Genomic DNA, 57,671 nt, shown 5'->3' on the forward strand with positions numbered 1-57,671 from the left:
GGCCCGTGGTGACGGTTCCGGTCTTGTCGAGGACGACCGTGTCGATGGTGCGGGTGGACTCCAGGACTTCGGGCCCTTTGATGAGGATGCCCAGCTGTGCGCCGCGGCCCGTGCCCACCATGAGTGCCGTCGGGGTGGCGAGGCCGAGGGCGCAGGGGCAGGCGATGATCAGCACGGCCACGGCGGCGGTGAACGCGGCCGTCGCGTCGCCGGTCACCAGCAGCCAGGTGACCAGCGTGGCCAGCGCGATCAGGAACACGACGGGAACGAACACCGCCGACACGCGGTCCGCGAGACGCTGGACCTCGGCCTTTCCGCTCTGCGCGTCCTCGACGAGCTTCGCCATGCGGGCGAGACGGGTGTCGGCGCCGACGCGGGTGGCCTGGACGACGAGCCGCCCGGAGGTGTTGAGGGTGGCGCCGGTGACCTGGTCGCCCGTCGTCACGTCCGCCGGCACGGATTCGCCGGTGAGCATCGAGACGTCCACGGCCGATGATCCCTCGACGACCGTGCCGTCGGTGGCGATCTTCTCCCCGGGGCGTACGGCGAAACGGTCCCCCACGGCCAGCCGGTCGACCGGAACGCGTACCTCCGTGCCGCCCCGCAGCACGGCCACGTCCTTCGCGCCCAGCTCCATCAGCGCCCGCAGGGCGGTGCCGGCCCGGCGCTTGGCGCGTCCCTCCAGGCAGCGGCCGAGCAGGATGAATGTGACGACTCCGGCGGCCACCTCCAGGTAGATCGCCGAGCTGCCGTCCGAGCGGGAGACAGCCAGGTCGAACGTGTGGCGCATGCCCGGCATGCCCGCCTGTCCGAGGAACAGCGCCCAGAGCGACCAGCCGAAGGCGGCCAGCGTGCCGGTGGACACCAGCGTGTCCATGGTGGCCGCTCCGTGCCGCAGGTTGGTCCAGGCGGCACGGTGGAAGGGCAGACCGCCCCACACGACGACGGGAGCGGCGAGGGTGAGCGAGAGCCACTGCCAGTTGTCGAACTGCAAGGTGTCGATCATCGACAGGAGAACGACGGGCGAGGACAGCACCGCGGAGACGACCAGACGCTGCCGCAGGGCGCGCTGCTCCCCGTCCCGCCCGCCTGCGTCCTGCCCGCCGGTCCGTGCCGTCACTTCCGTCCGGACCCGGTCCTGCGTGTCGTGGGGCTCAGGGGCCGGAGGCGGGGGTTCCTCGGCGGTGTAGCCGGTTTTGACGACGGTGGCGACGAGGTCGGCGACCGGCATGTCCGGCGGGCAGCTGATGTACGCCTTCTCGATCGCGTAGTTGACCGTGGCGCTCACGCCGTCCATGCGGTTCAGCTTCTTCTCGACGCGTGCCGCGCAGGACGCGCAGGTCATCCCGCCTATGGTGAGCTCGACCTGGGTTGTTTCCATTTTCGGGACTCCACACATGCCGGGACCGGGTCCTTCCCGACCAGTATTGGACTGATCGGGAAGAACCCGGCCCCCGGTCCGCGATGTGGGCCCCGGCGGCGCTCAGGCCCGGCCGACCAGCTCGTAGCCCGCCTCGTCCACGGCGGCGCGCACGGCGTCCTCGTCGAGCGGCGCGTCGGAGACCACGGTCACCAGGCCGGTGGCGGCGACGGCCTTCACCGAGGTGACGCCCGCGATCTCGGAGATCTCGCTGCTGACGGCGCCTTCGCAGTGGCCGCAGGTCATGCCGGAGACCTGGTAGACCGTGGTGACGCCGCCGGCCTGCGCGCCCGTCCCGGTGTCGTGGCAGGGGCCGTCGGCCGAGCAGCAGGACCCGGTGCTCTGGACGGTCTCGATCTTCGTCTCGACGGTCATCGCCTTCTCCTCATGAGCGGAACGTACGTAGGCAACGTACGCGTGATGCGTACGTACAGGGTGCGCCAGGGCCCCACGAGCGGCGGGGACGTCCTGATGCAGTCATCCTATACCCCTAGGGGGTATGAATGCGAGCCCTTCGGTGGTGCGCTTGCCGCGCAGGGTCGTCACCGGATCCGTCACGGCGGTGGCGGCGCCAGAGGTTCGGGGCCACCCGGCCTCACGCTCCGCGTCTCACCCTCTGCGGCCCCTGTTCCCGGGGCGGTTGGCGACCCAGACGCGAATGGTGTCCGCGTACCAGTAGGGCTTGCCGGCCTCCACGTGGTCGGGGGGTGGCAGGAGCCCGTACTTGCGATACGAGCGGATCGTGTCCGGCTGCACCTTGATGTGTGCGGCGATGTCCTTGTACGACCAGAGCTTTCTGTCCGTCATGTGTCTGGCACCTCCCTGCGCGCGGCGGCGGCGGACTGGATGTCGTGGGGAGCTGCCGCGCGGACGCTGGCGATTACTGAGCCTGTGCCTGCTGAACGACGCGATCCGAGGCGGGAGCGGGGCTGTCGACCGCTTGTGACGGAAGGCGGGCGTAATCGAGACATGTGTCACCGGACGGCAATAAACATGACAGATACCCAGCAGATGCTCAGACGCCGCAGGAGCGCAGGAATCCGCGCGTGCGTTCGGCGATCGGGAAGGGCTTGTCCGGCGGGCAGGGGTACATGTCCTGCTCGACGATGGCGAAGAGCTCGACGCCGAGCGTCGCCGCCGCGTGCAGGACGGGTTCCAGCGCGGGGACGCCCGCCGGCGGTTCGCACATGACACCCCGGCCCACGGCCGGTCCGAAAGGCACCTCGCTCGCGACGACTTCGGCGAGGACCGCCGGATCCACCTGCTTGAGGTGGAGGTAGCCGATCCGCTCGCCGTACCTCTCGATGAGCTTGACGCTGTCGCCCCCGCAATAGGCGTAGTGGCCGGTGTCGAGGCAGAGGGAGACGAGGTCGGGGTCGGTGGCGTCCAGGAAGCGGCTGACGTTCTCCTCCGTGTCGATGTGGGTGTCCGCGTGCGGATGGACCACGATCTTCAGCCCGTACCGTTCGCGCACCTCGCGGGCGAGGCGTTCGCTCTGGCCGGTGAGGTCGCGCCACTGCTGGGGGGTGAGCGTGCGGTCCTCCAATACGCGCCCCGTCTTGTCGTCGCGCCAGAAGGAGGGGATGACGACCAGGTGCTCCGCGCCCATGGCCCGGGTGAGCGCGGCGATGTCCGAGACGTGGGCCCAGGTCTCCTCCCAGACGGCGGGGCCGTGGTGCAGTCCGGTGAAGACGGTGCCGGCCGAGACCTTCAGGCCGCGCCGGGTCGTCTCGTCGGTGAGCCGTGCGGGGTCGCTCGGGAGATAGCCGTAGGGGCCGAGTTCGATCCATTCGTAGCCGGCCTGCGCGACCTCGTCGAGGAAACGCTGCCAGGGCACTTGCCGGGGATCGTCGGGGAACCACACCCCCCAGGAGTCGGGGGCCGAGCCGACCCGGATGCGGTTCAGGGCGGGGGCGGAGGAGGTCATGCCGGTCAGCTTTCCGGCCGCCGGAGAAAGGTGTCAAGAGTTGGTCCGAATGTCCGGACAAAATGTTGACAGGGTTCGTGAGGGGCGGCTAGACCTGGGGGCACCCCCTGACCGAAGGGACGCGCATGCCTTTGCCGTACGACGTGATCACGATGGGCCGGATCGGGGTGGACCTCTATCCGCTGCGGATCGGGGTCCCCTTGGCGCAGGTCGAGACGTTCGGGAAGTTCCTCGGCGGCTCGGCGACGAACGTCGCGGTGGCGGCGGCCAGGCTGGGCCGGCGGACGGCCGTGATCACCCGGACCGGGCGGGACCCCTTCGGCGAGTATCTGCGCGGGGCGCTGCGGGAGTTCGGCGTGGACGACCGGTGGGTGACGCCGGTCGACGCGTACCCCACGCCGGTCACCTTCTGCGAGGTCTTTCCACCGGACGACTTCCCCCTCTACTTCTACCGGCAACCCAAAGCGCCCGATCTGGAGATCCGGGAGGATGAGTTGGAGCCGGAGCCGATCCGGGCGGCGCGCATTTTCTGGATGACCGGTACGGGACTGTGCGCGGAACCGAGCCGTACGGCGACGCTGGCCGCGCTCGCGCACCGGGCGAAGTCGGGTACCACCGTGTTCGACCTGGACTGGCGGCCGATGTTCTGGGCGGACCCGGAATCGGCCGGACCGCACTATGCGAAGTCGCTCGCACTGGCGACCGTCGCCGTCGGCAACCTTCAGGAGTGCGCGATCGCGACCGGCGAGCGTGAGCCGGAGGCGGCCGCCGAGGCGCTGCTCGCCGCAGGCGTCGAGCTCGCCGTGATCAAGCAGGGCCCCGCAGGGGTGCTCGCCGTGCACCGGGACGGCACGCGGGCCGAGGTCCCGCCCGTACCGGTGGACGTGGTCAACGGGCTGGGCGCGGGGGACGCGTTCGGCGGCGCCCTGTGCCACGGACTGCTCGCCGGCTGGGAGTTGGAGCGGGTGATGCGTTTCGCGAACGCGGCGGGCGCGGTGGTCGCCGCGCGCCTCGCCTGCTCGACGGCCATGCCGTACGAGGAGGAGGTCGCCCAGGTACTCGCGGGCGGCCCCGTCCCCCCGGACCCGAGCCGCCCCGAGTCGCCGCGCAACGGCCCCGCCGACCCCGCCCCCGAGACCCGCCCGGGCCGTGACGCGCCGCCCGGCCCCGAGACCCGCCGCGCCCCCGAGACCCACCGCGCCCCCGAGACCCGCCCCGGCCGTGAGGTGCCGCCTCGCGGTGACGCGTACGGCACCGGACACGCGCACGGACCCGCCGCCGACGCGCCATCGGCCGGTGCCGAGCCGCCGCGACATGGCCCGCCGCGGGGGGCGTCATGAGCCGCGTCGACATAGGGGAGCTCGTCGGCATCCGCACCCGCCACCCCGAGGCCGTCGCCGAAGCCGCCGGGCAGCGGCGCCGACGCACACGCCTCGTCGGCGACAGCGGACGGCTGATGATCATCGCGGCGGACCATCCCGCCCGCGGCACCTTCGCCGTCGGCGACCGCCCGCTCGCCATGGCGAACCGGCTCGATCTGCTGGAGCGGCTGTGTCTCGCCCTCTCGCGGTCCGGCGTCGACGGCGTCCTCGCCACCGCCGACATCCTCGACGACCTGCTGCTGCTCGGCGCGCTCGACGACAAGGTCGTCATGGGCTCCATGAATCGAGGCGGGCTCGCGGGCGCCGCGTTCGAGCTCGACGACCGGTTCACCGGGTACCGCGCCCGCGATCTGGACCGGCTCGGTTTCGACGCGGGAAAGCTGCTGCTCCGCATCGACTACGACGACCCGGCCTCGCTCGACACCCTGGCCGCGGCCGCCCACGCGGTCGACGAGATGGCCGAGCGTCGGCTTCCCGTCTTCGTGGAGCCGTTCATCTGTCACCGGATCGACGGCCGGCTGTGCAACGATCTCGCCGCCGAGGCCGTGACCCGGTCCATCGCCATCGCCTCCGGGCTGGCCGGGACCTCCGCGTACACCTGGCTCAAGGTGCCCGTGACCGAGGACCCCGACGACATGCGAGCCGTGATGGAGACCTCCACCCTTCCCGCGGTGCTGCTCGGCGGGGACGCGGGGAAGGACCAGGACAGCGCGTACGAGAAATGGCGCGCCGCGCTGCAACTGCCCACGGTCCAAGGGCTGGTGGTGGGCCGCGCACTGCTCTATCCGGCCGACGGCGACGTCGCGGGCGCGGTCGACACGGCCGTGGGCCTGCTGTAGGGGGTACGGAGAAGGCATGAGCGACGACGAATCCGCCGAGCTTCCGACACCGCACGCAGTGCCCGAGCTGCCCGGACTGCACGTCCCCGCGGGCAGCGCCGCCTCGGGGCCGTACGCCCTGAGCATCACCCCCGAGCAGGCCGGCTGGGGCCACTCCCAGCTGCGCGTGCTGGAGCTGGAGCCGGGTGGTTCGCATGTGTTCGCGACCGGCGACAGCGAGTGGATCGTGCTTCCCCTCAGTGGTGCTTGCACGGTACGGACGCAAGGCGGGATCTTTGAACTGCAGGGGCGTAAAAGTGTGTTCGGCGGAGTGAGCGACTTCGCGTATGTGCCGAGGGATGCCCGTGCCCAGATCGCCTCCGGTGCGGGAGGCCGCTTCGCCCTGGCAGGAGCGAGGTGCGAGCGCCGACTCCCCGCTCGCTACGGCCCCGCGCCGGAGGTACCCGTCGAGGCCCGCGGCAGCGGCAACCAGGCGCGCGAAGTGCACAACTTCGCGGCCGCCGGGGCGTTCGACTGCGACCGGCTGATCGCCGTGGAGGTGCTCACCCCCGGCGGGAACTGGTCCTCCTATCCGCCGCACAAGCACGACGAGCGCGTCCCCGGCGAGGAGAGCGAGCTGGAGGAGATCTACTACTTCGAGATCGACGGCGCCGGAGTCGGCTACCAGCGCGTCTCGCCGTCGCGCCCCGGCGGCGCCGATGTGCTCGCCGAGGTCCGCAGCGGTGACGCCGTCCTTGTTCCCGACGGCTGGCACGGCCCGTCCATCGCGGAGCCCGGCCACACGATGTACTACCTCAACGTGATGGCGGGACCGGGCGCCGAACGGGAATGGCTGATCCGTTTCCACCCCGACCACACGGAGGGTTACCGATGACGCGGCTGACCACGGCCCAGGCTCTGGTGCGGTTCCTGTCCCACCAGTACAGCGAACGCGACGGCCGCCGCCGCCGACTGATCGCCGCCACCTGGGGCATCTTCGGCCACGGGAACGTCGCGGGCATCGGCCAGGCCCTCGTCGAGCCGTCCGCGGACATGCCCTATGTCCAGGGCCGCAACGAGCAGGCCATGGTGCACGCGGCCGTCGGCTACGCTCGCCAGTCCCGCCGGTTGTCCGCGCACGCGGTCACCACGTCCATCGGCCCCGGCGCCACCAATCTGGTCACCGGTGCCGCACTCGCCACCATCAACCATCTGCCCGTGCTGCTGCTGCCCGGCGACGTCTTCGCCACCCGCCCCGCCGACCCCGTGCTCCAGCAGCTCGAAGTGCCGTACGCCGGCGATGTGTCGGTGAACGACTGCCTGCGCCCGGTGTCCCGCTGGTTCGACCGCATCACCCGCCCCGAAGCCCTGATCCCGGCCACGCTCCAGGCGATGCGCGTCCTCACCGACCCCGCGCAGACCGGCGCGGTCACGCTCGCGCTGCCCCAGGACGTGCAGGCGGAGGCGTACGACTGGCCGGAGGAGTTCTTCGCCGACCGGGTGTGGCCCGTACGCCGTCCCCGCCCCGACGCGGAGGCGCTCGCGCAGGCTGCGGACGCGGTGCGCCGGGCCCGCAGGCCGCTGATCGTCGCGGGCGGCGGCGTCCACCACAGCGAGGCCGAGGACGCGCTGCGCGCTCTCGCCGACGCCACCGGCATCCCCGTCGCCTCCACGCAGGCCGGCAAGGGCTCGCTGCCCCACGACCACGCCTGCGACATCGGCGGCATCGGCCACACCGGCACCGCCACCGCCGACGACCTGGCCCGCGCCGCGGACCTGGTGATCGGCGTCGGGACCCGCTGGTCGGACTTCACCACCGCGTCATCGACCCTCTTCGCCTCCCCCGGCGTCCGTTTCGTCAACATCGGCATCGCCTCCTTCGACGCGCACAAGATGGCCGGCCTCGCGCTCGTCGCCGACGCCCGCACCGCACTCGGCGAACTGACCGCAGCCCTCGCGGGCCATCGCGTGACGCAGGAGTACGAGAGTGAGTACACGCGCGGGAAGGAGCGCTGGGAGCTCCGTGTCGACGCCGCGTACGAGGCCGTTGACCAGGACACGGCCCCGACCCAGGCCCAGGTGCTCGGCGCACTCGACGCCCTGGTGACGGCGGACGACATCCTGATCAACGCCGCCGGTTCGCTCCCCGGCGACCTGCACAAACTGTGGCGCACCCGCTCCGCCGACCAGTACCACGTGGAGTACGGCTACTCCTGCATGGGCTACGAGATCCCGGCCGCGATCGGCGTGGCGATGGCCGCACCGGGACGGCCGGTGTGGGCCCTGGTCGGGGACGGCACCTACCTGATGAATCCCACCGAGATCGTCACCGCCGTGCAGGAGGGCGTCCCGATCCGGATGGTGATCCTGCAGAACCATGGGTACGCGTCCATCGGCGGCCTGTCCGAGGCGGTCGGCGCGGAGCGCTTCGGCACGGACTACCGCCACCGGAGCGGTCCCGGGCGCACGTACACCGGAGCCCCGCTGCCGGTCGATCTGGCGGCCAACGCACAGTCGCTGGGGATGCGGGTGATCCGCGCCGGGACCGTGCGTGACCTGCGCGAAGCGCTGGCCGAGGCACGGGCGGCGGACGGCCCCACATGTGTCTACGTGGAGACCGGAAGGGCAGACATTGTGTCGGGCGCGCCCGAGGCACAGGCGTGGTGGGATGTTCCGGTGGCCGAGACCGCGACCCGCCCGTCGGCGGTCAAGGCCCGGGAGGAGTACGACCGGCAAGTCGCATCCCGACGCCGCCATCTCTGAAGGAGTTTTTCGCCATGACGAAGACCGTCAACCACTGGATCGGTGGCAAGACCGTCGAGGGTGCGTCCGGCAACTGGGGTCCGGTGACCGACCCGGCGACCGGCGAGGTGACCACCAAGGTCGCCCTGGCCTCCGCGGAGGAGGTCGACGCGGCCGTCCGTACCGCCCGCGAGGCGTACGCGACCTGGGGCACGTCGTCGCTTGCACAGCGCACCGCGGTCCTGTTCCGGTACCGGGCGCTGCTCGACGCCCGGCGCGACGACATCGCCGCCCTGATCACCGCCGAGCACGGCAAGGTGCACTCGGACGCGCTGGGCGAGGTGGCCCGCGGCCTGGAGATCGTCGAGCTGGCGTGCGGCATCACCACCCAGCTCAAGGGCGAGCTGTCGACCCAGGTCTCCCACCGCGTCGACGTCGCCGCGATCCGCCAGCCGCTCGGCGTCGTCGCCGGCATCACGCCGTTCAACTTCCCGGCGATGGTGCCGATGTGGATGTTCCCGCTGGCGATCGCCTGCGGTAACACCTTCGTCCTCAAGCCGAGCGAGAAGGACCCGTCCGCCGCGAACCTCCTCGCGGAGCTCGCCGCCGAGGCCGGCCTGCCCGACGGCGTGCTGAACGTGGTCCACGGCGACAAGGTCGCGGTCGACGCGCTGCTCGCCCACCCGGACGTCGCCGCCGTCTCCTTCGTCGGCTCCACCCCGATCGCCCGGTACATCCACACCACCGCCTCCGCCAACGGCAAGCGCGTCCAGGCCCTCGGCGGTGCCAAGAACCACATGCTGGTCCTGCCCGACGCGGACCTGGATGCGGCGGCGGACGCCGCGGTCTCGGCCGCGTACGGCTCGGCAGGCGAGCGCTGCATGGCGATCTCCGCCGTGGTCGTGGTCGGCGCGGTCGGCGACGAGCTCGTGGAGAAGATCCGCGAGCGCGCCGAGAAGATCAAGATCGGCCCGGGCAACGACCCGACGTCCGAGATGGGCCCGCTGATCACCAAGGCCCACCGGGACAAGGTCGCCTCCTACGTCACCGGCGCGGCGGCCCAGGGCGCCGAGGTCGTTCTCGACGGCACAGGTCACACGGTCGACGGCTTCGAGGACGGCCACTGGATCGGCCTGTCCCTCCTCGACAAGGTCACCACCGACTCCGACGCCTACCGTGACGAGATCTTCGGCCCGGTGCTGTGCGTGCTGCGCGCCGAGACGTACGAGGACGGCGTGGCGCTGATCAACGCCTCGCCGTTCGGCAACGGCACCGCGATCTTCACCCGCGACGGCGGCGCTGCGCGGCGCTTCCAGCTGGAGATCGAGGCTGGCATGGTCGGCGTGAACGTGCCGATCCCGGTGCCGGTGGGCTACCACTCCTTCGGCGGCTGGAAGGACTCCCTCTTCGGCGACCACCACATCTACGGCAACGACGGCGTGCGCTTCTACACCCGTGGCAAGGTAGTCACGACCCGCTGGCCGGACCCGGCCGACGCCCCGACGGGCGTGGACCTGGGTTTCCCCCGCCACCACTGACGCGGCATGACGCAGGTCAAGGGCGGGCCCCGTGCCACGGGCCCGCCCTTCACCCTTCGCCGGTCGGGCCCCCGGGTCCCTCGGTCCGTCAGCTCGTCGATTCGTCGATTCGTCAGTACAGGTCGTCCAAGGCGAGCACGATCATGCGCAGTTCGCGCGCCGCACGGCGGGGAAGGGCGCAGATGGCGCCCTCCAGCAACTCCCGGGCGCGCAGGGGGTCTCCGCAGCAGAGCCACTCGGTGCAGCCGCTGTAAGCCGGGTCGTACAGCCGCCGATTCGGTTGGTGCACGAACTGCCGCCACTGCGCCAGCGCCTCGCCGACGGCCCCGGTCCACAGATAGGTGCGGGTCTCCTCGACCCGCACGATCTCGTACAGCGTGCGACGGGAGAGTCCCCGGATCGGAGCCGGCCCGCCCGGGCGGCACCCGTGCCTCACCCTCGCCTCGGCGCGCACGCGCCCCGGCCGCCTACGCGGCATGACCTCCGGCGTTGTTCATCGTCATGGCGGCGATGCTAGAGCGCCGCCGAGTGACTTCACAACGGGGTTTGTGTCCGCCCACGGCGTGCCGTGCGGGCACGGAGACGGACCCCCTCGCGCGCGAGGTCCGTGGACGCGTGCGCGAGGGGGGGCCGGGAGGGGCTGTGCGGCCCCGATGGTGTCTGTCTAGAACCGCGAGTACAGCAGCTTGTTGGGAGAGCCGATGAGGGCGTCCTGGACCTTGCCGCTGGTCGCGTTGTTCACCAGGGCGTCCCTGACCTGGGCCGGGGTCGCCGAGGGGTACGTGGCCAGGTAGAGAGCGGCCGCGCCCGCCGTGTGCGGGGTCGCCATCGACGTGCCCGAAATGGTGTTGGTGGCGGTGTCGTTGCCCTTCCACGCCGAGGTGATGGACACGCCCGGTGCGAACAGGTCCAGGCAGGTGCCGAAGTTGGAGAACGACGCCCGGCGGTCCGAGCTGTCCGTCGCGCCGACCGTGATCGCCTCGGGGACGCGGGCGGGCGAGTAGTTGCACGCGTCCGCGGGCAGGCCCACGATGGGCAGGCCGTTGCCCGCGGCGATGGAGTAGCTGACGCCCGAGGCGATCGACTTCTTCACCGCGTTGTCCAGCGACGTGTTGGCGCTGCCGCCGAGGCTCATGTTGGCGACCGCCGGCTTCCTGGCGTTGGCGGTCACCCAGTCGACACCTGCGATGACGCCTGCGGTGGTGCCGGAGCCCTGGCAGTCCAGGACGCGTACGGCGATCAGGTTGACGCCCTTGGCGACGCCGTACGTCCTGCCGCCGACGGTGCCCGCCACGTGCGTGCCGTGGCCCTGGCAGTCCTGGCCGTTCTGGCCGCCGCCCACCGTGTCCGTGCCGACGCGTGCGCGGCCGCCGAACTCGCTGTGGGAGGTGCGGATCCCGGTGTCGATGATGTACGCGTTCACGTTCGACGCGGTTGTGTCGTAGGTGTAGGACTTCGACAGCGGCAGGCCGCGCTGGTCGATGCGGTCGAGGCCCCAGGTGGGGTTCGGCTGGGTGTCGTTCAGGCGGACGATCGAGTTCTGCTCGACGTACGCCACCCGCGGGTCGGACGCGAGTGTCTTGGCCTTCTCCGTGGACATGGAGGTGGAGAAGCCCTGGAGGACGCTGCGGTAGGTGTGCTGGGGCGTGACGCCGAGATCGGCGGCACTGGTGCTGCCGTCCTTCAGGACGACGATCCAGCTGTTCTGTACGGCGGTTGCAGTGGGGGCGAGACGGAGATCGCCGAGGGTCGCGCTCTGCGCGGTGGGGGAGACGGCGAACTGGAGACCGGCCGCCAGGGCTGCTGCGGGTATCAGCACCCCGATGCGGCGGGCAGAGACTCTCATCTCGTGCACCTACCTTTCGTTGACCGAGAACGGACAAGGTTGGGCGTGCATCGTGCCAGGGGGAGACGTCGCGTCGAACAGAGTCTCGTGCTGTGACCTGCACCACAAGATGCGTGCATGCCAAAAGTATCGGCACGGTGAAGTTTTCAACTTCCCTGCTGAGAACGGGAATTGGGATCACCGGGCGAGCTCCTGGCCAGTGTGCAGCTCCGATGGGTGCCAAGTGAAGATCTTCGTGCGCCGTTTCCCCGGGGCCCCGCATACCGCGTCCGGTGTACGCCGAGCCCGCCGCGTACTCCTGGGGAAGGTGCATGAGTTCCGCCTGGCGGCAGCCGAGCTCGCGTGGGGTGTCCGCTTAGGGTTTTCACCATGCAGATCCGACTTCCCCGGTCCCTTGGCCGGCTCAGGACCGCACCACGGGGCCGATGGCTCGCCGGTGTCGCGGCCTTCGCCGTGCTCGCGGGCACCGGCACCTGGACCGCTGTCGCCGACGACGGCCCGCCTGCCGTGCACCGCGAGGACCGGGTGCAGGACGTGTCCGGGGCACAGATCGACACCTCGTACTTCACCGCCGGCGGGGACGGGCGCAGGCCCGCCGTGCTCATCGGGCACGGCTTCGGAGGCAGCAAGGAGGACGTGCGCGCCCAGGCGGAGAAGCTGGCGCAGGACGGATACGCCGTACTGACCTGGTCCGCGCGCGGCTTCGGCAAATCCACCGGACGCATCGGACTCAACGACCCGGAGGCCGAGGTCAAGGACGTCTCCCGGCTGATCGACTGGCTCGCGCGGCGGCCCGAGGTGCTGCTCGACGGCAAGGGCGACCCGCGCGTCGGCATCACCGGTTCCTCCTACGGCGGCGCCATCTCGCTGCTCGGCGCCGGCCACGACCGGCGGGTCGACGCCATCGCGCCGCAGATCACCTACTGGAACCTCGCCGACGCCCTCTTCCCCAACGGAGTCTTCAAGAAGCTGTGGGCCGGCATCTTCTTCTCCACGGGCTCGTTCCCGGGCGGCTCGGCGCCCTCCGCCGACCAGCCCGCCACGCCACCGGCAGGTGACGCCCCGGCCGGGGACGAGGCCGGTGGCCACGGGGCCGGCCGGGACGAGGCCGGTGTGGACGAGGCCGGTGCGGACGGGGCCGGCGGCGACGAGGATCGTGCCGCGCGGCAGTCGCCTCTGGGCGACCGGGCCGGCTCCGCGGACGGGACGGCCGCCGGCCGCCTGGACCCCTCCGGCTGCGGCCGCTTCGAGGCGCTGCTGTGCGCCATGTACGAGCGCGTGGCCGTCGCCGGAAAGCCCGACGCCGAGGCCCGTACGCTCCTTCAGGCGCGCAGCCCCTCCGCGGTGGCGGACCGGATCGACGTGCCCGCGCTCATCGTCCAGGGCCAGTCCGACTCCCTCTTCCCGCTCTCCCACGCCGACGCCATGGCCAAGGCCGTGGCCGGCAACGGCGCTCCCGTCGCGGTCGACTGGATCGCCGGCGGGCACGACGGCGGCGACCGCGAGACGAGCCGGGTGGAGGCCCGGATCGGGAACTGGTTCGACCGGTACCTCAAGCAGGACAAGGGCGTGGACACCGGGCCCGCCTTCCGCGTCAGCCGCACCGGAGGCGTCGACTCGACCGACGGTCAGGCACTGCTGCGCGGCGCGACCGCAGACCGCTATCCGGGTCTCACGAGCGGCACCCGCGCCTTTCCGCTGGCCGGGCGCGAGCAGCGCTTCGCCAATCCGGCCGGCGCCAACCCGCCCGCGATCTCCGCCGTCCCCGGCCTCGGCGGCGGCGCCGGAGCGCTGTCGTCGCTCGGCGTGGGGCTCTCCCTCGACTTCCCCGGCCAGTTCGCGAGCTTCACCTCCGCGCCGCTGGACCGCGCCACCCGGATCACCGGTTCCCCGGCGGTCACCGTCGAGGTGGCCTCCGACCGGGGAGACGCCGTGCTGTTCGGCAAGGTGTACGACGTCGGACCCGACGGCAGGCAGCAGGTACTGCCCGCCCAGCTCGTCGCCCCGCTCCGGGTCGAGGGCGCCACGGCGGCGAAGAAGGTGGAGCTCACGCTGCCCGCCGTGGACCACGAGGTCGACGCGGGGCACCGGCTGCGTCTCGTCCTCGCCGCGACCGACCTCGGTTACGCCTCCCCGGCCGAACCGGGCACGTACACCGTCTCCCTCGCCGGTGCGCTCACCGTGCCCACCGCCCCGTCCGTGCGCACCCAGAACGCCGCACTGCCCTGGTGGGTGTGGGGGCTGCCGGCCGCCGGCGCGCTCGTCGCGGCCGCGCTGCTGATCGTCGCCCGCCGCCGGGCCGTCGCGCCGGCGCCCGACCCGGAGCGCGGCGACGTGCCGCTGGAGATCACCGGGCTCACCAAGCGCTACGCGAAGTCCGCGGACCGGTACGCCGTACGGGACCTGTCCTTCCGCGTCGAGAAGGGCCAGGTGCTCGGACTCCTCGGCCCCAACGGCGCGGGCAAGACGACCACCCTGCGCATGCTGATGGGCCTCATCCGGCCCGACGCCGGTGAGATCCGGGTCTTCGGCCACGCCATCAGGCCGGGAGCGCCGGTGCTCTCCCGGGTGGGCGCGTTCGTCGAGGGCGCGGGCTTCCTGCCGCACCTGTCCGGCCGCGAGAACCTGGAGCTGTACTGGCAGGCGACCGGCCGCCCGGCCGTCGACGCGCACGTCGAGGAGGCGCTGGAGATCGCCGGTCTCGGCGATGCGCTGGCCCGTGCGGTCCGCACGTACTCGCAGGGCATGCGGCAGCGCCTGGCCATCGCGCAGGCGATGCTCGGTCTGCCGGACCTGCTGATCCTCGACGAACCGACCAACGGCCTCGACCCGCCGCAGATCCGCGAGATGCGGGACGTGATGATCCGGTACGCGGCCGGGGGCCGGACCGTCATCGTCTCCAGCCACCTCCTGTCGGAGGTCGAGCAGACCTGCTCCCACCTCGTCGTCATGGACCGGGGCCGGCTCGTGCAGGCCGGACCGGTCGCCGAGATCACCGGCGAGAGCGACACCCTGCTCGTCACCACGGCGCGCGAGGTGCCCGAGCCGGTCGTCGAGAAGATCGCCGCACTGCCGGGCATCGGCTCGGCCGTCCGCACCGAGGAGGGCCTGCTGGTACGGCTGGACGGCGCCGACGCCACCGCGATGATCGCCGAACTGGTCCGCCTCGACGTGCCGTTGACGGGCGTCGGACCGCACCGCCGCCTGGAGGACGCGTTCCTCACCCTGATCGGAGGCTCCGCATGAGCGTGCCAGTGGAGCAGGTCCCGGCCGAGCCCTTGCTCGTCGGGGCGGCCCCCGGCTACCGGGCCGGACACACCCTGCCGCTGCGGGTGGAGGCGGTCCGGCAGCTCAAACGCCGCCGCACCCTGGTGATGGGCGGCATCCTGGCCGCTCTGCCGTTCATCCTCATCGCGGCGTTCGCCATCGGCGGCACGCCGGACGGCCGGGACAACGGCCGGATCACCCTGATGGACACGGCGACCGCGTCCGGCGCCAACTTCGCCGCCACCTGCCTGTTCGTCTCGGCGGGCTTCCTGCTGGTGGTTCCCGTGGCGCTGTTCCACGGCGACACCGTCGCCTCGGAGGCGAGCTGGTCGTCGCTGCGCTACCTGCTGGCCGCGCCGGTGCCCCGGACCCGGCTGCTGTGGTCCAAGCTCGCGGTCGCGCTCGGCTTCAGCGCCGCCGCGATGGCGCTGCTGCCGCTGGTCGCGCTGGCGGCGGGCACGGTCGCGTACGGCTGGGGGCCGCTGGAGCTGCCCACGGGCGGTTCGCTCGGTGCCGGGGCGTCGCTGGGCCGGCTGGGGATCGTGGTCGCGTTCGTCTTCGTGTCCCAACTGGTCACGGCGGGCCTGGCGTTCTGGCTGTCCACGAAGACGGACGCGCCGCTCGGCGCGGTCGGCGGCGCGGTCGGGCTGACGATCATCGGCAATGTGCTGGACGCGGTCACGGCACTGGGCGGGTGGCGCGAGATGCTGCCCGCGCACTGGCAGTTCGCCTGGATCGACGCGCTCCAGCCGCAGCTGGAGTGGACCGGGATGGTGAAGGGGGCGTCCGTGTCCGTCACGTATGCGCTGGTGCTGTTCGCACTGGCCTTCCGCAACTTCTCGCGGAAGGACATCGTGTCGTAGGCGGGGCTTCGAGGGCACTCGGCGGCCCGCCGGGCAACCAGGATCGGCTCGTGGGTCGTTGCCGCATTGAGATGCTTCCGCAACCTCTTCGTCTGCTCCTTCCGGCTGTCTCGAACGTCACATTCCCAAGTGCCGTTCGATGCGAGGGGGAGAGCCGGATGACGTTCCGTACCGGGATGACGTGCCGCGGGAGAAGGGGCGGGTGGGCGGTCAGGGCCGCGTCGGCCGTGGCGCTCGCCGGAGGCATGCTGCTGACGTCTGCCTGCTCTGGCTCGGAGAACATCGCCACCGACCAGGCCGACGCGCGCAGGTCGAACGGGGCCGCACCGGCGCCCGCCGTCCCCGACGGCGGCCAGGGCGCACCGAGCGAAGGGGCCGAGGGGGACAGCGACGCGGTCCGCGCCGCGCCGCCCGCCGACTACCTGTCCACGTTCGCCCTCGACGTCGACACCGCCTCCTACGGCTACGCCCGCCGCACCCTGAAGGAGGGGCGGCTGCCGCGGCCGGACGAGGTCCGGCCCGAGGAGTTCGTCAACAGCTTCCGGCAGGACTACGACCGCCCCGACGGCAACGGCTTCTCCGTCACGGTCGACGGCGCACGGCCGCAGGCCACGGAGGGCGAGATCCACGGGGACGGTGGTGACGAGGACTGGTCGCTGGTCCGCGTGGGACTGGCCACGGCGGCGCCGGCGCGCAGCAGCGAACGACCGCCCGCCGCGCTGACGTTCGTCATCGACATCTCCGGCTCGATGGCCGAACCCGGCCGCCTGGATCTCGTCAGGAAGTCGCTCGGCACCCTCACCGACCAGCTGCGCGACGACGACGCGGTCGCCGTGGTCGCCTTCAGCGGCGAGGCGAGGACCCGGCTGCCCATGACCCGGCTCGGCGGCAACCGCGACCGGATCCACGACATCGTCGACGAACTGGAGCCCACCGACTCGACGAACCTGGAAGCCGGAGTCACCACCGGTTACGAGGTGGCCGTCGAAGGCCGCAGGAAGGGCGCCACGAATCGGGTCGTCCTGCTGTCCGACGCGCTCGCCAACACAGGACAGACCCAGGCCGACGCGATCCTCGATCGGATCGACGACGCCCGCCGGGAGCACGGCATCACCCTCTTCGGCATCGGGGTCGGCAGCGACTACGGCGACGCGTTGATGGAACGCCTCGCCGACAAGGGCGACGGCCACACCACCTACGTCTCCGACGAGGAGGAGGCCAGGAAGGTCTTCGTCGACCAGCTGCCCGCCCACGTCGAACTGCGCGCCCGCGACGCCAAGGCCCAGGTCGCGTTCGACCCCCAGACCGTGAAGCAGTTCCGGCTCATCGGCTACGAGAACCGGGCCGTCGCCGACGACGACTTCCGCGACGACCGCGTCGACGGCGGCGAGGTCGGCCCCGGCCACACCGTGACCGCGCTGTACGCCGTACGGCTCCGGAAAGGCGCGAGCGGCCATGTCGCCACGGCCACGGTGCGCTGGCTCGACCCCGCGACGCGGGCGCCGCACGAGCGGTCGGGCTCGGTGGAGACCGGCGCGATCGACGGGGCGCTGTGGGACGCCGCGTCCAAGCGGCTCCAGGTCACGGCGGTGGCCGCGTACTTCGCCGACGAACTGCGAGGCGGCTCCGTCCCGGGCTCGCCCGGCCTGCACGAACTCCGGGACCGGGCTCGGGGGCTCGCCGAATCGACGGAGGACCGCGCGGTACGGGAGCTGGCGGACGCGATCGGACAGGCGCAGCGGCTGAAGGGCTGACGGTGGGGCAGGGGGCGGGCGGCCTGGCGGACACGCGCGTGGCGGGCGAACTGGGCTGCGCCGCGCGGCGCGGCGGGGCCACGATGTAGCGCATGCCGACCCTGCTGCTCGCCCTCGCCGTCATCTCGACCGGCCTGTACGCGGGCTTCATGCTCATCTTCCTGACCGGCATCATGCCCGGCCTCGCCCGGCTGTCCGACGAACAGTTCGTGCCCGCGATGCGCCGCCTCAACGAGACCGTGCCGCGCGGGGTCTTCCTCGTCGTCTTCCTCGCGATCATCGCGTTCCCGGCCGCCGCGCTGGCCGTCCCAGTGGACGGCCGCACAGGTAGCGAGCGGTGGTTGATCGTCGCGGGGCTCGTGTGCGCGGTCCTCAACCACCTGGTCACCGTCGCGGGAAACATCCCCCTCAACAACGCGCTGGCGGCGTCGGAGAACGCCACCCCACCGGTGCCGTACAGCCAGGTCCGGACCGCCTTCGAGACGCGCTGGAACCGCCTGCACCTGACCCGCACCCTGCTGTCGCTGGCGGCCTTCGCGCTGCTGGTCTGCGCGGGGCTTCCGTAGCGGGACGGCAAGCCGGGAGACGTTCGCCGGGGCGGGAGGCGGAGCCGTACCCGCGCGGCCGGCTCCGACGCCGGTGCCGTGCCCGGAAACCTCACCGCCCATTCTCCGCGGACACCCGCTGAAACGCGGCACCAGTCGGACGCCTTTCAACCGGGCGCCGGGCCGGCCGCACGCGATGGCAAGGCCCGAGACGCGGTGATCACGTCGGCGAGGTATCTTCCTGTCGCGGCGCGTCGAGCGTCTCTCCGCGCCGCGTCAGGGAGGGAAGACATGCGCGTATCTCTGCTTCGGCGCGTGGCCACGCTGGCCACGACGCTGGGGCTCGCCTCGCTCGGGCTCCTCGGCACGGGCGCGGCGCCCGCGCAGGCCGCGATCAGCGACTGCCCGGCGGGCTATTTCTGTGCCTGGAAGAGCGACAACGGCACAGGCACCATGTTCAAGATGAACACCAACAAGGCGACGCTGGGGGACTGGGACAACACGTTCCAGTCCGTCGTGAACCGCACGGCCAAGTTCGCCTGCCTGCACGACGATCCGAACTACAGCCGGACCGGCGGCGTCGACATATGGGCCCCCGACCCCGCGGGTACCGAGTGGGGTTACTCGCACCGCACCGTCAGCTCGGTGAGCCTCGTCGCCACCGAGCGGGAGTGCTACTTCCCGGCCTACCCGGAGTGGTACGCGTCGACCGCGCCCCAGGCGGCGGGCTTCGGTGACCTGAACGCCGACCTCCGGGCCGACGTCCTCGTCCGGGACAAGGCGGGCCGTCTGTGGTTCCTGCGCGGCGACGGTACCGGGCAACTGGTCGGCAACGGCGGCTGGAACGCCATGAACGCCCTCGCCCGGCACGGCGACTTCAGCGGTGACGGCCGCGAGGACGTGATCGCCCGCGAGGCGTCGACCGGGAAGCTGTGGCTGTACCCCGGCACCGGCACCGGCACCCTAGGCGCACGCAAGCTCATGGGCACCAGCGGCTGGAACGCCATGAGCCGGATCGTCGCCTACGGAGACCTCTCCGGCGACGGCCGCTCGGACGTGCTGGCCGTCGAGAAGGCCACGGGCAAGCTCTGGCTGTACCCCGGCACCGGCACCAGCACCCTCGCTGCGCGCAAGCTCATCGGCAGCAGCGGCTGGAACGGCATGAGCGCCCTGGTCGGGGCGGGCGACATGAACAGTGACGGCCGGGCGGACCTGATCGCCCGCCAGGCCTCCACCGGAAACCTGTACCTGTACCCGGGCAAGGCGGGAGCGCTCGGGTCCCGTGTGCTGATCGGCAACGGTGGCTGGAACATCATGGACACGTTCCTGGGCCTGGGCGATGTCACCGGCGACGGCCATGGCGACCTCGTCACCACCACCAAGAGCAGCTATGTCGGCGAAGGATGCCGGGGCGTCGGCTGCCAGCTCGTGTACCCGGGCCACGGCACCGGCGCACTGGCCGCGCGCGTGGAGACAGCCGGCGACTGGTGGAACCTGAACGGCTTCTTCTGATCCAAGGAAAGGGCCTCCGCTTCCGAGCGGAGGCCCTTTCTTCATGCGCGGCGCCGCGCCGCGCCGGTGCCTGCTGATGGCGGCTGTGAGCGCGCCTTGACTACGGATCAGTCGCCGGAGTGGCCCCAGAAGTAGATCTCTTGAGGCTGGCTCTGGTCGTCATGCAGTACGGCGCATCGGCCGACCCATCGGGACCGTGGAAAGATGTCGAAGTCCTTGACGTGGGCCCGGGTCGGCTTGTCCGTGCCCAGCAGCGTGCGGGCTTCCTCGGCTGTCACGGGCTCCACGGTGCCGTAGTCCCGAGTGTCGTCAGGACCCAGGATGCGGAAGACATCCAGGATCGAGTGAGTGCCGGTCTCCTGGACGAGCTCGTCCTCCCACAACTCCTCCAACGTCTGTGGCCGAGGCTCTCGATCCTCCTCCGGTCGCCAGCCGGCACCGTTGACCCAGTAGTAGTCCCCCGCCTCGAACACCTTGCGGCGCAGCTCCTCCAGTGCCCCGCCCAGGTCCTCCTGGTACGGCACGTAGTAGTCCCACTCCGAAGCCCCCACCTGGCCGCTCCCATCCGTCTCCGTTGAGCGATGCAAGCTAGCACCAGGCTCTGACAGGCCCTGAGCGTGGGAATCAGGCTCTGGGCCTGGTTGCGGCCTGGCAAGTGTCAACGCCGGCACCCGGCCAGGCGCAGGTCGCCGAATGGGCGGTGCAATAGCGCGTGCCGGCAGCCCTCCTCGCCGCTTGCGCTCGCCGCATCTCCAGTGAGCTCAAGGATCACCAGCGGCGGATCGAGGCCGGGGGAGACCTCCCCGACCTGTCGCAAGATCGCTGACCGGCCCGCCAGAAACTTCGACACGTATTCGACAGGGCCACCCACAGAAACCCGGTGACAGCCGGACAGCGCCGGATCCCCGTCGTGATCAGCCGAGGGCGGTCCGGCGCTTACGCGCCCGCTACGCCCCTCCCGCTAGGGTGCCTCTGACCAGCGAAAAGGCCCTCCGGGGAGGAGGGCCTGAGGGTGGTGCGGGTCGTGCGCCCCCGGCAGGACTCGAACCTGCGGCCAAGCGCTTAGAAGGCGCCTGCTCTATCCACTGAGCTACGGGGGCCGGAAGCGGCCTGGACCCCCCACGAGGGGTGGTCCGACCTGCCGGGGACAAGGATAGGGCTCCGATCGCCTTGGCCCGGTTGCCTCACCTGCGTGACACGATGTGGAGGTTCGGTGAAGCGAACCGATAATCGCAGGCGGGTGCGGTTCGTGCATCGCTTTTGACGTCTGGCGTCGCGGGTGTTGTGCACTCGTTATGCCTGAGTCCCACTCGCCCCGTGTGTCCCATCTGTCTGATCGGCGCGCAGAGAGGCCCATACGCTTCAAAAAGCCGATCAAATTGGGCATTCTTCGCATGTGGTGACCTTGGATGCACGGCCTCAGCTGATCGACGCACTTTCCGCCCTGCGCGACCGTGTCGCCGCCGTGCGTCTGCCGCTCCCCCTTCTCGGCGCGCCGCGCGCCCGGCAGACGCGTGTCGAGCTGCTCGCCCAGCTCGACGACTATCTCGTGCCCCGTCTCAAGGACCCCGACGCCCCCCTGCTCGCCGTCATCGGCGGATCCACCGGCGCCGGAAAGTCCACACTCGTCAACTCCCTTGTGGGCAGGAAGGTCAGCGAGGCCGGGGTGCTGCGGCCCACCACGCGGACGCCCGTGCTCGTCTGCCACCCCGACGACCACCACTGGTTCGCCGGGATGCGGGTGCTTCCGCAGTTCACCCGCGTATGGATGCCCCCCGCCGACGAGCAGGGGGAGAGGGACGTGGGAGAGCGGCAGCGCGGGGCCGGAGGGCGGGCCGCCGAGGAGAAGTCGCTGCGGGTCGAGACCGCGTCCACCCTGCCGCGTGGGCTCGCGCTCCTCGACGCGCCCGACATCGACTCGCTCGTCGTGGAGAACCGGGTGCTGGCCGCCGAGTTGATCTGCGCCGCAGACGTGTGGGTGATGGTGACGACCGCCTCCCGCTACGCCGATGCCGTGCCGTGGCACCTGTTGCGTACGGCCAAGGAGTACGACGCCACGTTGATCACCGTGCTGGACCGGGTGCCGCACCAGGTCGTCGAGGAGGTGTCGCGGCAGTACGCGGCACTGCTCACCAAGGCCGGGCTGGGCCACGTGCCGCGGTTCACGATCCCCGAGCTGCCCGAGTCCGCGGGCGCCGGCAACGGGCTGCTGCCCACCACCGCCGTCGCGCCCCTGCTGTCCTGGCTGGCCCACCGGGCCCAGGACCCGGCCGCCCGCCAGCAGGCGCTCGGGCGCACCGCGGGCGGGGTGCTCGCCTCCCTGAACGCGCGGATGCCGGAGCTGGCGAGCGCGGTGGCGGCCCAGTACGCGGCGGCCGTACGGCTGACGGGCGCGGTGGAGGAGGCGTACGAGAAGCAGCGCGAACGCGTGCTCGGGCAGCTGCGGGCCGGTGCCGTGCTCGCCGGTGACGCACGCACCCGCTGGCGGGGCTACCCGCGTGACTGCACGGCGGATGAACTGCTCGACGCCCTCGTCGCCAGCCTGTCCGCGCTCCTGCAGTGCGCCGTCGCCGCCGCCGACGAGCATGTGCACAGAGCCTGGCGTCGCGAGCCGGCAGCGGCGGCCGTCAGCCCGCACCACCGCGTCGACCTGGAGGCGAGCGAACGGATCGGGATCGCCGTACGCCGCTGGCGGCGGGTGCTGGAGGAGCTTGCCGAGGAGGGGGTGCGGGGGATGGAGCGCAACGCCGCCCCCGACCCCGAGACCGTCGCCGCGCTCCTCGCCACCGCCCTGCTCGGCGGCCGGCGTGCCCGCGGCGCGGGGGAGCGCCTGGCCGAACGCATCGGCGCCCAGGGCGCGCTGCGGCTGCGCGACAAGGGCGGCGAGCTGGTCTCGACGTACATCGACCACGTACTGCACAGCGAACGGGACCGCCGGCTGGCGCCACTGGACGCACTCGAAGTGACCCCCGAGCCGCAGGCCGAGCTGATCGCCGCGCTGTCCCTACTGCAGAAGGAGAGGTGAGCGCGGGTGACCGCCGTCACCGACGACCAGAACGAGGCGGGGAACGAGACCGCCGCCGGGGGCCTGGGCGGGCCCTTGAACGGGCCTTTGAACGGGCCTGTGAACGGTGCCGCCGTCGGTGACCCTGCCGGTGACCGGGCCGGTGGGCGCTGGGACGACGGGCTGATCGCGCGGCGCGCCGAACTGCGGCACGCCGCCGACGCCCCGGACGAGGACGAGGACGCGGAGGTGGACCCGGACAGGGGCGAGGACGGGCGCGGCGCCGGGCCGGGAGACCGGGACGACCACCTGCCGATCGGCGGCGCCTACGGCGGACCGCTGCGCCACCGACTGAACGCGCTGCGGGAACTGCTGGGGCTCTCCCAGACCCGGCTGGACGGACGCACCCTCGCCGAGGCCGGCCGGGTCCTCGACGAGGCCGCCACGCGCCAGCGGCTCTCCTCGCGCCACACGGTCGTCGCCATCGCCGGGGCGACCGGCAGCGGCAAGTCGACCCTGTTCAACGCGCTCGCCGGAGTGCGCATCGCGGAGACCGGGCTGCGCAGGCCCACGACGTCGGCGCCCATCGCCTGCACCTGGTCGGACGGGGCCGCGGGCCTGCTGGACCGGCTCGCCATCCCGGGACGGCTGCGCCGCAGGCCGCTCGCAGGCGGCGACGGCGACGAGCAGTTGCAGGGGCTGGTCCTGGTCGACCTGCCGGACCACGACTCGGCCCTCGTGCGCCACCGGGAGCAGGTCGACCGGGTGCTCGCGCTCGTCGACGCGGTGATCTGGGTCGTCGACCCCGAGAAGTACGCGGACGCGGCCCTGCACGAGCGCTACCTCCGCCCGCTCGCCGGGCACGCCGAGATCACCTTCGTGGTGCTCAACCAGATCGACCGGCTGCCCGGTGAAGCCGCCGACCAGGTGCTCGACGATCTGCGACGCCTCCTCGACGAGGACGGAATGGCGCTGGGGGAGCACGGTGACCCGGGCGCCACCGTCCTCGCACTGTCGGCGCTCACCGGTGAGGGCGTCAGTGAACTGCGGGAGATGATCGGCACGTTCGTGCAGGGGCGCGACGCACCGGCGCTACGGCTGTCCGCGGACGTGGACGCGGCGGCGGCGAAGCTGCGCTCCGTGTACGTCGCCGAAGGCCGGACGGGGCTGGACGAGCGCGCCCGCGAGGACTTCTCGGCACGGCTGGCGGACGCGATCGGCGCGACGGCGGCCGGGGAGGCGGCGGAGCGTGAGTGGCACAGGAACGCGGGGCGGGCGTGCGGGACGCCGTGGCTGCGGCTGTGGCGCTGGTACGAGCGCAAACGCATGCCGGGGGCTGCCCTGATGCCGCCCGTCGTGCCGGTGGAGGAGGAACTCACCGCGCGCCAGCGGGTCGAACAGGCGGTTCGCACGGTCGCCGGCGAAGCGTCGCGGGGGCTGCCCGCCCCCTGGGGGCAGGCCGTGCGGGAGGCGGCGGTACGCGGTGCGGAGGGGCTGCCGGAAGCGCTGGACGAGCTCGCGGCGCGCGAGGCCGCGGCGACGAGCGGACGGCCGCAGCGGCCCGCGTGGTGGCCGGCCGCCGTGCTGGCCCAGGTCTCTATGACGCTGCTTCAGGTCTTCGGCGGGCTGTGGCTGTTGGGCCAGATCATCGGCGTGCTGGAGCCGGGGCTCGTACCGCCGGTGCTGGTGATGCTCGCGGGGATCGTGGGCGGCCCGCTGGTGGAGTGGGCGTGCGCGGCGGCGGCCAGGGGGCCCGCGCGGCGGTACGGGCAGGACATCAGACGCAGGTTGCAGGAGGCGGCCGCCGGGTGCGGAAGGGCGAAGGTGCTCGACCCGGTGTCGGCGGAGCTCATGCGGTACCGGGAGGTGCGGGAGCAGTACGCGACGGTCTCCTCGACGGTGTCGGGGACCACCCGGCCGGGGGTGGGTCCGGGCACGGGACACGGAAGGGTGCGTACCCGGATCGGGTGACCGGGTTTTCCCCAACGAGGCGTCTGTCCACAGGCGTCTGCAGTTCCTCCCCGTCCGGTCCAGCATGGAGTCCGATCGGCAGCGAGTCGGCAGTGAGCCGACTGGGATCGGGCAATGCAACCGGACGGGGAGGTGACCGTCATGAACGACACCGTGGTGACGGTGGTGGGGAATGTGGCCACGAATGTGGAGTACCGGGAAACGGCCACGGGAGGGATGGCGCGATTCCGTTTCGCGGTGCCCTCACGACGGTGGGACCGGCAGAGCGGTAACTGGACCGACGGGCCGACGAGCTTCTACACGGTCTTCGCCTGGCGCTCGCTCGCGGCCAATCTGGCTGCTTCCGTATCGGTGGGTGAACCGCTCGTCGTGCACGGCAGGTTGAAGGTGCGGGAAGAGGACGGCGAGGGCAGGCGCCGGACGTTCGTGGACATCGACGCGCTGGCGGCGGGCCACGACCTGACGCGGGGGACGGCGGCGTTCCGGCGGGTGACGAGGGGCGAGCAGGTGCCGGCTGCGGCCCGGCGGGCGGAGCCGGGCGAGGCGGATGGCGCGAGCGGTGCGCCCGGCTCGGTCGCCTCGGTCGGCTCGGATGGCGTGAGCGGGCGGACGCCGGAGCCTGCGGGGATGGTGTGAGGGGAGTTGGAGGACGGGCGGACCGGACGCCGTGGCGGACGCCGGAGCCTGCGGGGATGGCGTGAAGGGGAGTTGGAGGACGGGCGGACCGGACGCCGTGGCGGACGCCGGAGCCTGCGGGGATGGCGTGAAGGGGAGTTGGGGGACGGGCGGACCGGACGGGGGTGGTGGCGCCGGAGCCTGCGGGGATGGTGTGAGGGGGAGTTGGGGGACGGGCGGACCGGACGCCGTGGCGGACGCCGGAGCCTGCGGGGGTCGCATGAGGGGGAGTTGAGGACTGACGGACGGGACCGAGCGACGGGCACCGGTCGGAAAAAGGGGTGATGAGGGGGTGAACTGACCGACCGTGATAACGATTACGAGTCGGAATGGTTATCTGATGACATGACGGGGGACTGGGCTGCGCGCCGTCCATAGGATTCCCGGGTACTCACGGGGCACTTGAGTTAGCTGGCGAGACACTTCCCCCACGCGTCACACGCGAAGTGCTCGCCCAGAGGGGAATTCTGCTGTGTTTGCTGTGTTCTCTGCGTCTGCTGTACGCAGGCGGCGCGCCGCTCGTCGTCTTGCCGCGGCGGCTCTCGTATCGGGCCTGATCGCCACAGGCTCTCTCGCCGGGGCGGGCATGGCCGCCGCCGACGACGGTACGCAGCACCAGGGTGGCGCGGTAGCCACCCTCGACGGGCTGAAGACGTACCACAAGGCTGTTCTGCACAACGAAGGCAAGGATCAGCAGATCCCCGCCGGGCTCTTCGAGATGACCGTCGAGGGTGGCGGTCAGCTGAAGACGTACTGCATCGACATCCACAACCCGACCCAGGAGCAGGCCAAGTACCTGGAGACCCCCTGGAGTCAGACCTCGCTCGGCTCGAACAAGAACGCGGGCAAGATCCGCTGGATCCTCGAGCACTCCTACCCCCAGGTCGACGACCTCGCGGCGCTGGCCAAGGGTGCGGACGCCGGGTCGCTGACCGCCGAGACCGCGGCGGCCGGTACCCAGGTCGCCATCTGGCGCTTCTCGGACGGCGCGGACGTCGAGGCGGTGGACCCCCAGGCGGAGAAGCTGGCCGACTGGCTGGAGAAGTCCGCCGAGGACGTCGCCGAGCCCAAGGCATCGCTGAGCCTGGAGCCGAATGCGGTCTCCGGCAAGGCCGGCAGCCGGATCGGCCCGGTGACGGTGCGCACCGACGCCGGTCAGGTCACGGTCACGCCTCCGGCGGACGCGGCGGCCAGCGGCATCAAGATCACGGACGAGGCCGGCAAGCCGGTCACTTCCGCGGTCAACGGCAGCAAGCTGTACTTCGACGTTCCCCAGGGCGCGGCCGACGGGACGGCCTCGCTGAGCGCGCAGGCGACCATGTCGGTGCCGGTGGGACGCGCGTTCGCCAGCGCGACGAAGAGCCAGACTCAGATCCTTGCCGGGTCCAGCCAGTCCACGGTCTCCGCGACCGCGACCGCGACGTGGGCGAAGACGGGTGCGATCCCGTCCGTGACCGCGGAGAAGAACTGCGCCAAGGGCGGTGTGGACATCACGGCGGGCAACAAGGGTGACTCTCCGTTCACCTTCGAGCTGGCCGGCATCAAGCACACCATCCCGGCCGGCGAGTCCCGGACGGTGACTGTGCCGGTCGCCGAGGACCAGGCGTACGACTTCACGATCACCGGACCGGGTGGCTTCGAGAAGAACTTCAAGGGCGTCCTGGACTGCAAGACCACGGGTACGCCGCAGCCGGGCACCGAGACCCCGTCGCCGCAGCCCAGCCCGGCCTCGGCGGGCGGCACCTCCTCGGGCTCCGAGGGCCCTGAGGGCGACCTGGCCGCGACGGGTGGCTCCAGCGCCACGCCGATGATCGCGGGCATCGCGATCGTCCTGTTGCTGGTCGGCGGCGGTGCGGTGTTCTTCCTCCGCAGGAAGGCGTCCGCCGCGGGCGAGTGAGTGAACGACCGCGGGGTGTGACCCCGCGCTGACGAGAGGTGCCCGGCACGAGGACGTGCCGGGCACCTCTCGTACGGGGCGTCGGTGACCGGCCGTCGTGCCACTCCGCCGGTGATCGCGTCAGGCCCGGCCCGTCGCGGGAGCCCTCGGCCCCGCCGCGGTCGACTCCGGGCTTCCTGTGACTGGGGCGGTTACCGTCGGGACGGACTGGGCCTCCGTCGGCGGCGGCAGGCTCTCCGGCTGTTGGGCGTCCGTGCTGCCATTCCGCCCGCCCTTGCACCGGCTGCGCCTGCGCCGACACCCTCACGGGGAGTGCCCGGCCCTTGCCGGCCGGGGTGGTTACGCGCGGGAGTATCCCGGTGGCAGGTGGCTCCGCCCCGCCTGTCGCGGGGAGCGCCCGGTACCCGCGCGTCTCAGACGCCTCGCGGGCACTCCGCGCACTCCGCGCACCCAGAGCGCCGGGGCGGCGGGTGCTACGCCCGGAACGCGTCGCGATCCGCGGGCACTACGCGCGCGCCGGAAGCTTCGCTGCGGGGGGCTCCGCGCCCGACCGCGCCGTCGGGGACCGGCTGGTCACTCGCCCCGATCACCCGCCTGAGGGCATCCCTCGCGTACTCCTCGTCGTACTCCCCACCCGTCAGCAGTACTTGCAGGCAGATCCCGTCGAGCAACGCGACCAGGGCGCGTCCGGTGCGTGGGTCGGTGCGCCGGGCGAGCAGTTCGGCGACCTCCTCGCACCACTCGGCGGCGACGGTGCGCAGCGCGGGGCGGCGCAACGCGGCGAGGTAGAGCTCGTACTCCAGCTCCACGCCGGTGCGGTCGCCGCCCAGCCACCGGCCGGTCAGCCGGGCCAGCTCGGCCGCGAGATCGCAGCCGGGGTCGGCGAGGGCGCCGCCGTGTTCGCGTACGACCTTGGCGAAGCCCTCGTTGGCCTGGCGAAGGGCGGCCACGAGGAGGTCGTCGAGGGTCTTGAAGTGGTACGTGGTGGAGCCGAGCGGCACATCCGCCTCGGCCGCGACCGTGCGATGGCTGAGCCCGGCGATGCCGGAGCGGCCCACCGCCCGGATCGCGGCGTCGATGATCCGCTGGCGCCGCTCGGGGTCGTAGCGCCGTGCCGCCGCCATCAGTGCGCCCCGCTGAGATTGAGCAGCACGACACCGAAGATCACGAAGACGATCCCGGCGAGCTTGACGAGCCCGGCCGACTCGCCGAGGAAGAGGATCCCGATCGCGGCGACGGCCGCGGTGCCCACCCCGGCCCAGATCGCGTACGCGGTGCCGACCTGCATCGTCTTCAGGGTCTGGGCGAGCAGCGCGAAGGCGAGCAGATACCCGGCCAGCGTGCCGAGCGAGGGCCACAGCTTGCTGAAGCCCTCGCTGTACTTCATGGCCGTCGTCCCGGCCACCTCCGCCGCGATGGCCGCGGCCAGCAGTCCGTATGCCATGTGCACGAGCGTACACATCGTTGTGTACGCGCGTACGCAAACGTGTTGAACACCCTGCGGGCCGGCCGTGGTCTCTGGCGCAACGACTGGCACCACCACAAGAGCGGAGCACTCCTCGCCTTGTCGCGTGCGGGTGACTCAGCCCCCTCGCAGCGGGCGGCCCCACGCCCCGTCGCGGCGGGCGGTGATGTGCCCAGGCCCCGACCCGGGGCGCTCCGGCCGCCGCGTCGGGGGCCTGGGCCGTTGCAGGGATCCCCGGCTCGTCACGGACGGTGCCGCGTGGGCCGGGGCGCATGGCACAGCCCACGCCGGGCGGCCGGGCCCGGGCCGCGGTTTCCGTCCGGGGGGAGGCGTACGGCAAGATGGGTGTATCTGCCCACCCACTGCTTGCCGGACGGTTTCTCTTGGCTGAGTACATCTACACGATGCGCAAGACGCGCAAGGCGCACGGCGACAAGGTCATCCTCGATGACGTGACGCTGAGCTTCCTGCCCGGTGCGAAGATCGGTGTGGTCGGCCCCAACGGCGCCGGTAAGTCCACCGTGCTGAAGATCATGGCGGGCCTGGAGCAGCCGTCCAACGGCGACGCCTTCATCTCGCCCGGCTACTCCGTCGGCATCCTCCTCCAGGAGCCACCGCTCGACGAGTCCAAGACCGTCCTCGAGAACGTCCAGATGGGCGTCGCCGACGTCAAGGGCAAGCTCGACCGTTTCAACGAGATCGCCGAGCAGATGGCGACCGAGTACACGGACGAGCTGATGGAGGAGATGGGCAAGCTCCAGGAGGAGCTCGACCACGCGAACGCGTGGGACCTCGACGCCCAGCTCGAGCAGGCCATGGACGCCCTCGGCTGCCCGCCCGCCGACTGGGCGGTCACCAACCTCTCCGGTGGCGAGAAGCGCCGCGTCGCCCTGTGCAAGCTGCTCCTCGAGGCCCCCGACCTGCTGCTCCTCGACGAGCCCACCAACCACCTCGACGCCGAGTCGGTGCAGTGGCTGGAGGCGCACCTCGCCAAGTACGCCGGCACCGTCGTCGCCATCACCCACGACCGTTACTTCCTCGACAACGTGGCCGAGTGGATCCTCGAGCTCGACCGCGGCCGCGCCCACCCGTACGAGGGCAACTACTCCACCTACCTGGAGAACAAGGCCTCCCGTCTGAAGGTCGAGGGCCAGAAGGACGCCAAGCGTCAGAAGCGGCTCAAGGACGAGCTGGAATGGGTCCGCTCCAACGCCAAGGGCCGACAGGCCAAGTCCAAGGCCCGTCTCGCGCGTTACGAGGAGATGGCCGCCGAGGCGGACAAGATGCGGAAGCTGGACTTCGAGGAGATCCAGATCCCGCCGGGCCCGCGTCTGGGCTCCGTCGTCGTCGAGGTGAACAACCTCTCCAAGGCGTTCGGCGACAAGGTCCTCATCGACGACCTCTCCTTCACGCTGCCGCGCAACGGCATCGTCGGCGTCATCGGCCCGAACGGCGCCGGAAAGACGACCCTGTTCAAGATGATCCAGGGTCTGGAGACCGCGGACTCCGGCGACATCAAGGTCGGTGACACGGTCAAGATCTCCTACGTCGACCAGAGCCGCGCCAACATCGACCCCAAGAAGACGCTGTGGGCCGTCGTCTCCGACGAGCTGGACTACATCAACGTCGGCCAGGTCGAGATGCCGTCCCGCGCGTACGTGAGCGCCTTCGGCTTCAAGGGCCCGGACCAGCAGAAGCCGGCCGGGGTCCTCTCCGGTGGTGAGCGCAACCGCCTCAACCTCGCGCTCACCCTCAAGCAGGGCGGCAACCTGCTGCTCCTCGACGAGCCGACCAACGACCTCGACGTGGAGACCCTGTCCTCCCTGGAGAACGCGCTCCTGGAGTTCCCCGGTGCGGCCGTGGTCGTCTCCCACGACCGATGGTTCCTCGACCGCGTCGCCACGCACATCCTGGCGTACGAGGGCGACTCCAAGTGGTTCTGGTTCGAGGGCAACTTCGAGTCCTACGAGAAGAACAAGATCGAGCGTCTCGGCCCGGACGCGGCGCGTCCGCACCGTGCCACCTACAAGAAGCTCACCCGGGGCTGAGCAGCGCATGGCTCGCCACATCTACCGCTGCCCCCTGCGCTGGTCGGACATGGACGCCTTCGGGCACGTCAACAACGTCGTCTTCCTGCGGTATCTGGAAGAGGCGCGGATCGACTTCATGTTCCGGCTGGCGCCGGGGGACGGTTCGCCGTCCTTCTCCGGCGGATCGGTCGTCGCCCGCCACGAGATCGACTATGTGCGGCCGCTGGTCCACCGCCACGAGCCGGTCGTCATCGAGTCGTGGGTCACCAAGATCGCCGCGGCGTCGCTGACCATCGCCTACGAGGTGAAGGAGGCCGACGACCCGGCGCAGGTGTACGTGCGGGCCTCGACGATCGTCGTCCCCTACAACCTCGACGAGGGCAGGCCGCGCCGGATCAGCGCGGAGGAGAAGTCCTTCCTGCAGAAGTACCTCGACGACGAGGCCGGCGACGGCGACGCCAAGGCCGAGGACGCCCTCGTCGCATGACCGTGCCCATGTCCGTTCCTGTGCAGAGCCTGCATCTCGCCGACGCGAGGGAGGCGGACGATCTCGCCGCCTTCCTCGCCCGGCTGATCCACTACGACCGCGCAGCCGCGGTCAGGCTGCAGGCGGGCAGCGGTGCGCTCGCCGTCTTCGGGCGCCCGCCCTCCTTCGAGGTGCTCGCGATCCGTACGGCACGGCTGGCCGAGGCCGTCGAGCTCGACGTCACCGTGTCGGCCGGGGAGCTGCTGGAGTCGCTGGGCGGCGCGGAGTTCACCGTGCCGGGTGCCGTGACCGGGCCGCCGTGGGCCGGGGTGCTGCCGCCGCGCGGCGGCTGGCGCGAACTGGCGGGGTTGCCGGAGGTGCAGGCGATGCGCGGAGCGGTGGCGGCGGCCGTCGCGGAGTTCCGCGCGCGGGACGAGGCGCTGCCTGCGGAACGGCGCACGCGCGCCGAACGCGACCGTATCGGCCGCGAGATCTGGTCGCGCTCGGTCGGGGGCACGGGCCTGCCGCTGCGCGCGGTGCACGCGGCCCAGGCGCTCGGCTTCCTGCGACCGGGAGTGCCGGCGGCGCTGCTGTCGACGGGGACGTGGCTGAGGCTGCGGACGCCGTTCGGCTCGGTCGCGGTCCGCACGAACGGGCTGGGCGGGTTGAGTGTGACGCCCGTGCGCGCCGCGCACTGACCCTGACGGTCGCGTCGGGGCGGTTGCGCCTGCGGCGGAGTTCCCCGCCCCGCCCCCCGAAACTCTGACGAGACCCGGCGGCTCCGCCCCCGTTCCCCACCGCGCCGGCTTCGCGGCGCGTGCCCCGCCCCGGGCGTGGACTCCTCCACGGTCCCGCTGTGCCCGCTGTGCCCCGCTTCGCGGCGCGTGTGCCGGCCAGGGCGGAGCCGGGTCAGTGTGTGCCGTCTGGCCACACGGCGATGTGGCCGCGTTCCAGTTCCAGGGCAACCCGGTCCGCCATCCCCCTGGGCCGAGGTGTACTCCGCGGGGAGCTGGAGGCGGCCGGCGCGGTCGAGCATCGCGTATCCGCGGGCCACCACCGATTCCTCGCCCGTCGTCGCGTCGATGTCCGTGCGGCGCAGGACCTCGGTGGAGGTGCGGCCGTCGCGGATGGCGACCGTGCGGCGGACCTCGGTCGCGACCGCCTGGTCATGGGTGACGATCATGATCGTCGTGCCCAGTTCCTCGTTGGCGCGGCGGAAGTCGCCAGCTGCCCATCGCCGCGGCCGGCACCAGCAGCAGGACGGGGTCCGCGCCGCACAGCGGTCTGCGGCTGGACTGCCAGCCCGCGAGCGCACCCGGCGGGTGCGGCCGCGACGGGTGACCGGACTCCGTGCCGAGCGGGCATTCCCGCCCGCGGCGGGCTACTCGTCCGCGGTGTTGACCATGGAGGCCGCGGCGTAGGTGAGGTAGTCCCAGAGCTGCTGCTCGTGCTCCTCGGACAGGCCGAGCTCGTCGACCGCCGTCCGCATGTGCCGCAGCCAGGCGTCGTGCGCCGCCCGGTCGACGGTGAACGGCGCGTGCCGCATCCGCAGCCGGGGGTGGCCGCGGTTGTCGCTGTAGGTGCGCGGTCCGCCCCAGTACTGCATCAGGAACAGCGCGAGCCGCTCCTCTGCGGGACCGAGGTCCTCCTCCGGGTACATCGGCCGCAGCAGCGGGTCCTCGGCGACACCCTGGTAGAACCGGTGTACGAGGCGCCGAAAGGTCTCCTCGCCGCCGACCTGCTCGTAGAAGGTCTGCTCCTGAAGCGTCCCGCGCGGAATCTCGTTCACCCGTCCATGCTCTCAGACGCACCGACCTAGGACGCCAGGCCCAGGACCCTTGCATTCGAAGGCCGCGGGGGTGGGGCGAGGGGCTGTGCGCCGCCCGGCGGGGGCGCTCGCTTCGCCGCCGCGGGCGCAGGAGAGTGGAGGCATGGGTGCACACGCGGACCGATTCGCCGAGCCGGGCGCAGAGGCGCGCTCCGCGCTCGTGCGCCGCATCGTGGCGTCCGGCGGGCTGACCGACCCCGCCTGGCGGGCGGCGTTCGAGGAGGTGCCGCGGCATCTGTTCGTGCCGTACTACTTCATCGGCAGGGCAGGCTCGTACGAGCGCCTGTGGTGCGAGGACCCCGATCCCGAACGGCAGGACCGGTGGCTGCGCGGGGCCTATGCCGACGAGCCGCTCGCCACTCGGGTCCGCGACGGTGAACAGGTCTCCTCCTCCAGCCAGCCCTCGCTCATGGCCGAGATGCTCGAAGCCCTCGACGTACGCGACGGCGAAACGGCGCTGGAGATCGGCGCGGGCACCGGCTACAACGCGGCCCTGCTGGCGCACCGCCTCGGCGCCGAGGCGGTCACCACCGTCGACCTGGACCCGGAGATCACCGAGACCGCCCGCAGGCACCTGGCCGCCGCCGGCTACCGGCCCGCCGTCGTCACCGGCGACGGCGCGCGCGGCTGCCCGGAGCGCGCTCCCTTCGACTGCGTCATCGCGACCTGCACGCTGCCGTCGGTGCCGCACGAGTGGCTGCCGCAGTGCCACCCCGGGGCCCGGATCGTCGCTCCGCTGTCGACGGGCATCATCGCGCTGCGGGTGCGCCAGGGCCCGGAAGGGCGGACTGCGGAGGGGCGTTTCCTGCGGACGTCGGCGTACTTCGTACCGCTGCGCGGCACCCAGGTTCCGCCGGAGGCGCGAGGGGGCGGACTGCCCCGGCGCGCGGTCGAGAACGACCTGTTCCGCTTCCTGCTGAGCCTGACCGCGGGCAGCCTGGATCCCCGCGAGGCCATGTCCCTGTGGGACCGCGAGCGGCGCCCCGAGCGCAACCGTTTCGGGATCACCGTCGCCGACGCCCACCAGTGGGCCTGGCTGGACGACCCCGAGGGGCCGTACGTCTGGCCGCTCGGCCCGTCCGCCTGACGGCAGGGGCGCGGGGCACGGTGCGTGGCCGCCTCCGGACCGGTGGCCCGGTATGGGGACGAGGCCTGCACCGGGCGCACGAGCTGATGACCCGCTTCCTGATCAGGGCCACCTACGGCGACGTGAACGGCGACCAGCAGGCCGTCTCCTTGCCAGGAACCGCCGCATCGTAGTCGGACACCTCGGCGTGCAGGGCTTCCGCGCCAAGCAGGGCATCCGCTATTTCTTCGCAGGCATCGAAGTCGCCGAGCCACGCGTACGCTTCGGCCTGGACGGCGGCAGCCCAGTGCTTCGTCGCAAGGCTGCCATCCCCGCGCAGCGCGACGCGACGAGCGTCGGCACCACAGGCGTCGATGCCTCGGCAGGCGCGAACTCGTCGAGGTCGCTGGGCTGCGGGGAGGTCGCTCGTGGAGGCGGTCGGCTCGGGTCCATGAATCGAGGGTGATCCGGCGTGGCCGCCCCCGGACCGGTGGCCCGGTCTGGGGGCGAAGGAACTTCAGCCGCGGCGGACCCTGATCGTCGTCCAGGCCCCGACATGGACCCGGTCGCCGTCGTTCAGCGGGATCGGGACATAGGGCTGGATCGGGTCCTCGGCGCCGTTGAGTGTCGTGCCGTTCGTGGAGTTCTGGTCCACGACGGCCCAGGAGCCGTCCGGCTGCTGCACCAGCACCGCATGCTGGTGCGAGACGCCGGGGTCCTCCGGCGGCACGGACAGATCGATGTCGGGCGACTCTCCCGTCGAGTGCCTGCGGCGGCCGATCGTGACCTGGGTACCGGTGAGCGGCAGGTGCTGCTCGGGGGAGTACGCGGGCAGGTTGAGCCCCGTGGCCTCCGGGCCGCTGCGCTGCATCATCGCCATGAAGTATTCGCGGTCGGGGCCGATCACAGCCGTCCAGCTCGCCTGGGCCGGCCGGCCCGGGAACTGGGGAGGCTGCCCGCCCTGCTGCTGGAACGGCGGCGGGCCCTGGTGCTGCGGTGCCTGTGGTGCCTGCGGTGCTTGAGGTCCATGGTGCTGCGGTGCCTGTGGTGCCTGCGGCCCCTGCGGTCCCTGGTGCTGCGGTGCCTGCGGCCCCTGCGGTGCTTGCGGTCCCTGGTGCTGCGGTGCTTGCGGTCCCTGCGGTCCGTGGGGGGCCGGCGGCGGGGGCGACTGGGTGCGCGACGGTGGTGACAGCATCCAGTCGTCGCCACCGCCCGTGCGCTGCGGCGGCGCGGGCGGCGCCGGGGGACCGGACTGCTGGAAGGCGGGCGGCGGACCGGACTGCTGGAAGGCGGGCGGCGGGCCGCTCTGCTGGAACGCCTGCGGAGGCTGCTGCGGCCCGGAAGGCTCCTGCCCCAGCGGCTCGGCGGGCCGATTCATCTGCGACGGCCGCGAGCCCTGGTACTCGAAGGGGTCACGCTGCTGCGGGGGCCGCGGGGGCCCCTGATGCGGCGGCGGGCCCTGCTGGGGCGGCGGAGGCGGGGGCCCCTGATGCGGGGGCGGCGCCTGATGCGGCGGCGGCGCGGGCGGTCCCGGCTGGGCCTGGAAGCCCGGCGGAAGGTTCAGCCCGGGCTGCGGCGCCGCCGCCGGCGTGTAGGAAGTGGCGGTGTTCGTGAGGAAGTTGTACCGGCACTCCTCGCAGAACGGGGCCATGGCCTCGCGCGGCGTACGGCACTGCGGGCAGAGCTCGGCCTGGGCGGTGGCGTTCGGATCGCCTCCCGGGTAGCCGTAGGAGGGCGGCGGGGGAGGCGGTGGCGGCATGGCTCCCGAGGGGGCGCCAGGACCGGCCATGCGGTGGCCGCAGACCTCGCACCAGTCGTCGGAACCCGACTGGTGTCCGTTCGGGCAGGTCGGCATGTCGGCGCGTCCCCCTCTCCTTCTGGCGGCCCCAGGGCCGATCCACGTCCGCTCGTGCGTACTGTTCGTGTCTACTTCTTCACGCGAACCGTCTTGGTGGAGCGCGTTTCGAGAGTCATCTCGTCCGCCTCCGCGACCTTCGCCTTCAGTCGCACAGTACCCGTCGCCGCATCGACGACGTCCACCACCTTCGAAAGCAGTTTCGCAGTGTCCTCGTTCCCGGAATGGGCCGCGAGCTGCACCGCGCGTCCCAGTTTCGCCGTCGCGCCGTCGATGTCGCCCATCTTGCGGGCATCCAGGCCCTGCTGGATGACCTGGGCCAGTTCCGCCTGGCCCGTGTAATGCGCGACCTGCGGATTGATCGAGGTCGACGCCACCATGTCGTCCGTCCACACCGCCCGTACGAGCCCCTGGGCCAGGACCTCCGGAGCGCCGCCGTCCGCCGCCGGAACGATCAGTGAGACGCGCGCCGCCAGCATCTCCTGGCCTATGCCGGCCTGCGGCACCCGCACGCACACGTGGTAGTCGCGCGACTCGTCGCCCCAGGAACCGGTCGGATAGTCCCCTGCCCGGGGAGGGACCTCGCTACGGCGCCCGGTCAGGTCCTCCACCCTCGGCGCGACTTGCTTGACGAAGCCGATCTCCACACCGACGGGCGTCCACAGCCGCAGCGCCACGTCCGCGACCCCCTTGCCCATCGCGTTCTCCATCATCTGCGTGAAGTCGGCGGTCAGTCCGCTCGGATCGGCGACGATGTCGGCCGTGCCGAGCAGGGCGGAGGCGATGCCGGTGACCTCCTTGACCTCCCAGTCGGTGCCCACACCGCGGGCGTCGCAGGTGAAGCGGCCCGCGCACTCCGCCAGCGCCGCGCGGAGATCCTCGGGCGACTCGTGCTCGTTGCGGCCGTCGGTGAGCAGGATGGCGTGCCGGATCGCCACGTCGGACGAGGAGAGCAGCCGGTCCGCCAGCCGCAGCCAGGTCCCGATGGCGGTGCCGCCGCCCGCACTCAGCCGGCGCAGCGCGTCCTTGGCCTGGGTGCGGGTCGCCGGATCGGCGACGGCGAGGCGGCCACCGCCGGGGTAGACCTCGGCCGCCTTGTGGGTGCCCGCGACCACGGCGAAGGCGACTCCGTCGCGCAGTGTGTCGATGGCGGCGGCCGTGGCGTCCCGGGCGTTGCGCATCTTCGTCGGCGGGTGGTCCATCGAGCCGGAGCAGTCGACCATGATCACGACACCGGCGTCCGGGGCGGCGCCGCCCGGTACGGACGACGGGTTAGGCGACGCTCCGAGCAGCGGCACGCCGCCGGTGGTGCCGCCACCGGTCGACGTCACGGTGACGATCGCGTTGACCTCGCGGCCGCCCTCGGGGAGGTATTCGTTCTGGTAGACGTCGACCGAGAACTGCGGCACCTGGGACTTGGAGAAAACGGCCATCGGAATCGGCTCCTCGGCGCCCCACCTGGGCGATGGGTCGGGACAGGGACGGAAAGGGCATGGGGCATGGTCGAAGGGGCCGGGCCGCGACGGCAGGCGGTGCGGCCTGAGGGACGGAGCCGCCCGGAGGCGGCTCCGTCCCTCAGGCCGGTCCTGTCCCTTCGGCCCGGACCGCGAACGGCAGCACCGCCACCGTGATGTTGTCGTGACCGCCGCCGTCGAGGGCATGACCGACGAGGACCTGGGCGCTGTGCAGCGGCCGTTCGGCGGCGTCCGGGGGCACGGCGTGCGCCATCTCGTCCGCGCCCTCGGCGTAGTTCCACAGACCGTCCGTGCAGACCACGACCACACCGGAGCGGTCCGGCTTGAACGACGCGGTGTGCGGCTCCAGTTCGTACGCGTCGGCGCCCAGCCAGCCCGTGATCGCGTGGGCGCGCTCGTCCGCGTACGCCTCCGCCTCGTTCATCAGGCCGGCGGCGACCATCTGCGCCGCCCACGAGTCGTCCTCGGTGAGCCGGGCCGGCGGGCCGCTGCGGTCGTCCGGCACCCAGTAGGCGCGGCTGTCGCCGACCCAGCCGACGACCAGCAGTTCGCCGGCCGCGACGGCGCTGACGATGGTGCACGCCGGCGCGTTCTGCCGATGGCCCTGGTCGGGCTGCGAGCCGTCGCCTGGAGCGCCCTCGTCCGCAAGGGAGTTGACAGCGGTTGCCGCGGCGACGATCGCCTCGTGCATCGCCTGTTGCGGATGGGTGCCGCGCGGCAGTGCGGCGAGCAGCTCCTCGTTGGCCGCGCGGGCCGCCGCCGCCGACGCATCGTCCGGTCGGGTGGCCGACGAGACGCCGTCGCAGACGACCGCGACGACGGCGGGCGAACCGTCGGGCAGGGAGGTGGCCGAGACCGCGAACGCGTCCTCGTTGCGGTGGTGGCGCAGGCCACGGTCGCTGACGGCGGCGACCGACTCGAGCTCCTGTTCCATGTGGTCGCGCTCACGGGGCTGTGCGTGGCCGCAGTTCTCGCAGTAGCCGTCGGGGTCGACGTGCCCCGCGCGGCAGGCCACGCACAGCCTGCCGCCCGACGGCCCCCGCGTCGGCGCCACAGGGGGCTCGGCGGCGCGTGGGTCGGCCGGCGGTGTCCTCACCGGATCCTGGGCGGTCCCCACCGGATCCGGGGTGTCGCCCGCAGCGTCAGGGGCGGCCAGCTCGAAGTCGCCCGAGGGCGGGGTGTCGTAGCGGACGCCGGGGTGCGACAGCTCACCGCCGTCGGAGTCCGTGCCGGGCAGATCCCCGGGCTGCTGTGTGCGCGGGGACATGCCCGAGGTGTCGGTGACGGTGGCGGCGGGCCACTCCATGGGGGTGCCGATGGCCAGGGTGGGGCGGTCATCCGGGGAGGGCGCGGGAACGGCCGACAGGTCGTACCCGCAGGCTCCGCAGAATCGGTCGCCGGGCTCCACCGGCTCCTCGCAGCCGGGGCAGGCCGGGCCGTCGGCCGGCTGGTGCATCTGCGCCATCAATCACACCCACGTCCGGGGGCGGTAGCGGTTCGCCCGCTCCACCAGCTCTATCCGCTCCTCACCGCGCTGGGCGAGCCGGGCCAGGACCCGGTAGGAGCGTTCCAGGCCGAAGCGCAGGCCGCGCTCGTCCAGTTCGCTGCCGAGGAGCACGGTGGGCGTGCTCGCGTTCGGCGAGGGGGGTACGGTCGGAACGGACGGCAGGGCTCCGGGACTACCGGAGAGTACCCAGTCGAGCGCCGTCCCGAGCACCTCGGTGGCCAGCTTCTCGCGTCGCACCGCGTCGAGTCCGAAGCTCCCCAGTGCGTCCACCTGCGCGGCGGCCGCAGACAGGTCGTCGAGAAGAGGTTCGTGCGCGGCGCGTCGGCGCAGTCTCGCCCGTACGGCGGCCACCCGCGCTGCCGTGTAGTGGATCGACGCCTCCGGCACCGACTCCAGCGTCGTTACGGCTCCGGCGCGGTCGCCCGAGGCGATCTGCACGCGGGCGAGCCCGAACGCGGCGCTGACGAAGCCCGGATCGGTCGTCCACACCAGGCGGTAGTACTCCGCCGCGTTGTCCAGTTGACCGAGGACCTCGGCGCACAGGCCGAGCGCCAGCTTGGGCGCGCTCTCGCCGGGGAACGCGTCGTACACCGCGTCGAACGACAGCGCCGCCGCCTCGTGGTCACCGGTCACCAGCGCCGTGACGCCCTGGTACCAGACGACGCGCCAGTCGTCGGGCCGTGCGCTCTCCAGCGTGGCGAGCGTCCGGGCCGCCGAGGGGAGATCGCCCATCTCCAACAGGGCCCGCAGCTCGCGCAGCAGCGTCTCCGGCGAACTCATGGCCGCCGCCCGCAGCGCGGCGATCAACTCGGCCGGGGCCGCGGCCATCAGGCCCGCGAGGAATCCCGCGTTCGGATCGTTCGGATCGACCAGGGGGACAGGGAGGGCCAGGGCCGCGCCGCGGGTGTCGAGACCGGCGAGGTGCGGGGCGGGCGCGAGGGGCGCGGTCGCGAGTGCGCCCCCCGGGGCGCGCTGCGCGGGCACCGGGGCGTGACCGGTGTTGACCGGTGCGCCGCCTACCGCCGGGACACCGCCCATTGCCGGTGCGCCGGCCATCGCGGGGACACCGGCCATCGCAGGGGGACCGGCCGGCGGCGGCGCCCCCGGCAGCGACGGCATCGGCTGCGCGGACGGCGCCCTCGGCGGCACTGTGGCGGCTCCGTTCGCGCTGCCGTTCGCGCCGGCCTTGGGACGGCGTGCGCCCGCGGCGGGACGGGCGCCCAGTGATGACACGTCCTCGTCGAGCTCGGCGAACAACTCGGTGTCCGTCACGCGCAGTTCGGATCCGAACAGCGTCGATAGCGCCGGCCGCGGCCGGCCCGTCTGCAGTGCGACGACCTCCCGCAGCACTCCGGTCAGCTGCTCGGCCATCTCCTGCGCGGAGGCGAACCGGCGTCCCGGGTCCGGGTCGGTGGCGCGCACCAGCAGCCGGTAGAACGACTCGTAGGTGCGGAAGACGTGGATGTGCTCCGGGTCGGGGAGGGAGTCCACGAACACGTTCGTGTAGCCCTGGAAGTCGAAGGTCAGCACCGCGAGCGTCCGCGCGACCGTGTACAGGTCGGACGCCACCGAGGGGCCGACCTCGGCGACCTCGGGGGCCTGGTAGCCGACGGTCCCGTAGATGGCGGACTCGTCGTCGTCCATCCTGCGGACGGCGCCCATGTCGATCAGCTTGAGCTGGTCCTGCTGCTGGATGGCGTTGTCGACCTTGAAGTCGCAGTAGAGCAGGTTCCTGCTGTGCAGATGGCCGAGAGCCTCCAGCGCCTCGATGCCGTACGCGCACGCCTGCTCGACCGGGAGCGGATCGCGCCGGCCGTCCGGGCCGCGGCGTCCGTTGGCGATCTCCTTCAGCGACTTGCCGCCCACGTACTCCATGACGATGTAGCCGTCGAGGGAGCCGGTGCGCTGGTCGAGGTGCTCGACGAAGTTGTAGATGCGGACGATGTTGGAGTGCTCGATCTCGGCGAGGAAGCGGCGCTCCGAGATCGCCGCGGCCATCGCGTCCTGGTCGCCCGTGTCCAGCAGGCCCTTGAGTACCACCCAGCGGTCGGACACCGCGCGGTCCACCGCCAGGTACACCCAGCCGAGACCGCCGTGCGCCAGGCATCCCACGACCTCGTACTGGCCGTGCACGATGTCGCCGCCCTTGAGCTTGGGCACGAAGGAGTACGGATGGCCGCACTTGGTGCAGAAGCCCTCCGTGCGGCCCGGCCGGTCGCCGCGCGCACGCCCGACCGGCGCGCCGCAGTCCGTACGCGAGCAGAACCGCTTCCGCTCGGGCACCTCCGGGTTCGCCATCACGGCCGTACGCGGGTCGGGCCGCGGCACCTCCGGCACGGTGACCAGCCCGGCGCCCAGCCTGCCGCGCCCCGACGCGGCCGTGGACGAGCCCGAGCTGCGCACCGAGACCGAACGCGACGACGCGCTGCTCCCGGTCAGCGACCGCGACAGCCTGCCCGAGACCGAACGGCGCGAGGACGACGAACGCGACGACGCCCGTGAGGAACGCGAACTGCTGCGCGCCGACGAGGAGTCACGGCCGCCGCCTGCGATCCCGGTGGGCTGGGATCCGACCATGCCGGTCGGGGACACGACCGGTGCGAGACCGCACGTGCCGCAGTACAGCTCGCCGCCGCCCATGTCCTCGTACGAGCCCTCGCAGCCGGGGCGCTGGCAGTTCGTCTTCTCGCTCATGATTCCCCCCTGCGGTCCTCGGGCACCGCTCCGCCCTGCCTCGGCACCAGCACTTCGGCGGCGGCCTGCTGATAGCGCAGCACCGCCTGCTCCGCCGCGCGCAGATCGCACGGCGCGCTCCACAGCATCCGCCGCGCCACGTCGTACCGCTCGATCAGCAGTGGGTCCTCCGCCATCCCGTGCCGGGCGACCTTGGCCTTGTAGGCGTCGAGCCGGCCGCGCAGCTCGGCGCGCACGGCCAGCGGTGCGGTGACCGCCGTCAATGACTCCCGGGCCCGGTGCAGTTCGTCCTCCGCCTCGCGCTCCAGGGACTCCAGCAGCGGCGACAGGCGGTGCCACCGGGAGTGCCGCCGGTACTCCGCGGCCGTGGCCAGCCGCTCCTGCAGCGCCGTGGGCGGTCCGCTGACCGCGGGGACCTCGGATGCGGCGATCTTGGCGAGCACCTCGCCCCGCGCCGAGCGGGCCTCGGTCAGCGTCCGGTCGGCACGCGAGAGCAGGTCGCGCAGCCGCAGCAGCCGCTCCTCGGAGTCCTGCCGGACCCGGAGCACCGCCTCGATCTCCCGGCGCACGTCCTCCAGGGCGCGCGCCGCACGGTCGTAGCGGTCGGTGTCCGGGCGGCCGCCGCCCGGCGCCGAACTGCCGGGCGTGGGACGCCAGAAGGCGAGGGGGTCGGAGACGACCTGGGCCCGCAGCGCGGACAGCTCGTGCGTGATGCCCTCCAGGTCGTCACCGGCGGTGTGCTCCCCGGGCCGTACGCCCACCGAGTGGGCGAGCGAACGGGTGCGCTGGAGTTCGGCGGAGAGCAGATCGATCCGGGCGGGCAGTGCCGACCACACCGCGTCCGCCGCGACGACCATGTCGAGCGCCGCCGCATACAGCTCGTTCATCCGGGCGACCAGTTCTTCGAGCGTGAACTGTTCGGCGAGCCTGGCCGGCCCGGTGAGCGAGGGTGCCAGGTGCGCGGCCGGTCCGGCCACCGTCACGCTGCGACCGCGCAGCCGCTCGGTGAGCTCGACCAGGTCCTCGCGGCTGGACCAGCGGCGGCGGGCACGCAGTTCACGCAGATCCGTCAGCGCGGCGGTGTACGCGTCGAAGTAACTCCACAGCAGCGTGATCGACTGCTCGGCTGCGGCCCAGCGCTCCTTGGTGACCCCGGTCAGCTCGGCCCCTTCGAGAAGCCGTCGCCCGGCGTGGTCCTGGAGGGCGAGGAGCGAGGTCTCGACCGCCTCGTGCTCCGCGCCGAGCCGCGCCAGCGCACGGTCCACCTCGTCCCGGTCCATCACCGGCCCGTGCGGTGTCCCCGCCGAGCCGGGGAAAGGTCCCGCGACGCCCATCGATCACGTCTCCGTTCGTGTCCGTACCTGTCCGGGACGCGTCCCGGTCTGCTCTGCGTGCTGCGTGCTGCCCGTTCCCCGCCACTCCCCGGCCCGCCGTGCGGCGGGTCCTTCGGCGGCTGCCGGCCTACTCGGCCCGGTACTTCGGCTCCGGCGGCCCGGTTATCCCGGGCAGGTCGGTGGCCAGCCACTTGTCGTACGCCTGCATCCACGGTCCCTTGCGATAGCCGACGAGCACCTGGTTCACCCGGCGCACGAGGTCGTCCTTGCCGAGCTTGGTGGCCACGCCGTAGAACTCGGTCGTGAACGGCTTGTCACCCTTGAGCTCCACCGCCGGGTCCTGGGCGGCCTGGCCGGCCGCGAGGGCGTTGTCCGTGACGATCGCGTCGACGAGCCCCTGCTGGAGCCTGACGAGGCAGTCCAGCTGGTTCGGCACGGTGTAGAGGTCCTCGTCGCCCGACTGCCCGTCGTGCTCGTCCCTGAACGTCGCGCCGAAGCTGTTCTTCTCCAGCGCCTCGTATGCCGTGGAGCCCTCGGCGGAGCACACCCGCTTGCCCGCCAGGGACGTGTCGTAGCCGGTGATCGGCGAGCTCTTCGGCGCGAGGACCTGCTGCCCCGCCTGGAAGTACGCCGTGGAGAACGCCACCTGTTCGATGCGGCTGCAGTTGATCGTCATGGTCCGCACGACGATGTCCACCGCGCCGCTGTCGAGGGCGGCGATGCGCTGGTTCGTCGGTATCGCACGGAAGATGATGTCGTCCTTGCTGCCGACGATGTTCTCGGCGATGGCCCGGGCGAGATCGATGTCGAAGCCCTCCAGGACGCCGCCGGTCGCAGGAGCGGCACCCGCTTCTCCGCCGCCTGGACCGGCCGGGTCCTGATCGCCGCCCGCCGGGTTGCGATAGCCCCAGCGGTAGCTGTTCTGGTCGACGCCGACGATCAGCTTCCCGCGGGCCTTGATCGCGTCGATGTTGGGGCCGCCGGCCGTGGAGGGCCGCAGCGACGCCTCCGGATCCTTGCAGTCGTCCGCCTTGCGGGGGACCGCCGTGCCCTGACCGGCGGGGTGCGGACTGAGGGCGTCCGCGCCGCCGTGGGCCAGCGGCAGCAGTGTGACGGCCGCGGTCAGGGCGCACGCGGCGGCCATTCCCGCAACGCCGCCCCAGCCGCGCAGGCCGCTCGCGCGCCACAGGCGCAGCGGACGCGAGACCGTCCTGGTGTCCGTCATCTCTCCCCCTCTCACCGGTATTCCGAAAGCCTGCGGTTGATGCCGAGAATCGCGGCCACGGCTCCGAGCACGGCCAGCAGCGCGGCACCGACCGGCAGTCCGGCGAGCGCGCCGCGCCCGTCCTTCGCCGCCTCGGTGAACTCCCGCTGTTCGTGCGCCAGCGCCTTCTCCAGCGCCTTGTCCACCCGGTCGAAGGACTCGTCCGTGGAGCCCTTGCCGCCGATGACCTTCCGCACCGCGCCGTCGTAGTCGCCCGCCCGGTCGGTGGCGGCCACGTCCTTGTGGCGGGTCTGCCACTCGGATACGCCGCGGACGGCGTCCGCGACCGGGCCCCGGCCCGCCGCGTCGTCGGCCAGCCGCTGCGCCCGGCCGAGCTGTTCGCCCAGGCGTGCCATGCCGGCGTCGTACTCCGTCTCGTACTTGTCGCTCCGACCGTCGTCGGTGAGCACCGCGCCCCGGGCGACCAGCGTCAGATTCTCGTTGGCCCGGGCCTTCAGGGAGTTGATGCGGGCGTCTCCCAGGACCTTGAGCGACTGCTGGCCGTGCGCCTGCGCGTCGTTGAGCTGGGCTCGGGCCACCGTGTGCCCGACCGCCAGCCACAGCAGCATCACGGTGGACGCCGCGGTCGCGGCGAGCAGGCCCTGGTTGAAGACCCGGTTCGTGCGGCGGTAGGTGCGCCGCTGGGCCCACACGAGCACGGCCAGGGCGGCCACGCCGGCTCCGAGGGAGAGCACCGGCCAGAAACGGGCATCCTCCTCGTCCTGCTCCAGCCGTGCCGTCTCCGCGTCGTACAGCTTCTGGGCGGCGGGTAGGAGCTGCTTGGTCATCAGCTCGTTGGCGAACCGAAGATACGCGCCGCCCAGCGGCCGGCCGAGCCGGTTGTTGGCGCGGGCGGTCTCTATCAGGCCGGTGTACCGGGGGAGCTGTTCGTTCAGATCGGCGATCTGACGGCCCGACTCGCTCGCACTGTCGGTGTTGGTCGCCGCCTTGACGAGCAGCCGGGACGCGAGCGCGATGTCCTTCTCATACCTCTCGTGGACGTCGCGGGGCTCCTCCGCGCCTGCCAGGAAGCCGCTCGACGCCGCCGTGTCCGCGTCTGCCAGGGAACGGTAGATCGAGGCGGCGTCGGCGCTGAGCGGCTGACTGCGGCTCACCACATCGTCGGCGGCCGCCGCCCGGTCGGCGACCTCGAACGCCGTCACCGCTCCGAACAGCACCACCAGCCCTGCCAGAACGGCCCCGATGATCTGCAACCGCCCCGGCTCGGTCGTCGCCGCGGCACGCAGCCGCCGCTTGCCCTCGGCCCAGGCGCCACCGTCCTGCGGCGCCGGTCCGTGCGGCGCCGGTCCGTCCGGCGGCCGTACGGGTGCGGGCACAGCGGCCGACTGGGGTGCGATGCGCACATTCGGCGGGTGTGTCACGTGACCTCCCCCTCGGTCGCCGACGGCCCGCCCCCCGGCGGGTCCTGGGACAACTCCCGGCCAGCAGTATGGCCGCAGGGGACTGTTTCACACCAGATGAGCCTGGATCTTGTGCCACTCGCCGCGACTCGGGCCCCCTCGACGTCCTGCCTGGCCCGCATGTCCCCCCTGTGAATACGCCTCCCCGCCCCGACCGGTTCCCCCCGAACGGGTGAACGTGCGGCGGCCGTGCCGGAGTGCGACGGCCGCACGGTCCGGGTGCGACGCGCGCGGCCGTGCGGGAGCTCCCACGCCCATGCCGCCCGCCCCGGGAGCGCCTACGCCCGGGCCGCCGGCCGGGGCGGCGGCGCGCGGCACAAGGCGTCAGCCCCCGGATCAGCCCCCGTAGTGGGCCCGCAGCCGCTGCCGTGCCTCGTTCGGCGCCGCGATGTGGTCGAGACCGAGCAGCGCCGCGCCCAGTACCGGTGCCGCCGTCACCACGCGCACCACCGCCTTGGGGGCCCTGACGGCCAGCAGTTCGGCGATGTCCGCGTCCAGTTGGGGATGGCGCGCCGCCAGCACACTGCCGCCGAGCACGAGCGGTGCCTGCTCGTCGAGGAGGTCCAGTCGCTCCAGTGCCACTGTCGCCATGGCGACGACTTCCTCCGCCAGCCGGCGCACCAAGCCGCGGGCCACCGGGTCGCCGTCCGAGCCGGCGGCGAAGAGCACCGGTGTCAGCTCGTGCTTGCGCGCGGCCGGGACACGGCCCAGATGCAGCGCCTCGATCAGGGCGTACATCGAGTCGAGTCCGAAGTGCGCGGGCAGCGCCCGCGCCAGCGCCGTCGGCTCGCCCCGGCCGTCCTCCGCGCGCGCCGCGAACCACAGCGCCTCGTCGGCGAGTCCCGCTCCGCCGCCCCAGTCACCGGAGATCCTTCCGATCGCCGGGAAGCGCGCGGTGCGGCCGTCCGGCAGCATCCCCACGCAGTTGATGCCCGCCCCGCACACCACCGCGACGCCCCGCGGCTCGTCCACCCCGGCGCGCAGGACGGCGAAGGTGTCGTTGAGGACCTGTGTGGTGCGCCCCCATCCGCGTGCGTGCAGGGCCTCGGTCAACGCGGCCTCCTCCACCGGCAGATCGGCGTTGGCGAGACAGGCGGAGACGTGCGCGGCGCCGTCGACCGGCGTGCCGGCCGCGCGCGCGGCGGCGAGCACCTGGCCGACCGTCGACGCCAGCGCGTCGACGGCCGTGGCGACGCCGACCCGCGGCGGCTGGAAGCCGGACCCCCTGGCCGATGCCAGAACGGTCCCGTCGGCGCCGACGCAGGCGACATCGGTCTTGCTGTTCCCCGCGTCGATGGCGAGGACCACGCCGGCGGGTCCGGGGCGGCTCCCGGAAATGTCGCTCACGCCCACGCCAGGTGCTCCCGGTTGTGCGTGACGAGCCGGTCGGTGAGCTTCTCCGCGTACGCGTACTGGCCGATCAGAGGGTGTGCGAGCAGGGCCTTGAAGACCCGGTCGCGACCGCCGCGCAGGGCGGCCTCCAGCGCCAGGTCCTCGTACGCCGTCACAGCGGCGATCAACCCCGCGTACAGCGGGTCGAGGTCCGGTACGGCCAGCGGCGCGGCGCCGCCGGTGCCGACGCGGGCCTGCACCTCGACGACCGCGTCGTCCGGCAGGAACGGCAGCGTGCCGTTGTTCAGCGTGTTCACCACCTGCACCGGGCTGCCCGCGCCGCCCAGCAGCGACGCCGCGAGGTCGACGGCGGCCTCGGAGTAGAACGCGCCGCCCCGCTCGGCGAGCAGGTCCGGCTTCTCGTCGAGCGCCGGGTCGGCGTACATCCGAAGAAGCCGCCGCTCCATCTCCGCGACCTCCGCGGCCCGCGACGGCTTGGTGCGCATCTCCCGCACCACCTCGTCGTGGGCGTAGAAGTAGCGCAGGTAGTACGAGGGGACGACGCCCAGCCGGTCCAGCAGCGGGCAGGGCAGCCGCAGTTCGTCGGCGATGGCGTCACCGTGCTCGGCGAGCAGCTTGGGCAGCATGTCGGCGCCGTCCGGGCCGCCGAGGCGTACACCGGTCTCCCACGTGAGGTGGTTGAGCCCCACATGGTCGAGGTGGACGTCGGCCGGGGCGACGTCCAGGAGTTTCGCGAACCTGCGCTGGAGTCCGATGGCGACGTTGCACAGGCCGACGGCGCGGTGCCCGGCCTGCAGCAGTGCGCGCGTCACGATGCCCACCGGATTGGTGAAGTCGATGATCCAGGCGTCCGGGGCTGCCCGGCGGACGCGCTCGGCGATGTCGAGCACCACCGGAACGGTGCGCAGCGCCTTGGCGAGGCCGCCGGCGCCGGTCGTCTCCTGCCCGACGCAACCGCACTCCAGCGGCCAGGTCTCGTCCTTCTCGCGGGCGGCCTGGCCGCCGACGCGCAGCTGGAGCAGGACCGCGTCCGCACCGGCGACGCCCGCATCGAGGCCGGAGGTGGTGACGATCCGCCCGTCGTGGCCCTGCTTGGCGAAGATCCGCCGGGCCAGGCCGCCGACCAGGTCGAGCCGGTCGGCGGCGGGGTCGATCAGCACCAGTTCGGAGATCGGCAGGGTCTGGCGCATGCGCGCGAATCCGTCGATCAGCTCGGGGGTGTAGGTGGAACCGCCCCCCACAACAGCGAGTTTCATGGGTTAGCCCTTCACTCCGGTCAGGGTGACGCCCTCGATGAATGCCTTTTGTGCGAAGAAGAAGACCACGATCACCGGTGCCATGATCAGCACCGTGGCCGCCATGGTCAGGTTCCAGTCCGTCTGATGGGCGCCCTTGAAGGACTCCAGGCCGTAGCTCAGGGTCCAGGCGGCCGGGTTCTCGGACGCGTAGATCTGCGGTCCGAAGTAGTCGTTCCAGCAGTAGAAGAAGTGGAACAGCGCGGCGGCGGCGATCGCGGGCCGCGCCATGGGCAGCACGACACGGACCATCGCCCGGAACTCCCCGCAGCCGTCGATGCGGGCCGCCTCGGTGTACTCGCGGGGGATCGTGAGCAGGAACTGCCGCATCAGGAAGATGGTGAACGCGTTGCCGAAGGCGAACGGGACGATCAGCGGCCACAGCGTGCCCGCGAGGTCCATCTGCCGCGCCCAGAACAGGTACATCGGCACGATGATCACCTGGGGCGGCAGCATCATCGCCGCGATGACCAGCATCATCATCACGTTGCGCCCGCGGAAGCGGAACCTGGCGAGCGCGTAGGCCACCGGCAGGCTGCTCGCCACGGCGAGCACGGTGCCGACTCCCGCGTACAGCAGGGTGTTGCGCCACCACGTCAGAAATCCCGGGGTGTGCCACACGGTGGCGAAGTTGCCCCACTCCCAGGTGTGCGGCCACAGGTCGCGGGTCAGCGCCTGGTCGTCGCTCATCACCGCGGTCAGGAACACGAAGACGAACGGCAGCACGAAGAACAGCGCGGCCGCGATCCCCAGGGAGTGGACCGCGGTCCACTCCAGAGCGGCCCTGCGTCGGGCGGTGCGCCGTGCGGCGGTGCTCACCGCGCCGGCGGCCGGCGGGACGGTCCGCACGGCAGGAGAGGTCGTCCGGGTCATCGGTCAGTCCTCCGGCGACATGAAGCCGCTGCGCCGGCGCATCAGGAACGCCGTGAACACCGTGGCGAGTACGAACAGCACCAGCGCGACCACGCACGCCGCTCCGGTGTCGAAGCGCTGGAAGCCCAGGTTGTAGACGACCTGAGGGACGGTGAGCGTGGACTTGTCGGGGTAGCCGGGCTCGAAGTGCTGCCCGGAGCCGCCGATCACCCCGCTGGCCACCTTCGCGGCGACCAGCGGCTCGGTGTAGTACTGCATCGTCGCGATCACTCCGGTGACCACCGCGAACAACACGATGGGCGAGATGTTGGGCAGCGTCACGAAACGGAAGCGCTGCCATGGGCTCGCGCCGTCCAGCTCGGCCGCCTCGTACTGCTCCTTGGGCACGTCGAGCAGCGACGCCATGAAGATGACCATCAGGTCGCCGATGCCCCACAGCGCGAGCAGCGTCAGCGAGGGCTTGGACCAAGCGGGGCTGTTGAACCACTCGGGCTGCCCGAGGCCGAGCGCGCCCAGGACGCTGTTGGCCGGGCCCGTGCCGGGGTTGAGCAGGAAGACGAACGACATCGTCGCCGCGACCGGGGGCGCCAGATAGGGCAGATAGAACAGGGTGCGGAAGACCCCCGCGCCCGTCCTGATCCTGGTGATCAGCATGCCGATGCCGAGCCCGAAGGCGACGCGCAGCGTCACCATCACCAGCACCAGCCACAGGGTGTTGGCCAGGGCGGGCCAGAGTTGCGGGTTGTCGCGGAAGACGTACGCCCAGTTCTTCAGCCCCACGAAGGAGGGCGGTGCGAACCCGTCGTACTCCATGAAGGAGAAGTAGACGGTCGCGACCAGCGGGTAGGCGAAGAAGACGCCGAACCCGACGAGCCAGGGGGACAGGAAGCCGAGGGTGCGCAGCGCGGAGCGGCGCCGCTTGGACCTCAGCCCCGGTGCGAGGCGGGCCGTGGCCATCAGCGGGCCTGCTCGTTGTCCTTGTCGACCTGGGTGTCGTTCTTCCTCAGAAGTGTGTCGAGGTCCTTCTCCGCGCCCTTCTCGTACCGCTGGGCGTGGTCCTGGAGGGTGAGCAGGAAGGCGCCGCCGTTGACGGACGAGGGCGCGTGCGAGCTCTTGGGGTGCTGCGCGATGTCGACGAACGTGCGGTACAGCGGGTCCCTGCTCAGCTTCGGCGACTTCAGCGCGGCGACGGTGGAGGGCACGTTGTGGATGGCGTTGGCGAAGGAGACGACGGCGTCCGTGTCGGTGGACAGGTACTTCACCAGCTCCCAGGCGGCGTTCTTCTTCGCGCTGTTGCTCGCGATGCCGAGGACCGTGCCGGAGAGGTAGCCCTTGCCGTAGTCGGCGACCTGGTCGTCCGGGACGGGGAAGGGGGCAGCCCCGACCTCGAACGGCAGCTCGGCGTCGGAGGCCATCTTGCCGCGCCACTCGCCGTCCAGTTGCATGGCGACCCGGCCGGTGTGGAAGGGGTGCTTGGGGCCCCACTCGTCCCCGAGCGACGTGCGGAACCGGTTGAGTTTCGCGAAGCCCCCGAGGTCGTCCACGAGCTTCTTCTGCCAGGCGAACATCGCCTTGACGGCCGGATCCTTCGCCGTGTTCGACTTCCCGTCCGCGTCGAGGTACTGGATGCCGAACTGGCCGCCGTAGTGCTCGACGGTCGTCTCGTAGCCGAGGTACAGGGGCATGAAGCCAAGGCGCTCGAAGCCGTCTCCCTTGGGCTTGGTGAGCTTCTTCACCGCCGCGTCGAACTCGGACAGCGTCTTCGGCGGGGCCTTGATGCCGGCCTCCTCGAAGGCCCTCTTGTTGTAGTACAGGCCGTACGCGTCGCCCAGCAGCGGCACGGTGCAGCGGGTGCCGTCGTGCTCGGTGTACTTGGCCATCTGCGGCAGGAACGTCTTCCGCGGGTCGATCTTCGACGTGTCGAGGAACGGCTTCAGATCCGTGAGCGCCCTGGAGGAGCAGAACCGCCCGACGTTGTCGGTGGTGAACGACGAGACCACGTCGGGGGCGTTGGAACCACCCGCGCGCAGGCCCTGGTTGAGCTTGTCGTCGGTGATGCCCTTGACGACCTCGACCGTGATGTCGGGGTGCTTGTCCTCGAAGGCCTTGACGTTGGCCTCGATGGCCGCGACCTCGCTCGGCGCGGACCAGCCGTGCCAGAAGGTCAGGGTGGTCTTCGCGTTCGGGTCGTCGGAGGAGTCGTTCGCGGCCGAGCCGGTACAGGCCGAGGCGAGAAGGGATATCGCGGCCGTCGCCGCGAGCGCGGCAGCCGTGGTCCGGCGGTTTCTGGGCATGGCGGTGTCTCCCTGTGACGAGGACGGGGTCGGGGCAGGGGAGAGGAACGGAGGGGTGCGGAGCAGAGGGGGAGCGGAGCAGCAGGAGGAAGGAGGAGGAAGGAGGAGGAAGGAGGAGGAAGGAGGGGAAGGAGGGGAAGGGAGGGGACGGGCGGGCTCAGCGGGAGGTGTCGAAGACTTCGTCGCGGGTCGTGGCCAGCGCACTCTCCAGCGCGCCCCGCAGCACCGGGCTGCGGCGCACCGAGCCGAGCACCAGCCGGGGCCGGGACGCCGCGAGTTCGGTGAGTTCGGCCTGGACGCGCTCGCGCAGGGGCTCCCCGCCCGCGGTGATCACCTCGCCGGACAGGACGACGAGCTCCGGGTCGAGCACGGCGACCATGGACGCGAGCCCGGTCGCGAGCCCGGTCGCGTAGGCGTCGAGCAGCTGCGTGTACGGCCCCGAGTCCGCCTCGGCGGCCCGGGCGACCAGCGCGGTGGCGACCTCCGCGTGCGGGCCGCTGCCGATGCCCTCGATGCCGAGCTCCCGCGCGAGCCGGGGCAGTGCCTGGGCGCCGGCCAGCTCCTGGAAACCGCCGCTGTTCGCCTTGGTGACCTGGCGGACCAGCGGGGTGCCGGGTACGGGCAGGAAGCCGACCTCGCCCGCACCGCCGGTGAAGCCGCGGTGCAGTCGGCCGCCGATGACGACGGCGGCGCCGAGGCCCTCCTCGTTCCACAGGAGCACGAAGTTCTCGTGGCCGTGGGCGGCGCCGGCGCGCTGCTCGGCGACGGCGACGAGATTGACGTCGTTCTCGTACTCGACGGGCATCGGCAGCACCGCGGCGAGTTCGTCCAGGAGGGTGGGGGAGTGCCAGCCGGGCAGGTGGGAGGCGTAGCGCAGCCGGCCGGTCGAGGGGTCGAAGGCGCCGGGTGTGCCGACGACCATGCGGTGGACGTCGGCGCGGGTGAGGCCGGCGTCCTTGACGGCGCCGTCGAGCGTGTCGGTCACCTGCCGTACGACGCTCTCCGCCCGGCGTCCGGGGGTGGGGAGCTCGAACGCGCCGACGGTCTCTCCGGTGATGTCGGCGACGGCGGCGCGGATGCGCAGCGGAGTGACGTCGAGGCCGGCGGCGTACGCGGCTCGGGGGTTGACCGCGTACAGCTGGGCGCTCGGTCCGGGACGCCCCTCGGTGGTGCCGGTGGCAACGACGAGGTCGGCGGACTCCAGCCGGGCCAGCAGCTGGGAGGCGGTGGGCTTGGACAGACCGGTGAGCTTGCCGATCCGGGTGCGGGAGAGGGGGCCGTGCTCCAGCAGCAGATCGAGCGCGGCGCGGTCGTTCATGGCGCGCAGCACACGCGGGGTACCGGGGGTCGTTCCGGCCACGACTGCACCTGCCTTTCGCAGCACTGTTAGGAAAGTTTCCTATTCCGTGGGAGAAAAGTAGGCCGCACGTCAGTGGGTCGTCAATGGCAAACGCCCCCTGGGCAACCAAAGAGTTACCGAGGGGGCGTGGCGTCCGGTCGTGGCCGGGTGTCCGGCGACCGGGCGCGCGGCTACTTCGAGAGGTTCGTGGGCGACGGGATCGGTGAAGCGGCGATCGACTGCGGCGACGTCGTGGACGCGTAGGCCGAGGGCGCCGCCACAGCGGCGGCCGGGTCGGGGGCGTTCTCCTCCGCCTGCTGCGGCAGCCCGCCGACGATCCGGATGCCCGCGGCGTCGAAGGCCCGCTTGATCCGCCAGCGCAGCTCGCGCTCCACGCCGAGTGGCTTGCCCGGCATGGTCTTCGCCGCGACACGGAAGGTCATCGAGTCGAGCAGCACCTCGGTCAGGCCCAGTACCTCGACCGGGCTCCACAGCTGCTCGTTCCACGGCTCCGCCTTGGCCAGGTCGTCCGCGACCTCGCCGATCACGGCCTTGACGCGGTCCAGATCCTCCGAGGAGCGGACGGTGACGTCGACGGTGGCGGTCGCCCAGCCCTGGCTGAGGTTGCCGATCCGCTTGATCTCGCCGTTGCGGACGTACCAGATCTCGCCGTTGTCGCCACGCAGCTTCGTCACCCGCAGACCCACCTCGATCACCTCGCCGGAGGCGACTCCCGCGTCGATCGAGTCCCCGACGCCGTACTGGTCCTCCATGATCATGAAGACGCCCGAGAGGAAGTCGGTGACGAGATTGCGCGCACCGAAACCGATCGCGACGCCGGCGACACCGGCGGAGGCGAGCAGCGGCGCGAGGTCGATCTCGAACGCCCCCAGGATCATCAGCCCCGCGGTGCCGAGGATGACGAACGACGCGATCGAGCGGAGCACCGACCCGATGGCCTCCGAGCGCTGCCTGCGCCGCTCCGCGTTGACCAGCAGACCGCCCAGCGCCGTGCCCGCCACCGCCTGCGCGGAGCGGTTCATGCGCTCTATCAACTTCGACAGCGCTCGCCGCACGAGCATGCGCAGCACCAGCGCCACGACCACGATCAGCGCGATGCGCAGGCCGGTGTTCAGCCAGGTCGACCAGTTCTGCTCGACCCAGCCCGCGGCGTTGCCCGCCCGCTCGGCGGCTTCGTCGAGCATGACGGGGGCGGGCGACGGATCGGCGTCAGCGCGTACGGCGGACCAGAACGCGGTCACGGGGACACAACCTCCATGCGTGCGATGAGACCAACCACCCTAACGGGGTACGGAGCCCGCACCGGCGCACTTCCCCCGGGAGAGACAAGGCTCACCCGAGGGAACAAAAGGGAAGGAACGTCCGGAGGCCTGTGGCGGAAAACACCTCCAGCCCGTTACGTGCACGTGGTGGCGCAGGGACCGGCCATGAGGACAAACTGAAGACAGATCGTCCCGGCGCGAGCCACGCGCCGCCGGCGTACAAGGAGGCATCCACCGTGCCGCATGTCCTGGTCCTCAATGCGTCGTACGAGCCGCTCGGCGTCGTACCGCTCCGCCGCGCGCTCGTCCTCGTCCTGGAGAACAAGGCAACCTGCCTCGAGGAATCCGGCGCCTTCATGCACAGTGCGACCCGTGTCGTCGCCGCACCCAGCGTGGTGCGGCTCAAACGGTTCGTTCGGGTCCCTTACCGGGGGCCCGTTCCTCTCACCCGCAAAGCGCTCTTCGCCCGCGATGGCGGGCGCTGTATGTACTGCGGTGGCGTCGCAACCAGCGTCGACCATGTCGTTCCGCGCAGTCGCGGGGGACAGCACGCCTGGGACAACGTGGTGGCGGCCTGCCGCCGCTGCAACCATGTCAAGGCCGACCGGCATCTGCGCGAACTGGGCTGGCGCCTGCGCCACCAGCCCGCGCCGCCGAGCGGGCTCGCCTGGCGCATCATCGGGACCGGACATAGGGACCCGCGCTGGCTGCCCTACCTGCAGCCGTACGGCGCGGACGACGCGATGGCCCGGATCGACGGCATCTCCGCCTGAGAACCGCAGGCCATCTTTTTCGTCCCCGGCCCTCCTCGTGCGAACGGGGAGGGCATCGCGCGCGCCGCGCGCTCCCGCGCGCTCCCGCGCGCTTGACTCATGGACCCGCCGTCGGCCGCGCCTTGCTGGGTGTCGGGTACTGCCACCGGCTGTCGGCCGTGTTTCATTCGGCGACGGCGTATCGCCGTCGGCCGGTGGCTCGCTCGGTGATGGCGTACGGCTCCGTGGCCGGCGGCTGCTTCACGGGGGCAGGTGTACGCCGTCGGCTGCGGACCGGTGTCTCCTCTTGGCGATGTCGTAATGCCCCGTCGCCGCCGGCTCATCGGGGACGGCGTACGGCCGGGGCCGCCGACCGGCGTCGGTGATGGCGTACGGCTCCGTGGCCGGCGGCTGCTTCACGGGGGACGGTGTTCTGCCCCGGCTGTCGGCCGTGTTTCATTCGGCGACGGCGTATCGCCGTCGACGGCGTACGGCCTGCGGTCGGCCGCCGCCTCACCGGGGACGGCGTACGGCCCGGCCGCCGACCGGCGGTCACGGCGTACCGGCACCGACCGGCGGCTCACTCGGCGACCGGGTACGTCTCCACCGAGAACAGCGAGTATCCGAACTCGGTGACGCGCTCGTCGCCCTGGATGCGGACGAAGCGGGTGTCCCCGGCGTCCATGCGGACCGACTCGCGACCGCCCCTGCCGTCCGTGACCGTCGCCGCCGTGCGCCAGATCCGGCCGTCGGACGAGACCTGTACGCGGTACCTCGTCGCGTACGCCTCCTGCCAGTGCAGCACCACCAGGCCCACCCGTTCCGGCCGCGGCAGCTCCAGCTGCCACCAGGCCGTCGGGCCCGGAGTGGAGGACCAGCGGCTCAGCGGGTCGCCGTCGACGGCCGCCGCGGCCGGGTAGTCCGCGGTCTCGTCGCCGGACGAGGTGGCGCGGACGCCCTCGGCGCGCGCGAGGTCCGTGGTGCCCGTCTTCGGGAACGCGCGTACCGTCAGCGTGCTCTCCTGCCCGGCGAAGGACAACGGCACCTGGTACTCGCCCGCAGGCGTGTCCTCAGGGACGGTGACCTCCACCGGCACGGTGGTCCGCACCCCGCGCGGGACCGTCGTCTCCTTCGGCACCTTCACCTCGATGCCCGCCGGCGCCTTCGCGGTGAGCGCGCCGCGCACCTCGCCGGGCCGCTGCGCCGTCAGCCGGACCCCCGCGCGCTGCGGCGCGCCGCCGATCTCGGCACTGGTCTGGGTGCGCACGAGGTCGAGTCCGGCCGCCGGCTCGTCCGCGAACCACGGCACCACCGAACGGACCGGAACCGGCTCGTCGCCGTCCGGGGCCACCCGCAGAGCGTCCACCTTCAGACCCCTGGCGTCCGTCTGCGTCCAGCCCCCGGCCGACAGCGGCGCCAGCACACGCCAGCCCTCGCCCGGCACATGCGCCTCCAGACGCCCGCGCGGGGAGCTGGTGGGCTCGGTCATCGTCGTCACCGCCATCATCGGACGCGGCCGCCCCAGCCACACGGTGTCCTCGCCGGGCCGGGCGCGGTCGGCGCCCGTCCACATCCGCGACTCCTTCACCGCGCGCTCCACGAACGGGCCGAGTACGTCCTTGCCGACGGTGGCCCTGCTCGCCCGCAGCGACTTCTGCTGCGTCTCCAGATCCAGCGACGCCTGCCAGGCCGCCTGCCCGTCGCCGCGTGCCTGCGCCGAGAGCATGTCGACCGCCAGCTCACCGGCCCGGCCGTACCGGGCCAGCTGGTCCAGCCACGGCCGCACCTCCGCGGCGAGAGTCCCGTCGGCCGTGTGCCGCAGCCGCTCGCGCGACTGGCGCATCACCGTGAACGCGGCGCGCAGCGCCGCCGCCGCCCGCTCCCGGGTCCTGGCATCCGTCGTGGTGCGCGAGCGCCAGAACTCGTCCATGAGCGGCCGCAGATACGCCGACTCGCCGTCGGGGCTGAGTATCGACGAGGAGTCGTTCCCGGCCAGCGCGGCCAGCGCCTCGCGTGTCCGCACGTCGCCGCCCGCCAGGTCGTCCAGCGCGGCCTGCCAGGACTGCTCGGGGCTGTACCCCTTGGGGTTCCAGGCGTAGTCGGCGGTGGTGAACAGCGGGATGCGGGAGGCGGACGCCTGCTCCATCGCGTTGGCCAGCAGAGCCGCCGAGCCCGTAGCGACCGCGGGCTCCCGGCCGGTGTACGGGCCGAGGAATATCCGGTCCTGTGCGTAGTCGTTGACCGGGTAGTTGTCCATCGTGACCAGCGGGTGGTGGTCGAACGCCTCGCGCGCGCCTGCCAGTTCGCGCCCGGTGATCGTGCGCGGTACGACTCCGACGCCCGTCCACGCCACCCGCACGGCCCCGTCGAGCTCCCTGGCGAGCGCCGTGCGGTACTCCGTGGCGCCCTCCTGGTAGAACTCGGTCGGCATCACCGACAACTCCTCGGCACCGGGGTGACGGTCTGCCAGGTGCCGTGCGACGGCACCCGCGACCCGGGCCTGGGCCCCGGCCGCGGCCTCGGGGCCCGAGCCGTACCGCTCCACGTCCTTCTCGCAGTGCCACTCGCTGTAGCTCACGTCCTGGAACTGCAGCTGGAACGCGCGCACCCCGAGGGCCCACATCGCGTCGATCTTGCGGGTCAGCGCCCGTACGTCCCCGTCGTCGGCCAGGCACATCGACTGCGCGGGAGCCACGGCCCAGGCGAGCGTGACGTGGTTGCGCCGGGCGCGCTCGGCCAGCGCGCGGAACTCCGCGCGCTGCGCCGCCGGGTACGGCTCGCGCCACATCGCCTGCCGGTAGGGGTCGTCACCGGGGGCGTACAGATAGCGGTTCTGCTTGGTGCGTCCCATGAAGTCGAGCTGCCCGAGCCGCTGCTCGTGCGACCAGGGTTGGCCGTAGAAGCCCTCCGTCAGAC

45 protein-coding genes, 1 tRNA gene and 1 pseudogene (2 of these 47 cut by a window edge) are annotated in these 57,671 nt (G+C 72.1%); 19 read left to right on the forward strand and 28 right to left on the reverse strand.

The genetic code is table 11. The annotated features are described in order from the left end of the window. The 4 genes from ACH5AF_RS01275 to ACH5AF_RS01290 all read right to left on the reverse strand — a co-directional run. Window positions 1-1,381, reverse strand: partial view of a heavy metal translocating P-type ATPase gene (locus ACH5AF_RS01275; protein WP_398899210.1) — the 5' portion only. The gene continues 884 nt to the left of window position 1, outside the view; only the first 1,381 of its 2,265 coding nucleotides appear in the window; it begins with the start codon at window positions 1,379-1,381; the stop codon falls past the left edge of the window. A 102-nt stretch (window positions 1,382-1,483) separates the two neighbouring features. Continuing rightward, on the reverse strand, window positions 1,484-1,795 hold the full coding sequence (locus tag ACH5AF_RS01280) for a heavy-metal-associated domain-containing protein (protein ID WP_398899211.1): 312 nt from the start codon (window positions 1,793-1,795) through the stop codon (window positions 1,484-1,486). A gap of 234 nt (window positions 1,796-2,029) precedes the next feature. Beyond that, window positions 2,030-2,227, reverse strand: a complete 198-nt coding sequence (locus tag ACH5AF_RS01285) for a helix-turn-helix transcriptional regulator (protein ID WP_398899212.1) — start codon at window positions 2,225-2,227, stop codon at window positions 2,030-2,032. A gap of 208 nt (window positions 2,228-2,435) precedes the next feature. Next, complete coding sequence (locus tag ACH5AF_RS01290; RefSeq protein ID WP_398899213.1) at window positions 2,436-3,347, reverse strand: sugar phosphate isomerase/epimerase family protein; 912 nt, start codon at window positions 3,345-3,347, stop codon at window positions 2,436-2,438. Window positions 3,348-3,472: 125 nt separating this feature from the next. Between ACH5AF_RS01290 and iolC the strand changes: the two genes are divergently transcribed. The 5 genes from iolC to mmsA are packed head-to-tail and all read left to right on the forward strand — an operon-like array spanning window position 3,473 to window position 9,827. After that, a complete protein-coding gene (gene iolC, locus ACH5AF_RS01295) occupies window positions 3,473-4,687 on the forward strand; it encodes a 5-dehydro-2-deoxygluconokinase (RefSeq protein WP_398899214.1) in 1,215 nt (404 codons plus the stop codon). Next, window positions 4,684-5,568 (forward strand): deoxyribose-phosphate aldolase, encoded by an 885-nt coding sequence (locus ACH5AF_RS01300; RefSeq protein ID WP_398899215.1) that lies wholly within the window; start codon window positions 4,684-4,686, stop codon window positions 5,566-5,568. Before iolC ends, ACH5AF_RS01300 begins: the two co-directional genes overlap by 4 nt. A 16-nt stretch (window positions 5,569-5,584) precedes the next feature. After that, window positions 5,585-6,442 carry a 5-deoxy-glucuronate isomerase gene (iolB, locus tag ACH5AF_RS01305; RefSeq protein WP_398899216.1) on the forward strand — a complete coding sequence of 286 codons (858 nt, stop codon included), beginning with the start codon at window positions 5,585-5,587 and terminating at the stop codon, window positions 6,440-6,442. Continuing rightward, complete coding sequence (gene iolD, locus ACH5AF_RS01310) at window positions 6,439-8,310, forward strand: 3D-(3,5/4)-trihydroxycyclohexane-1,2-dione acylhydrolase (decyclizing) (RefSeq protein ID WP_398899217.1); 1,872 nt, start codon at window positions 6,439-6,441, stop codon at window positions 8,308-8,310. The genes iolB and iolD overlap by 4 nt, the downstream gene beginning before the upstream one ends. 14 nt (window positions 8,311-8,324) lie before the next feature. Then, on the forward strand, window positions 8,325-9,827 hold the full coding sequence (gene mmsA / locus ACH5AF_RS01315) for a CoA-acylating methylmalonate-semialdehyde dehydrogenase (protein WP_398899218.1): 1,503 nt from the start codon (window positions 8,325-8,327) through the stop codon (window positions 9,825-9,827). A gap of 112 nt (window positions 9,828-9,939) precedes the next feature. Here mmsA and ACH5AF_RS01320 read toward each other — a convergent pair whose 3' ends face one another. Both ACH5AF_RS01320 and ACH5AF_RS01325 read right to left on the reverse strand, forming a co-directional pair. Further along, window positions 9,940-10,191 (reverse strand): hypothetical protein, encoded by a 252-nt coding sequence (locus ACH5AF_RS01320; RefSeq protein ID WP_398899219.1) that lies wholly within the window; start codon window positions 10,189-10,191, stop codon window positions 9,940-9,942. Between the two features lie 300 nt (window positions 10,192-10,491). Beyond that, on the reverse strand, window positions 10,492-11,682 hold the full coding sequence (locus ACH5AF_RS01325) for a S8 family peptidase (RefSeq protein WP_398899220.1): 1,191 nt from the start codon (window positions 11,680-11,682) through the stop codon (window positions 10,492-10,494). Between the two features lie 360 nt (window positions 11,683-12,042). On the opposite strand from ACH5AF_RS01325, the gene ACH5AF_RS01330 reads away from it, so the two are divergent. From ACH5AF_RS01330 to ACH5AF_RS01350, 5 genes are all read left to right on the forward strand, one after another. Beyond that, window positions 12,043-14,919 (forward strand): alpha/beta fold hydrolase, encoded by a 2,877-nt coding sequence (locus ACH5AF_RS01330; RefSeq protein ID WP_398899221.1) that lies wholly within the window; start codon window positions 12,043-12,045, stop codon window positions 14,917-14,919. Beyond that, window positions 14,916-15,803, forward strand: coding sequence for an ABC transporter permease (locus tag ACH5AF_RS01335; protein WP_398899222.1), 888 nt, complete (start codon window positions 14,916-14,918; stop codon window positions 15,801-15,803). Before ACH5AF_RS01330 ends, ACH5AF_RS01335 begins: the two co-directional genes overlap by 4 nt. 158 nt (window positions 15,804-15,961) lie before the next feature. Continuing rightward, window positions 15,962-17,557, forward strand: a complete 1,596-nt coding sequence (locus ACH5AF_RS01340; protein WP_398899223.1) for a von Willebrand factor type A domain-containing protein — start codon at window positions 15,962-15,964, stop codon at window positions 17,555-17,557. A 92-nt stretch (window positions 17,558-17,649) separates the two neighbouring features. Then, window positions 17,650-18,123, forward strand: a complete 474-nt coding sequence (locus ACH5AF_RS01345) for a DUF1772 domain-containing protein (protein WP_398899224.1) — start codon at window positions 17,650-17,652, stop codon at window positions 18,121-18,123. A gap of 270 nt (window positions 18,124-18,393) precedes the next feature. After that, complete coding sequence (locus ACH5AF_RS01350) at window positions 18,394-19,614, forward strand: FG-GAP-like repeat-containing protein (protein ID WP_398899225.1); 1,221 nt, start codon at window positions 18,394-18,396, stop codon at window positions 19,612-19,614. 107 nt (window positions 19,615-19,721) lie between these two features. On the opposite strand, the gene ACH5AF_RS01355 is transcribed toward ACH5AF_RS01350, so the two are convergent. Then, window positions 19,722-20,165, reverse strand: a complete 444-nt coding sequence (locus ACH5AF_RS01355; RefSeq protein ID WP_398899226.1) for a hypothetical protein — start codon at window positions 20,163-20,165, stop codon at window positions 19,722-19,724. Window positions 20,166-20,641: 476 nt separating this feature from the next. Next, window positions 20,642-20,714: transfer RNA gene (locus tag ACH5AF_RS01360), tRNA-Arg, on the reverse strand. Between the two features lie 305 nt (window positions 20,715-21,019). Between ACH5AF_RS01360 and ACH5AF_RS01365 the strand changes: the two genes are divergently transcribed. From ACH5AF_RS01365 to ACH5AF_RS01380, 4 genes are all read left to right on the forward strand, one after another. After that, window positions 21,020-22,639, forward strand: coding sequence for a dynamin family protein (locus tag ACH5AF_RS01365; RefSeq protein ID WP_398899763.1), 1,620 nt, complete (start codon window positions 21,020-21,022; stop codon window positions 22,637-22,639). A gap of 6 nt (window positions 22,640-22,645) precedes the next feature. After that, window positions 22,646-24,589, forward strand: coding sequence for a GTPase (locus ACH5AF_RS01370; RefSeq protein ID WP_398899227.1), 1,944 nt, complete (start codon window positions 22,646-22,648; stop codon window positions 24,587-24,589). A 141-nt stretch (window positions 24,590-24,730) separates the two neighbouring features. After that, window positions 24,731-25,225 carry a single-stranded DNA-binding protein gene (locus ACH5AF_RS01375; protein ID WP_398899228.1) on the forward strand — a complete coding sequence of 165 codons (495 nt, stop codon included), beginning with the start codon at window positions 24,731-24,733 and terminating at the stop codon, window positions 25,223-25,225. Window positions 25,226-25,745: 520 nt separating this feature from the next. Beyond that, on the forward strand, window positions 25,746-27,161 hold the full coding sequence (locus ACH5AF_RS01380; RefSeq protein ID WP_398899229.1) for a Cys-Gln thioester bond-forming surface protein: 1,416 nt from the start codon (window positions 25,746-25,748) through the stop codon (window positions 27,159-27,161). A gap of 473 nt (window positions 27,162-27,634) precedes the next feature. Here ACH5AF_RS01380 and ACH5AF_RS01385 read toward each other — a convergent pair whose 3' ends face one another. Together ACH5AF_RS01385 and ACH5AF_RS01390 are read right to left on the reverse strand one after the other, a co-directional pair. Further along, on the reverse strand, window positions 27,635-28,285 hold the full coding sequence (locus ACH5AF_RS01385) for a TetR/AcrR family transcriptional regulator (RefSeq protein ID WP_398899230.1): 651 nt from the start codon (window positions 28,283-28,285) through the stop codon (window positions 27,635-27,637). Further along, window positions 28,285-28,605, reverse strand: a complete 321-nt coding sequence (locus ACH5AF_RS01390) for a DMT family transporter (protein WP_398899231.1) — start codon at window positions 28,603-28,605, stop codon at window positions 28,285-28,287. Before ACH5AF_RS01390 ends, ACH5AF_RS01385 begins: the two co-directional genes overlap by 1 nt. 404 nt (window positions 28,606-29,009) lie before the next feature. Here ACH5AF_RS01390 and ettA point away from each other — a divergent pair, with 404 nt between their 5' ends. The 3 genes from ettA to ACH5AF_RS01405 are packed head-to-tail and all read left to right on the forward strand — an operon-like array spanning window position 29,010 to window position 31,820. Next, a complete protein-coding gene (gene ettA / locus ACH5AF_RS01395) occupies window positions 29,010-30,674 on the forward strand; it encodes an energy-dependent translational throttle protein EttA (RefSeq protein ID WP_398899232.1) in 1,665 nt (554 codons plus the stop codon). Window positions 30,675-30,681: 7 nt separating this feature from the next. Then, complete coding sequence (locus tag ACH5AF_RS01400) at window positions 30,682-31,143, forward strand: acyl-CoA thioesterase (protein WP_398899233.1); 462 nt, start codon at window positions 30,682-30,684, stop codon at window positions 31,141-31,143. Window positions 31,144-31,151: 8 nt separating this feature from the next. Further along, on the forward strand, window positions 31,152-31,820 hold the full coding sequence (locus ACH5AF_RS01405) for a hypothetical protein (RefSeq protein ID WP_398899234.1): 669 nt from the start codon (window positions 31,152-31,154) through the stop codon (window positions 31,818-31,820). A gap of 211 nt (window positions 31,821-32,031) precedes the next feature. Here the strand turns inward: ACH5AF_RS01405 and ACH5AF_RS01410 are convergent. Both ACH5AF_RS01410 and ACH5AF_RS01415 read right to left on the reverse strand, forming a co-directional pair. Continuing rightward, window positions 32,032-32,341: pseudogene (locus ACH5AF_RS01410) on the reverse strand (ABC transporter ATP-binding protein); the annotation flags it as partial. Between the two features lie 162 nt (window positions 32,342-32,503). Then, window positions 32,504-32,911 carry a globin gene (locus ACH5AF_RS01415; RefSeq protein WP_398899235.1) on the reverse strand — a complete coding sequence of 136 codons (408 nt, stop codon included), beginning with the start codon at window positions 32,909-32,911 and terminating at the stop codon, window positions 32,504-32,506. Between the two features lie 142 nt (window positions 32,912-33,053). Between ACH5AF_RS01415 and ACH5AF_RS01420 the strand changes: the two genes are divergently transcribed. Continuing rightward, the gene (locus ACH5AF_RS01420) at window positions 33,054-34,037 is read left to right on the forward strand and encodes a methyltransferase domain-containing protein (RefSeq protein WP_398899236.1); all 984 of its coding nucleotides are present in this window, start codon (window positions 33,054-33,056) and stop codon (window positions 34,035-34,037) included. A 496-nt stretch (window positions 34,038-34,533) separates the two neighbouring features. On the opposite strand, the gene ACH5AF_RS01425 is transcribed toward ACH5AF_RS01420, so the two are convergent. From ACH5AF_RS01425 to ACH5AF_RS01490, 14 genes are all read right to left on the reverse strand, one after another. Next, window positions 34,534-35,871: an FHA domain-containing protein gene (locus ACH5AF_RS01425; RefSeq protein ID WP_398899237.1), complete on the reverse strand. Its 1,338-nt coding sequence runs from the start codon at window positions 35,869-35,871 to the stop codon at window positions 34,534-34,536. Between the two features lie 71 nt (window positions 35,872-35,942). Then, window positions 35,943-37,304: a VWA domain-containing protein gene (locus tag ACH5AF_RS01430; RefSeq protein WP_398899238.1), complete on the reverse strand. Its 1,362-nt coding sequence runs from the start codon at window positions 37,302-37,304 to the stop codon at window positions 35,943-35,945. 142 nt (window positions 37,305-37,446) lie between these two features. Further along, a complete protein-coding gene (locus tag ACH5AF_RS01435; RefSeq protein WP_398899239.1) occupies window positions 37,447-38,811 on the reverse strand; it encodes a protein phosphatase 2C domain-containing protein in 1,365 nt (454 codons plus the stop codon). A gap of 3 nt (window positions 38,812-38,814) precedes the next feature. Further along, window positions 38,815-41,547: a tetratricopeptide repeat protein gene (locus ACH5AF_RS01440; protein WP_398899240.1), complete on the reverse strand. Its 2,733-nt coding sequence runs from the start codon at window positions 41,545-41,547 to the stop codon at window positions 38,815-38,817. Beyond that, window positions 41,544-42,881 carry a hypothetical protein gene (locus tag ACH5AF_RS01445; protein ID WP_398899241.1) on the reverse strand — a complete coding sequence of 446 codons (1,338 nt, stop codon included), beginning with the start codon at window positions 42,879-42,881 and terminating at the stop codon, window positions 41,544-41,546. The genes ACH5AF_RS01440 and ACH5AF_RS01445 overlap by 4 nt, the downstream gene beginning before the upstream one ends. 127 nt (window positions 42,882-43,008) lie before the next feature. Further along, window positions 43,009-44,106 carry a glutamate ABC transporter substrate-binding protein gene (locus ACH5AF_RS01450; RefSeq protein WP_398899243.1) on the reverse strand — a complete coding sequence of 366 codons (1,098 nt, stop codon included), beginning with the start codon at window positions 44,104-44,106 and terminating at the stop codon, window positions 43,009-43,011. An 11-nt stretch (window positions 44,107-44,117) separates the two neighbouring features. Continuing rightward, entirely contained in the window at window positions 44,118-45,527 is a 1,410-nt protein-coding gene (locus ACH5AF_RS01455; RefSeq protein WP_398899244.1) for a hypothetical protein, read from the reverse strand. 375 nt (window positions 45,528-45,902) lie between these two features. Then, on the reverse strand, window positions 45,903-46,913 hold the full coding sequence (locus ACH5AF_RS01460; RefSeq protein ID WP_398899245.1) for an N-acetylglucosamine kinase: 1,011 nt from the start codon (window positions 46,911-46,913) through the stop codon (window positions 45,903-45,905). Then, window positions 46,910-48,175 carry a 6-phospho-beta-glucosidase gene (locus tag ACH5AF_RS01465; RefSeq protein ID WP_398899246.1) on the reverse strand — a complete coding sequence of 422 codons (1,266 nt, stop codon included), beginning with the start codon at window positions 48,173-48,175 and terminating at the stop codon, window positions 46,910-46,912. The genes ACH5AF_RS01460 and ACH5AF_RS01465 overlap by 4 nt, the downstream gene beginning before the upstream one ends. Before the next feature lie 3 nt (window positions 48,176-48,178). Further along, a complete protein-coding gene (locus ACH5AF_RS01470) occupies window positions 48,179-49,087 on the reverse strand; it encodes a carbohydrate ABC transporter permease (protein ID WP_398899247.1) in 909 nt (302 codons plus the stop codon). Window positions 49,088-49,090: 3 nt separating this feature from the next. Further along, window positions 49,091-50,044, reverse strand: a complete 954-nt coding sequence (locus ACH5AF_RS01475; RefSeq protein ID WP_398899248.1) for a carbohydrate ABC transporter permease — start codon at window positions 50,042-50,044, stop codon at window positions 49,091-49,093. Continuing rightward, window positions 50,044-51,381, reverse strand: a complete 1,338-nt coding sequence (locus ACH5AF_RS01480; protein ID WP_398899249.1) for an ABC transporter substrate-binding protein — start codon at window positions 51,379-51,381, stop codon at window positions 50,044-50,046. Before ACH5AF_RS01480 ends, ACH5AF_RS01475 begins: the two co-directional genes overlap by 1 nt. A gap of 157 nt (window positions 51,382-51,538) precedes the next feature. Next, entirely contained in the window at window positions 51,539-52,741 is a 1,203-nt protein-coding gene (locus tag ACH5AF_RS01485) for an ROK family protein (RefSeq protein ID WP_398899250.1), read from the reverse strand. A gap of 170 nt (window positions 52,742-52,911) precedes the next feature. After that, window positions 52,912-53,925 (reverse strand): mechanosensitive ion channel family protein, encoded by a 1,014-nt coding sequence (locus ACH5AF_RS01490; protein ID WP_398899764.1) that lies wholly within the window; start codon window positions 53,923-53,925, stop codon window positions 52,912-52,914. Window positions 53,926-54,239: 314 nt separating this feature from the next. On the opposite strand from ACH5AF_RS01490, the gene ACH5AF_RS01495 reads away from it, so the two are divergent. Then, on the forward strand, window positions 54,240-54,776 hold the full coding sequence (locus tag ACH5AF_RS01495) for an HNH endonuclease (RefSeq protein WP_177150873.1): 537 nt from the start codon (window positions 54,240-54,242) through the stop codon (window positions 54,774-54,776). Window positions 54,777-55,016: 240 nt separating this feature from the next. Here the strand turns inward: ACH5AF_RS01495 and ACH5AF_RS01500 are convergent, their stop codons facing one another. Together ACH5AF_RS01500 and ACH5AF_RS01505 are read right to left on the reverse strand one after the other, a co-directional pair. After that, a complete protein-coding gene (locus tag ACH5AF_RS01500; RefSeq protein WP_398899251.1) occupies window positions 55,017-55,175 on the reverse strand; it encodes a hypothetical protein in 159 nt (52 codons plus the stop codon). Between the two features lie 160 nt (window positions 55,176-55,335). Further along, on the reverse strand, window positions 55,336-57,671 hold the 3' portion of the coding sequence (locus ACH5AF_RS01505) for a beta-N-acetylglucosaminidase domain-containing protein (RefSeq protein ID WP_398899252.1). Its footprint extends 580 nt past the window's final position; the window shows 2,336 of its 2,916 coding nt (coding positions 581-2,916); the start codon falls outside the window, past its right edge; its stop codon occupies window positions 55,336-55,338.

The sequence above is a fragment of the Streptomyces sp. NPDC018833 genome (assembly GCF_044390825.1).
In the GTDB taxonomy this organism is placed as follows: Bacteria; Actinomycetota; Actinomycetes; order Streptomycetales; family Streptomycetaceae; genus Streptomyces.

What these genes read in the sequence shown, in the direction of transcription:
- ACH5AF_RS01280 (WP_398899211.1), bottom strand. Translation starts at nt 1,795, where the DNA reads ATGACCGTCGAGACGAAGATCGAGACCGTCCAGAGCACCGGGTCCTGC.
- ACH5AF_RS01285 (WP_398899212.1), bottom strand. Translation starts at nt 2,227, where the DNA reads ATGACGGACAGAAAGCTCTGGTCGTACAAGGACATCGCCGCACACATC.
- ACH5AF_RS01290 (WP_398899213.1), bottom strand. Translation starts at nt 3,347, where the DNA reads ATGACCTCCTCCGCCCCCGCCCTGAACCGCATCCGGGTCGGCTCGGCC.
- iolC (WP_398899214.1), top strand. Translation starts at nt 3,473, where the DNA reads ATGCCTTTGCCGTACGACGTGATCACGATGGGCCGGATCGGGGTGGAC.
- ACH5AF_RS01300 (WP_398899215.1), top strand. Translation starts at nt 4,684, where the DNA reads ATGAGCCGCGTCGACATAGGGGAGCTCGTCGGCATCCGCACCCGCCAC.
- iolB (WP_398899216.1), top strand. Translation starts at nt 5,585, where the DNA reads ATGAGCGACGACGAATCCGCCGAGCTTCCGACACCGCACGCAGTGCCC.
- iolD (WP_398899217.1), top strand. Translation starts at nt 6,439, where the DNA reads ATGACGCGGCTGACCACGGCCCAGGCTCTGGTGCGGTTCCTGTCCCAC.
- mmsA (WP_398899218.1), top strand. Translation starts at nt 8,325, where the DNA reads ATGACGAAGACCGTCAACCACTGGATCGGTGGCAAGACCGTCGAGGGT.
- ACH5AF_RS01330 (WP_398899221.1), top strand. Translation starts at nt 12,043, where the DNA reads ATGCAGATCCGACTTCCCCGGTCCCTTGGCCGGCTCAGGACCGCACCA.
- ACH5AF_RS01335 (WP_398899222.1), top strand. Translation starts at nt 14,916, where the DNA reads ATGAGCGTGCCAGTGGAGCAGGTCCCGGCCGAGCCCTTGCTCGTCGGG.
- ACH5AF_RS01340 (WP_398899223.1), top strand. Translation starts at nt 15,962, where the DNA reads ATGACGTTCCGTACCGGGATGACGTGCCGCGGGAGAAGGGGCGGGTGG.
- ACH5AF_RS01345 (WP_398899224.1), top strand. Translation starts at nt 17,650, where the DNA reads ATGCCGACCCTGCTGCTCGCCCTCGCCGTCATCTCGACCGGCCTGTAC.
- ACH5AF_RS01350 (WP_398899225.1), top strand. Translation starts at nt 18,394, where the DNA reads ATGCGCGTATCTCTGCTTCGGCGCGTGGCCACGCTGGCCACGACGCTG.
- ACH5AF_RS01375 (WP_398899228.1), top strand. Translation starts at nt 24,731, where the DNA reads ATGAACGACACCGTGGTGACGGTGGTGGGGAATGTGGCCACGAATGTG.
- ACH5AF_RS01385 (WP_398899230.1), bottom strand. Translation starts at nt 28,285, where the DNA reads ATGGCGGCGGCACGGCGCTACGACCCCGAGCGGCGCCAGCGGATCATC.
- ACH5AF_RS01390 (WP_398899231.1), bottom strand. Translation starts at nt 28,605, where the DNA reads ATGGCATACGGACTGCTGGCCGCGGCCATCGCGGCGGAGGTGGCCGGG.
- ACH5AF_RS01400 (WP_398899233.1), top strand. Translation starts at nt 30,682, where the DNA reads ATGGCTCGCCACATCTACCGCTGCCCCCTGCGCTGGTCGGACATGGAC.
- ACH5AF_RS01405 (WP_398899234.1), top strand. Translation starts at nt 31,152, where the DNA reads ATGTCCGTTCCTGTGCAGAGCCTGCATCTCGCCGACGCGAGGGAGGCG.
- ACH5AF_RS01420 (WP_398899236.1), top strand. Translation starts at nt 33,054, where the DNA reads ATGGGTGCACACGCGGACCGATTCGCCGAGCCGGGCGCAGAGGCGCGC.
- ACH5AF_RS01425 (WP_398899237.1), bottom strand. Translation starts at nt 35,871, where the DNA reads ATGCCGACCTGCCCGAACGGACACCAGTCGGGTTCCGACGACTGGTGC.
- ACH5AF_RS01430 (WP_398899238.1), bottom strand. Translation starts at nt 37,304, where the DNA reads ATGGCCGTTTTCTCCAAGTCCCAGGTGCCGCAGTTCTCGGTCGACGTC.
- ACH5AF_RS01435 (WP_398899239.1), bottom strand. Translation starts at nt 38,811, where the DNA reads ATGGCGCAGATGCACCAGCCGGCCGACGGCCCGGCCTGCCCCGGCTGC.
- ACH5AF_RS01440 (WP_398899240.1), bottom strand. Translation starts at nt 41,547, where the DNA reads ATGAGCGAGAAGACGAACTGCCAGCGCCCCGGCTGCGAGGGCTCGTAC.
- ACH5AF_RS01445 (WP_398899241.1), bottom strand. Translation starts at nt 42,881, where the DNA reads ATGGGCGTCGCGGGACCTTTCCCCGGCTCGGCGGGGACACCGCACGGG.
- ACH5AF_RS01450 (WP_398899243.1), bottom strand. Translation starts at nt 44,106, where the DNA reads ATGACGGACACCAGGACGGTCTCGCGTCCGCTGCGCCTGTGGCGCGCG.
- ACH5AF_RS01465 (WP_398899246.1), bottom strand. Translation starts at nt 48,175, where the DNA reads ATGAAACTCGCTGTTGTGGGGGGCGGTTCCACCTACACCCCCGAGCTG.
- ACH5AF_RS01470 (WP_398899247.1), bottom strand. Translation starts at nt 49,087, where the DNA reads ATGACCCGGACGACCTCTCCTGCCGTGCGGACCGTCCCGCCGGCCGCC.
- ACH5AF_RS01475 (WP_398899248.1), bottom strand. Translation starts at nt 50,044, where the DNA reads ATGGCCACGGCCCGCCTCGCACCGGGGCTGAGGTCCAAGCGGCGCCGC.
- ACH5AF_RS01480 (WP_398899249.1), bottom strand. Translation starts at nt 51,381, where the DNA reads ATGCCCAGAAACCGCCGGACCACGGCTGCCGCGCTCGCGGCGACGGCC.
- ACH5AF_RS01490 (WP_398899764.1), bottom strand. Translation starts at nt 53,925, where the DNA reads ATGCTCGACGAAGCCGCCGAGCGGGCGGGCAACGCCGCGGGCTGGGTC.